Origin of the sequence: Acidovorax sp. (assembly GCF_047607405.1) — a bacterium.
Taxonomy (GTDB): Bacteria; Pseudomonadota; Gammaproteobacteria; order Burkholderiales; family Burkholderiaceae_C; genus Acidovorax.
Map to the genome: position 1 here is coordinate 1 of NZ_JASGDA010000004.1, position 55,785 is coordinate 55,785.

Sequence of the window (55,785 nt, forward strand, 5' to 3'; positions counted from 1 at the left end):
CTCGCCGCGATCAGCGAAGCCTTGTATTCTAGCACGACTTTTAAAGTGCCGTCAAACTTTTGAGAAGAAGTTTTTCAACCAACATCTCGGACCAACCAGAGCCAACAAACCATCAGCCCCTGTCAGCGAAGCCTTGCATTCTACACCGGTTTGAGCAACCAATGCAATCCAATCAAAGCCCTATCTCTCAGCCCAACCGACCTCGGGTCGGCTGAGCGAAGCCTGTGACTATAGCACGGATTTCTCACACGCGCCACTTCTCCAACAACTTCTCGGGACCAAGGCTGTCATAACCCTCAAAAGGCTGATGGATCCAGGGATTGGTCGGCAGGAACTCCACCGAGTAGTCTGGCGTGAACGTGGACAATCCCTTTGTCCAGATCACGGCGCTGCGCAGCTCGGAGATGGGGGCATAGTTTGTCTTGAGCATGTCGATCACAGCATGCAATGTATGCCCTGAATCCGCGAGATCATCGACCAGCAAGACCTTGCCCGCGATCTCTCCGCGAGGCGTAGTGATGAAGCGCGCAATGTCCAGATGACCCTGCACCGTGCCCGCCTCCGCCCGGTACGAACTGGTGGACATGATGGCCAGAGGCTTATCGAAGATGCGGCTCAGGATGTCCCCCGGGCGCAGCCCGCCTCTGGCAAGGCAGAGGATCGTATCGAATTTCCATCCGGACTGGTACACCTTGAGGGCCAGCTTCTCGATGAGGCTGTGGTACTCGTCGTAACTGACATAGAGGTGCTTGCCGTCTTCGGTCAACATGGAATGGCTCCTGAGTAGGTGGCTGAGGTGATGACGGTTACGAGAGGCCGTCAATTTGCGGCATAGGGATGACGCATCATGATGGTGTGGTCCCGGTCGGGGCTGGTGGAAATCATGTCGATGGGAACACCCGTGACCCGCTCGATGCGCTCCAGATAGTTGCGCGCGTTCAGCGGCAGCTTGGCGTAGTCGGTGACGCCCACCGTGGACTCACTCCACCCAGGCAAGGTTTCATAGACCGGTGTGCAGCGGGCGATGTCTTCAGCGCCCATAGGCAACAGGTCGATCCGCTCGCCATCGAGCTCATAGCCCGTACACAGTTGCAGCTCTTTTAGTCCATCCAGCACGTCCAACTTGGTGATGCACAGCCCCGAAAGGCCATTGACCTGTGCGCTGCGCTTGAGCAAGGCGGCGTCAAACCAGCCACAGCGGCGGCTGCGCCCCGTAGTCACGCCCTTTTCCGCGCCCACGGTGCTCATGTGATAGCCAGGCGTGCCAGGCACCTCCCAATCCAGCTCCGTCGGGAACGGGCCGCCTCCCACGCGCGTGCAATAGGCCTTGGTAATGCCCAGGATGTAGTGCAGCATCCCGGGTCCAACGCCTGAACCGGCTGCGGCATTGCCCGCCACGCAGTTGCTCGATGTCACATATGGATAAGTGCCATGGTCCACATCCAGCAAGGTACCTTGCGCACCTTCGAACAGCAGGTTGGCGCCCGTGTGATGGGCTTCATTCAATTCACGCGATACGTCGGCCATCATGGGCTTGAGCAGTTCCGCATGGCGCATGGCTTCGGCATACACCACGTCGAACTGCACCCTGCCATCTTGAATGTAAGGTTTCAGGGCATCCCCAAAAACAAACGAGCCGGAATGCAGGTAGGTGGTGAGGACATGGTTGTGCAGGTCCAGCAACTCGCGCAGCTTGCCAGCAAAGCGATCCGGGTACTTCAGGTCCTGCACACGCAGCGCGCGGCGGGCGATCTTGTCTTCGTAAGCTGGCCCGATGCCGCGTCCCGTGGTGCCGATTTTCTCGGCGCCGCCCTGCTCCCGCGCAGCCTCCCGCGCCACGTCGATGGCGGCGTGAAAAGGCAGGATGAGCGGGCAAGCCTCACTGATGCGCAGGCGCGAGCGCACTTCCACGCCCGCCTTTTCCAAGCCCTCGATCTCCTCGAACAGCTTGGCGGCGGACAGCACCACCCCGTTGCCGATATAGCACTTGACGCCCGGGCGCATGATGCCGCTGGGGATGAGGTGCAACGCAGTCTTCACGCCGTTGATGACCAGCGTATGCCCTGCGTTGTGCCCACCCTGAAAGCGCACGACGCCTTGTGCGCTCTCGGTCAGCCAATCGACCAGCTTGCCCTTGCCCTCGTCGCCCCATTGGGTTCCGACCACCACGACGTTGCGACCTTTGCTTGCTTTCATCTCAAACCCAATTCTTCAATTGCAAATATTCATCAAACCGCCTGCACGACCCAGCGGCCAGCTACCTGCACCAGTTCTCGGTCGCAGTGGAACTCGTCCACTTCGCTCTCATGGCCCGGCAGAACGCACACAACCGTTTCCCCGGCTTTGCGCAGTTCGGCAATGGCCGTGTTCACGTCGGCGGCCTCGCCCCAAGGTGCGCGGATGGCCGCCTTCAGGGCGCGCGGCGCAACAACGCCCACCACCTGTTTGATGTCCAGACTGAACCCTGCCGCCGGACGGTTGCGGCCAAACACAGCGCCCACCTCGTCATAGCGGCCACCGCGCACCAGCGCATCGCTGGCACCAGGGGCGTAGATCGCAAAGCGCGCACCGCTGTAGTAGGCATAGCCGCGCAGGTCGGCCAAATCGAACGTAACGCTGGCGCCTTCCAGGCGGGAGGCCAGCCACTTCAGATTTGATAGCACCTCATGCACACCAGAAAAGCGCTGGAGGGCCTTTTCAGCCTCAATCAATACCGATTGATCGCCGTATAGCTGCAGCAGGGCCAGCAGACCATCGCGGGAGTCCGGCGGAAAGTCGCGGGTCAGGGATGCCAGCTCGCCCGCATCCTTGGCCGCCAGCGCCGCATGGATGGCACTGAGAAGCTGCGCATTCATAGGCACGCCCGCGATCACGCTGCGCACGATGCGCACGTCGGCGAGGTCGATGGTGGTGTTGTGTACGTCTGCCACGCGCAGACATTCACGGGCCAGTTGCAGGGCCTCGAGGTCGGCCTCCAGCCCGGCGTGGCCGTAGATTTCGGCGCCGAACTGCAACGGCTCACGGGTGGCGTGGGGGCGGTCAGGGCGGGTGTGCAGCACCGGGCCGCAGTAGCACAGGCGGGTGACGCCCTTGCGATTGAGCAGATGGGCATCGATGCGTGCTACCTGCGGCGTGGTATCCGCCCGCAACCCCATCGAGCGGCCAGAGAACTGGTCCACCAGCTTGAAAGTCTGGAGATCCAGCGCCTCGCCCGTACCCGTCAGCAAGGATTCAAGATGCTCCAGCAGGGGCGGCATGACCAGCTCATAGCCGTAGCAGCGGGCCGTGTCGAGCAGCCCGCGACGCAATTCTTCGATGTGCCGCGCTTCGGACGGCAAGACATCGGCAATGTGATCCGGCAGGACCCAAGCAGACATGGAGAACGGGGGAGCTGTTAAAACCGCGATTCTACCGGGAGCGATGCTGCCATCAGAGCCACAGCATCGACAGCCCGGCAAGGATGGCCAGCAGCGCAAAGAAGCGAATCTGGCCGTCACGCAGTTGCGCGATCTGGCCCACCGCGCGCCGCCAGCCCTGCGGCGACAGAAAGGGTAATAGCCCCTCGATCACCAACACCAAGGCAAACGCGATCCAGAGGCTGTCGCCGCTCATCGCGCCGGAGCGCCCCGGAAAGTCTTGAAAAAATCGGACGAAGAGGGGTCGAGGACCATCACGTCGCCCTTCTTGTTGAAGCTGGACTTGTAGGCTTCCAGGCTGCGGTAGAACTGGGCGAATTGAGGATCACGGCCAAAAGCCTCTGCATAGATGCGCGCGGCTTCGGCATCGCCCTCGCCCTTCACCTTCTGCGCATCCCGGTAGGCGTTGGCGATGGTGATCTCGCGCTGGCGGTCCGCGTCCGCGCGAATCTTTTCGCCTTCGGCTGCACCCGTGGAACGCAGTTCGTTGGCAACGCGCTTTCGCTCAGCTTCCATGCGGCGATAGACGGATTCGGTGATCGACTCCACATAGTCCACGCGGGTGATGCGCACGTCCACCACGTCCACGCCCCAGGGCTTGGCGCCGCGCACAGTTTCCAGCACTTCGCGTTTGACATCGGCCATCAGGGCCTCGCGCTTGAGGGACAGCAGTTCCTTGACCGTGCGCTTGTTGATTTCCTCCTGGAAAGCGTTGCGCACCACGCGGTTGAGTTGCAGCGCACCGGCGCTTTCGTCCAGACCCACGTTGCGGATGTACTCTGTGGGTTCCGAAATGCGCCAACGCACGTACCAGTCAATCACCACGCGCTGCTTTTCCGCCGTGAGCATGGGCTCCGTGTCGCTGCTGTCCAGGGTCAGCAATCGCTTGTCGATGTACGACACGTTCTGGAACGGCGGCGGCAGCTTGAAGTTCAGACCCGGCTCGGTGATCACTTCCTTGATCTGTCCCAGCGCATAGAGCACTCCGAACTGGCGCTGATCCACCACGAAAAGCATGGAGCTCATCAGGGCGAGCACCACGAGCAGGGTGGTGGCGATAAATCCAACTCTGTTCACGTATAGCTCCTAGCGAGATTCACGGTCACGGGTGCGGTTGCTGTCACGCGCCCTGGGGTCATTGGAAAACGTGGCCGAGGGCACGGCAGGAGCGGCGGCAGGTGCCGCAGCCTGATTGGGAGCGGGAGTGTCGGGTGTGGAGGGCGATCCGCTTGCCACGTTCTGCATGATCTTGTCGAGCGGCAGGTACAAGAGGTTCGAGCCTTGCCGTGACTCGACCAGCACCTTGGTCACGTTGCCGTAAATCTGCTGCATGGCCTCCAGGTACATCCGGTCACGCGTCACCTGCGGGGCCTTCTGGTATTCCGCCAGGATAGAAGAAAAGCGCTGGGCATCGCCCTGTGCCTGCGCAATGATGCGGGCCTTGTAGGCGGCGGCCTCTTCGTTCAGGCGTGCGGCAGAACCAACGGCACGGGGAATCACATCGTTGGCATAGGCCTGGGCCTCGTTCTTGGCCCGCTCGCGCTCCTGCCCCGCCTTGAGCACGTCGTCGAAGGACGCCTGCACCTGCTCGGGCGGGCGCACGCCACCCTGCTGCAGATTGATACCGACCACCTCGACCCCCACCTTGTAGCGGTCCAGAATGGTTTGCATGAGCGTGCGCACCCGGGGCGCAATCTGGTCGCGCTCCTCTGCCAAAGCCGTGTCCATTCGCATCTTGCCAACCACCTCGCGCACAGCGGTCTCGGCAGCCTGCACCACGGCATCGCCGGGGTTCTTGCTCTCGAACAGCCAGGCCCGCGCATCATTCAGGCGGTACTGCACGGCGAACTTGATTTCGACGATGTTCTCATCCTCGGTCAGCATGGCCGACTCGCGCAGGCCCGTGCTCTTGATGATGCTGTCGCGGCCCACATCGGCGGAGCGGATCTGGGTGACGAAGACCAGTTCGTGGCGCTCGATCGGATACGGAAGGCGCCAATTGAAGCCAGCCCCCACCGTGCTCTTGTATTTGCCGAACTGCGTGATGACGGCCTGCTGGCCTTCCTGGACGATGAAAAAGCCCGTTCCCATCCAGATCACCAAGGCGACCCCGGCGATCAAGCCCACGCCCATGCCCGCGTTCTTCATATCCGGCTGGAATCCTCCGCCATTGCCCGGCCCACGCCCGCCACCATTCTTGGCGCCAAACAGCCCCTTCAGCCTGCCGTTCAGGTCACGCCAGAGTTCGTCGAGATCCGGCGGCTGACCATTGTTGCCGGGCCGCTGATCACTGCCCCGGTTTCCAGGGGACGGATTGGACGAGGGGCGGTCATCGGGCCGCGCGCCGTCGTCGGACTTGTTGTCATCGCCGCGCCCCCACCGAGGGTCGTTCAGGTTGAGCATGCCCCGGATACGTCCTGGCAGCGACGCCCAGCGTAGGGAGCGATTTTGGAAATTCATGCGCAAAGTCTCGGGTTCTCGGATGACGTGGGTAATGCTGGCATTGTGCCGAATCAATGCGCAGGCCCCGGCAATTCAACGGCAGAATCAGGGGTCATGCCGCCCTGCGCCGCCAGCACCGTGGACGAAAGAGCGCTGCGCAGCGCGGGCAACCCCTCGCCGGAGCGCGCACTCACGAACAGGCGTGGAAACATCCTGCCACCTACCTCGTACTGGTCCTGCAGGGATGGCGGGCGCTGCTCCCCAGACAGCGAATCCAGCTTGTTGAACACCAGCAGTTGCGGAATATCTGCAGCGCCAATCTCGTGCAACACCTTCTGCACCTGGGCCATCTGCTCAGGAAACCCCGCGTTGGATGCATCCACGACATGCAGCAGCAGGTCGGCATCCACGGCCTCCTGCAAGGTGGCCTGGAACGCATCCACGAGCCCGTGGGGTAAATCGCGGATGAACCCCACCGTGTCGGAAAGTGAGACCGAACGCCCCGCATCCCCCAGGTAGAGTTGCCGCGTGGTGGTGTCCAACGTGGCGAACAACTGGTCCGCGGCATAGGCCCGGGCCTTCACCATGGCGTTGAACAGCGTGGATTTGCCTGCATTGGTGTAGCCCACCAGGGAGATATTGAATGTGTCGCGCCGCTCCCGCTGCCTGCGCTGGGTGGAGCGCTGGCGCTTGACCTTCACCAAGCGCTCGCGTGTGCGCTGGATGGCGTCGCTGATCATCCGTCGGTCCAGTTCGATCTGCTTCTCGCCGGGGCCGCCGCGCGCGCCAATGCCGCCGGTCTGCCGCTCCAGGTGGGACCAGCGCCGCACGAGGCGAGTGCTGACATATTGCAGCTTTGCCAGTTCCACCTGCAGCTTGCCTTCATGGCTGCGGGCGCGCTGGGCGAAGATTTCCAGGATCAGCAAAGTGCGGTCATTGACAGGGAGTTCGAGGTGGCGCTCCAGGTTGCGCTGCTGCGCAGGGCTCAACGCCTGGTCGAAGAGGACTTCGACCGCGCCGTGCATCTGCGCCAGCATCCGGATCTCATCGGCCTTGCCGCTGCCCACGAACAACGCCGCATCGGGCGCCTTGCGCTTGCAGGTGAGCCGCGCCACCGGGTTCATACCTGCCGTCTCGGACAGCAAACCCAACTCCTCCAGTTCACCGTCGAAATGCGGCAGGCCGAAATCCACCCCCACCAGCAGCACCGGAGTGCCGCTGGGCGATGAAGATGTCATCGGGTTCTAAGCGGAAGCGGCAGCAGCTCAGGCGTTGCTGCTGTCGGCATCCGAGTTGTCGGCGGTGGAGAAGTTGACGGCACGACCCGGCACGATGGTGGAAATGGCGTGCTTATAGACCATCTGGGTGACTGTATTGCGCAGCAGCACCACGTACTGGTCGAACGATTCGATCTGCCCCTGCAGCTTGATCCCGTTCACCAGGTAGATGGAAACCGGGACATGCTCCCGACGCAGCGCGTTGAGGAAGGGGTCTTGCAAAAGCTGGCCTTTATTGCTCACGATATTCTCCGTGTTCAAAGAATGTTGTTGTAAACCGGCACCTTACCACACGCGGAGACCATCTCCCGCGCGACGGCGCATGGCCCTTTGAAACCCGGGCCTTTGAATCAGGCCCCGTCCTTGTCGGCGTAGGGGTTGTGCGAGGTCTTCATCTCGATACGCAGCGGCGTGCCCACCAGGTCAAACTCCTTGCGGAAGCGCCCTTCCAGGAAACGCTTGTAGGCATCCGTCACGTGCTCCAGCGAGTTGCCGTGGATGACGATGACCGGCGGGTTCATGCCGCCCTGGTGCGCATAGCGCATCTTGGGCCGGAACATGCCCACCTTCTTCGGGGTCTGGAACTGCACCGCCTCAAGCAACAGTCGTGTCAGGACAGGCGTGGACATCTTGCACGTGGCCGCCTTGTGCGCCTGGGCGATGGATGCCCACAGCGGCCCCAGGCCCTGGCGCTTCTTGGCCGAGATGAAATGCAACGATGCGAACTTGAGGAAGGCCAGCCGCGTCTCGATGGAGCGCTCGAGCAGCTGGCGCTGGTATTCGTCCACCGCATCCCATTTGTTCACGGCCACCACCACGGCACGGCCACTCTCCAGGATGTAGCCAGCGATGTGCGCGTCCTGGTCCGTGACGCCCTGGGTGGCGTCAAGCAGCAGCAGCACGACATGGGCAGACTCGATGGCCTGCAGCGTCTTGACGACCGAGAATTTCTCGATGGCCTCGAACACCTTGCCCTTGCGGCGCAACCCTGCCGTGTCCACCAGCTCGAAGCGCTGACCGTTGCGCTCGAACGGCACGGTGATGGCGTCGCGGGTCGTGCCGGGCATGTCGAATGCCACCAGCCGCTCCTCGCCCAGCCAGGTGTTGATGAGCGTGGATTTGCCGACGTTGGGGCGCCCCGCCACTGCCAGCTTGATGACGCTTTTGTCCGCAGCAGCATCCGCGTCATCCAGATCAGGCAAATGCAAAGGTGCCAGGGTCAGGTCCACCAGGCCCCGGATGCCCTGCCCATGGGCCGCAGACACGGGGAGCACTTCGCCCAGGCCCAGCTCATAGAACTCGGCCAACTGAACGCCCTGCAGCATGCCCTCGGCCTTGTTGGCCACCAGCACGCAGGGCTTGCCCAGGCGGCGCAGGTATTTGGCGATGTCGTGGTCCTGGGCGGAGACACCGGCGCGTGCATCCACCACGAAGATGACCACATCGGCCTCGGCAACGGCCTGCTGCGTCTGCTTGGCCATCTCGCGGTAGATGCCGCTCGACGCATCGGGTTCGAACCCTCCGGTGTCGATGACGATGTACTCGTGCTTGCCCTGCTTGCCGTTCCCGTAGTGGCGGTCCCGCGTGAGCCCGGCGAAGTCGGCCACGATGGCGTCGCGGGACTTGGTCAGGCGATTGAAGAGCGTGGACTTGCCGACATTCGGGCGCCCCACGAGGGCGATGACTGGCTTCATGGAACAGCGTCGGTCAAGATCATTCGGGGCGGAATCCGTACACCCCGCCGTTGCGCGTCACCACCACCAGCGTATCGGCGGCAACCGATGGCGCAGCAGCGATGCCGGAGCCATCCGTCGCGATGCGGTTGAGCGGGGCGCCATCGGCGCGGGACAGAATATGCACCAGCCCCGTGTCGTCGCCCACCACCACGGACCGACCCAGCAGCAAGGGCGCCGTCAACTTGCGGTACTTGAGCCGGTCGGTCGTCCACAGCCGCGTGCCGTCATTACGGCGCCAGGCGGTCACCACCCCATTGCTCTCGGTGCCGAACACGGCATCGCCGTCGCCATGCACGCCCTCGGCGCCTGCCGCTGGCTGCGTCCAGGCGACGGAGCCCCGGGCGGTGTTGACGCAGCCGACCGCAGCCTGGAAGGCCCGCGCGCACACGCTTTCTCCGACCCTGCTGGTGCGACCCACCAGTTCCACCAAGCGCTCCACGTCATTGGTGCCGCGCGGGATGGCCAAAGGGGCCTCCCATCGGACGGTTCCGTTGTCCGGGTTCATGCCCACCATGCGGCCAGAGAAGCCGACCACCAGCGTGTCGCCCACCGGCATCAGCACACCCGCCTGGCGCAGCACCAGTGGCTCGCCCGGGCGCTGCTGGCTCCAGAGCTTGCGGCCCGTGGCTGCATCATAGGCAGACACGGAGCGGTCGGCGGACAGCACGAAAACACGCCCACCCGCCACCAGCGGCGGCGTGAACACCTGGGCCGCCAGTGGCTGGCGCCAGCGCTCGCGCCCGCCGTCCACGACGATCAGTGCGTTGGAGCGGGCCACCACGGCGGTCGCCTTGCCATCGCTGCCGACCCCTGCAGACAGCGGCTCGGCCAGTGCCACACGCCACACGTCGCCGCCGGTGCGCGCGTCAATGGCCGCCACAGTGCCGTCCGCAGACGCGAGCGTGACCACGTTGCCCGCCGTGTGTACGTCGAGCGGCAGGCCGCCGACACTGCCGACACGCGCTGTCCACGCCTGCCGCACGCCCAGGATGGGCACATTGGCGCCCAGGTCGGCAGGCACGGGTTTGGAACCGCTGCCATTCCACAGGGAACACCCGGCCAGCGCGACCATCAGCGCCGTGCAGGCCATGCCCCGCAGCACGAGAAAGGATTTGCCGTGTGCCATGGTCACTTGCCTCCCTCGCCAGCGGCTGCTGCTGCAACGGCAAGCCCTTGCGGCGCAGCGCCCAGCGCACCCAGTTTGATCTCGACGAGGCGGCGGTACTCGACGCCTTCCTCGAAAGCCTTGTAGGCCTTGGTGTATTCGGCGATGGCTTCGGTGCGCTTGCCCTGGGACAGCAGAACGTCGCCCTTGCGGTCGGCAAAAACGGCCTCGAACTCGGGGGGCACCTTGGCGGACAGTTGCTGGAGCGCCTCGTCGTAGTTCTTCTGATCCATCAGCACGCTGGCCAGGCGCAGCCGGGCCAGCGCCTTGAGCCCCTCGTCGCCCGCTTTGTCGGCCACCCACGCCAGCGCTTCCTTCGCGACATCGGGCTTGCCTGCGTCCACCATCGCCTTGGCCAGCGCAAGCCCGGCTTGCGCGGCCTGGGTCGTGCCCGCGTACTTGGCCTTGAGGTCGCCAAAAGCCTGGGTCAGGCGCTCCTGGTCGCCCGATTGGGCCGCCACTTCCACCGCGTCGAACAGCGCGGCGGCCTGCATGGCCTGGCGGTTCTGCCAGTACTGGTAGCCGTTCCAGGCGACCAGGCCACCTGCCAACACGATCACCACGGCGCTGATGAGCGTGCCCCAGGTGTTCCAGAAATGCTTGAGCTGGTCAAGCTGCTCTTGTTCTTCAAGGTCGAGATGAGTTGCCATTGGGATGTGATCTGGTTTAGCGGGGGGATTGTAGGGTGGCGGCCCACTGCGCGATGTCGGCGAGCGGCTGCTCGGCCTGCGCGCCGCCCGCGCCGTCGCGCAGCGCCTTGACGGTGACCTGCCCGCGTACCAGCTCGTCGGCGCCAAAGACGAGCGCGTGGCGCGCGCCGCTGGCGTCGGCCTTCTTGAACTGCGCCTTCATGCTGCCGGGGCCGTCCGCGCCGCCCGCGTGCTGCACCACGTTCAGGCCGTGCGCGCGCAATGCTTCCAGCGCGGCGATGACGGGCGCGAGCGGCGTGCCGGGGGGCACGATGGCGTACACGTCGGGCGCCTGCGAAGGCATGGGCAAGTCCAGCTCCTGCACCAGCAGCAGCAGGCGCTCGATGCCCAGGCCAAAGCCCACGGCAGGCGCGCTCTTGCCGCCCAACTGTTCGATCAGGCCGTCGTAGCGCCCTCCACCGCAGACCGTGCCTTGCGAGCCGAGCTGGTCGGTCACCCACTCGAACACGGTGAGGTTGTAGTAGTCCATGCCGCGCACCAGGCGCGGGTTGACGCGGTATTGCAGGCCCACGGCGTCCAGGGCGGCGCGCACGGCATCGAAGTGCGCGCGCGACTCCTCGCCCAGAAAGTCCATGAGCTGCGGTGCCGCCTCGATCAGTGCCTGCATGGCCGGGTTCTTGCTGTCCAGGATGCGCAGCGGGTTGCTGTGCAGGCGGCGGCGCGCGTCTTCGTCCAGCACGCCTTCGTTCTGCTCGAAGTAGCGGATCAGCGCCTCGCGGTGCTCGCGGCGCTCGCCGCTCTGGCCCAGGCTGTTGATCTCCAGGCGCACGTGCTGGCCTTCGATGAGGCCCAGCTCGCGCCACAGGGCGCGGGCGACGAGGATCATCTCGGCATCGACATCCGGCCCGGCGAAGCCCAGCGCTTCCACGTCGAGCTGGTGGAACTGGCGGTAGCGGCCCTTCTGCGGCCGCTCGTGGCGGAACATGGGGCCGTGCGTCCAGATGCGCAGCGGGCCGTTGTAGAGCGCGTTGTGCTCGACCATGGCGCGCACGATGCCCGCAGTCGCCTCGGGGCGCAGGGTGAGCCTGTCGCCGTTCATCGAGTCGGTGAAGGAATACATCTCCTTCTCGACGATGTCGGTCACCTCGCCCAGGCCGCGCACGAACAGGGCCGTGGGCTCGACGATGGGGGTGATGAGGTACTGGTAGCCGTAGCGCGCCAGCACCTTGCGCACCGCCGCCTCGAACCACTGCCAGCGGGCGGCGGTCGGCAGCTTCTCGGTGCGCGGCACCGAGGCGGGCAGGATGTCGTTCATGCCTTTGACGGCGCTCAGTTTTTCCACTTTGCTCACGGTGGCAGACCCTTGGTGATTTTGAATGAAATTGGCCTCTAGCGCTTATGCAGCAAGCACAAGCAGCTATTGTTTTAATAGTACATCAGCGGCTGCCGTAGCGCCGCTGCACGTACTGCTCCACGATCTCGTGGAACTCCTGCGCGATGCCGTCGCCGCGCAGCGTCAGGGCCTTCTCGCCGTCGATGAACACGGGCGCGGCAGGGGCCTCGCCGGTACCGGGCAGGCTGATGCCGATGTCGGCGTGCTTGCTCTCGCCCGGGCCGTTGACGATGCAGCCCATGACGGCCACCTTCATCGCCTCCACCCCCGGATAGCGCGCGCGCCACACGGGCATCTGCGCGCGCAGGTAGTCGTCGATCTGCTTGGCCAGCTCCTGGAACGTGGTGCTGGTGGTGCGCCCACAGCCCGGGCAGGCAGTGACGCTGGGCACAAACACGCGCAGGCCCAGGGCTTGAAGGATTTCTGCCGCCACCACCACCTCTTGCGTGCGCGCTTCGCCGGGCTGGGGCGTGAGCGATACGCGGATGGTGTCGCCAATGCCTTCCTGCAGCAGCACCGACAGGGCCGTGGCGGACGCCACCGTGCCCTTGGTGCCCATGCCCGCTTCGGTCAGGCCCAGGTGCAGCGCGTAGTCGCTGCGACGCGCCAACTCGCGATAGACGGAGATCAGGTCCTGCACGCCGCTGACCTTGCACGACAGGATGATCTGGTTGCCGTTGAGGCCCATTTCCTCGGCGCGCCGGGCGGATTCGATGGCCGAGGTGATGAGCGCCTCGTACATGACCTGGCGTGCCTCCCAGGGCTGGGCGCGGCGGCTGTTGGCGTCCATCAGGCTCGCCAGCAGTTCCTGGTCCAGGCTGCCCCAGTTCACGCCGATGCGCACGGCCTTGTCCCAGCGCATCGCGGCCTCGATCATCTGGCCGAACTGCTTGTCGCGCTTGTCGCCCTTGCCCACGTTGCCGGGGTTGATGCGGTACTTGCTCAGGGCCTCGGCGCAGGCCGGGTATTCGGTCAGCAGGCGATGGCCGTTGTAGTGGAAGTCGCCCACCAGGGGCACGTTCTCGCCCATGCGGTCGAGCTGCTCGCGGATGTAGGGCACAGCCTGCGCCGCCTCGGGCGTGTTGACGGTGATGCGCACGAACTCCGAGCCTGCGCGTGCCAGCTCCTTGACCTGGATGGCCGTGCCGATGGCGTCCACCGTGTCGGTGTTGGTCATGGACTGGATGCGCACGGGCGCATCGCCGCCCACGGTCACCACGTGGCTGCCCCAGGCGATGCGCGCCTGACGCGTGCGCCGTGGCAAAGGTGATGCGACCGCGATGGGGCTGCGTTCGCCGCTAACTTGTTCCAGCACTATTTCACCTCGAAACGGGCAACGTTGTCGCGCGCCACAGGCGCCAGGTCGAACGGCTTGCCGCGCACGAACACCTCGGTAGCGTCGGCGCGGCCAATCACGACCGCCAGAGGCGCAGGGGCCGCCACGGACACGGATTCGCCGTCTGCCAGGTTGCGCTGCAACACCACCGTGCCCGTGGCGTCGCGCACCTGCACCCAGGACTGGCTGCGCGCGCGCAGCACCAGAGTGCCCGAGGACGCACTTGCATCTGCGGCACCGCTGGCCGCCGCGGCCGGCGCTGGCGCCGGGGATGCCATGGGTTCGGACGCCACTGCCACCGCCAGGGGCGCAAGCGTTTGCCTTTCGGCAGGCACGGCCGCCTGCGTAGCCAGTATTGACGCCTCACCGGGCTCGGCCTGCAAGGCGGGGGCCTGCGCTACGGAAGGCGTGGACACATCCTGGCGGCTTGGGAAGAAAAACAGCGCCGCCGCACCGGCGAGCAACGCCAGCACGACCACCACCACGGACCGCGAGGCGGATCCGGAAAAAGAAACCGACGACGAGGAAGCCCCGCCCGCGCTGCCCTTGAAGGGCGCGTTCAGCCCTGCGTTGTCCGGGGTCAGGCGCGGGCTGTGGCTCTGCGGCAGCAGCGCCAGGACGGGGCCCGGGTCGATCTTGAGGGTCCTGCACACGCTGGACGCAAGGGCCCGCACGAACACCGTGTCGGGCAGCGCCGCATGGTTGTCGGCCTCCAGCGCCTCCAACTTGCTGACCGGAACCTTCAAGGACACCGCCAGCGCCGCGATGTGCATTCCGGCGGCCTGCCGCGCCTCGCGCAGCAGCGCCCCTGCCGTCACGCCACCTTCCACGACCTCACTCATTGAAAGCCCCACGCTCGTATGCGCCCTGCTCCCGCGACTCGGGGAAGCGTTTGCGCAGTTGGTCGGCCAGTTGCCGCATGGCGACGGTGTCGCCCAGGGCGCGCTCCACCTTGATCCCGAGCCACAGCGACTCGGAGTTCGCGTTTTCGCTGTTGTTCAGGCGCCGAATGTAGAACTGGGCCCGGGTCAGCTCATTGCGCCGCAGCAGCAAGGACGCCAGGTGATAGCCCACCACGGGATTCGCTGCGTCGAGTTCGTAGGACTTGAGCAGCGACTGCTCGGCCTCCGCATGCTGGCCTGCGCCCATCTGGCACAGCCCGCGCGCCATCAGGGTCTTGCCCCGAGCGGCATAGCCCGGGGTGGCCAGGGCACGGGTGAAATACGTGTCCGCCTCGGCATACTTTTGCTGCTGGCACAGCAGCCAGCCGTAGTTGTGCAACAGATTGGCGTCGCCGCTGCGCAGAGTCAGCGCACGGCGGAAGCTCTCATCGGCCTGGGGAAAGTCACCCAGGCGCATGTAGATCAGGCCGCGCAGGTTGAAGGCGTCGGCATAGGTGGGGTCGGTCGCCAGCGACTGCTTGACTTCGTCCAGCGCCACGGTCGTCTGGCCGTTTGCAAAATAGTTGACTGCCAGTTCCAGGCGGATGCGGGCGCGGCGGCGCGTCTCGGTTTCGTCCGAAGGCGTGACCAGACCCGCATTCGCGTCGCTGTCCGCCCCGGCGGGCCGGGTCGCGCAGCCCTGGAGCGCCACCATGCACACCACCACAGCGCAGGCCGCGAATGCCCAGCGACCGAACTGCTGCCAGCGTCCTACCAGTCCCACCATGTAGAGCCTCCTTGTATTGAGCTGATCCATCAAGCCACCGGCTTGAGCGCGATTGTGCGCTGCCTCGCCATGCGCTCGGCAGCCCGCGTGCGGTCCTTCACGTCGCCCGCCAACTGACCGCAGGCCGCGTCAATATCATCTCCCCGTGTTTTGCGCACCGTCGTGACAATCCCCGCATCGCTCAGGGCCTTGGCAAAGGCCGCCACCTGATTCTGCGGCGACCGCAACAGCCCCGACGCGGGAAATGGATTGAACGGGATCAGGTTGAACTTGCAGCGCACCCCACCGCCCTGGACCAATTCGATCAGTTGCCGGGCATGGTCCATCTGGTCGTTGACGCCGTCAAGCATGCAGTACTCGAAGGTGATGAAGTCGCGCGGGGCATGCTCCAGGTAGCGGCTGCAGGCCAGCAGCAGTTCTTCGATTGGGTATTTGCGATTGAGCGGCACCAGGTTGTCGCGCAGGGCATCATTGGGCGCGTGCAGCGAAACCGCCAGGGCCACAGGGCAGTCTTGCGAGAGGCGATCCATCATGGGAACGACCCCCGATGTGGACACCGTCACGCGCCGACGCGACAGGCCGTAGCCGTGGTCGTCGAGCATGACGCGCAGCGCGGGCACCAGCGCCGCGTAGTTCTGCAACGGCTCGCCCATGCCCATCATCACCACGTTGGAGATCACGCGCTCTGCGGTGTGCAGGCGCTTGCGCAGCGCGTGTTCGGCAAACCACAACTGGGCGACGATCTCGCCCGTGGTCAGGTTCCGGCTGAAGCCCTGGTGCCCCGTGGAGCAGAACCGGCACCCCACAGCGCAGCCGGCCTGGGATGAAACGCACAAGGTGCCCCGGTCGTCCTCCGGGATGAACACGGCCTCGACCGCATTGCCGTCACCCACGTCGAAGAGCCACTTCACCGTGCCGTCCGCCGACACGTGCTCCGAAATGACCGGCAGGGCCTCGACCCGCGCACAGCCCTTGAGCTTGTCGCGCAGGGCCTTGGCCAGATCGCTCATTGCGTCGAAATCGCTGGCGCCGCGCTGATGAATCCAGCGAAAGAGCTGGGTTGCGCGGAAGCGCTTCTCGCCCAGTCGTTCGCAAAAGGCCGCCAAGCCGTCGAGGTCGAATTCGAGCAGGTTGGCGGTCATCGCGCGGGCCTTTCGGACCGGTTTTAGCGGGAGTAAACGTTCAGGCCGGGGAAGAAGAAAGCCACTTCCACGGCAGCCGTTTCAGCGGCGTCCGAGCCATGCACGGCATTGGCGTCGATGCTGTCGGCAAAGTCGGCGCGGATGGTGCCCGCCTCGGCCTTCTTGGGGTCCGTGGCACCCATGAGTTCGCGGTTCTTCAGGATGGCGTTCTCGCCTTCCAGGGCCTGGACCATCACGGGGCCCGAGATCATGAAGTCCACCAGGTCCTTGAAGAAGGGGCGCTCTTTATGCACTGCGTAGAACTGCTCGGCTTCGAGGCGGGACAGGTGCATCATGCGTGCAGCCACCACCTTGAGGCCCGCGGCTTCAAAACGTGCATAGATCTGGCCGATGACGTTCTTGGCCACTGCGTCGGGCTTGATGATGGAGAGAGTGCGTTCGATTGCCATGTTGATTTCCTGAAATGGGATGGTGTTGCTGTGATTCGTTTGTCCAGCGGACAAAGCCTTCGATTCTAACCGGCGCGGCCCGGGCAGGCGCGCTCAACGCCCACCGCCACGGCGTGATCCGCCGCCAGGGCGCCGCTTGCTGTCCTGCCGTTGGCGGGACAGGCTGTCCATGCCGATGTAGCCGACCGAGGTCTTCATGGGATCGGGCTGGGCGCCCGCGCCGCCGGTGTTGCCCCGCGCACCCTGGCCGCTACGCGGCTTCTGACCCCGCAGGGCGCCGGACACCCCCTGCGACATGTCACGGCGCGGGCCATCGCCACCCCGGGCGCCGTTGCGCCCCCGGCGCTTACCGCCAGCACCGCTCTTGCCCTCCGCGCCGCCTTCCGGGCGGCCTTCAGCGCCTGCCGCCTGCATCAGCGCGCGGATGTCGCGCTCGTCCAACTCCAGCCAGGCTCCGCGCTTGAGGCCCCGGGGCAGCACCATGGCGCCGTAGCGGATGCGGATCAGCCGACTGACCGCGTGCCCCACGGACTCCATCATGCGGCGCACCTCGCGGTTACGTCCTTCGGAAATGGTGACGCGGTACCAGCAATTGGAGCCCTCGCCGCCACCGTCCTCGATGGAGCCGAACGCGGCCATGCCATCATCCAGGCGCACGCCGTCCAGGAGCTTCTGCTTCTCCTCGTTGGTCAGGGCGCCCAGCACGCGGACCGCGTACTCGCGCTCCAGACCGAAGCGGGGGTGCATCAGCTTGTTCGCCAGCTCACCCGAGCTGGTGAACAGCAGCAGGCCCTCGGTGTTCAAGTCCAGGCGCCCCACGGACTGCCACTTGCCCTGCGGCAGGCGCGGCAGCTTGCGGAACACCGTGGGCCGGTTCTGCGGGTCGTCGTGCGTCACCACCTCGCCCACGGGCTTGTGGTACGCGATGACGCGCGCAGGCGGCGGGTCGATGCGGTAGCGGATGGGTTTGCCGTTGACCTTGACCTGATCGCCGTACTGGATGCGCTGGCCGATGTGGGCCGGCTCGTTGTTGACGGAAATGCGCCCTTCCAGGATGAGCTGCTCCATCTCCAGGCGCGAGCCCAGGCCCGCCTGGGCCAGCACCTTGTGCAGCTTGGGCGTTTCCACCTGGGGCAGCAGAACCCGCTTCGCGGACACCGCGTCCGCCTGGGCGTCTTCTTCGTCGAAGCGGCCCGAGACCACGTCCGCAAACTGGTAGCCATCGACCACGGGCGGGGCATTCCTGCGCGGCTTGCGCTGCCTTGCAGGCGCGGCTGCCGCCGCGTCCAACTCCGGCGAAGGTATTTCGGGGTTTGAATCGTTCATCAAGCGTCTTCCTGGATACCGTCCTGGGCATCCGCATGGCTACCGCGAAGACCAGTCTCCGCTTCCTGAAAAATGTCCTGTGCTGGTGCAGGCTCCAGCATCCCCTGCGCTGCGGCGGCCATGGCCTCCAGTGCGTTGGCATTGCCAGACGGATCGTCCAGCACCGGCAACTGGTCCAGCGACTGCAGCCCCATGTCGTCCAGGAACTGGCGGGTGGTGGCGAACAGGGCCGGGCGACCCACCGTTTCGCGATGGCCGATGACCTCGACCCAGCCCCGGTCTTCCAGTTGCTTGATGATCAGGCTGTTGACCGTAACGCCCCGGATGTCCTCGATGTCGCCACGCGTCACCGGCTGGCGGTAGGCGATGATCGCCAACGTCTCCATGGTGGCCCGTGAATAGCGCGGTGGCTTCTCGGGGTGCAGCCGATCCAGGTACTCCCTCATTTCGGGGCGGCTCTGGAAGCGCCAGCCGGTCGCCACCTGTACCAGTTCCACACCCCGCTGCGACCAGTCGAGCTGCAGTTCCTGCAGCAGCAGCTTGAGCGTGTCAGAACCCAGGGCGTCGTTGAAGAGCGCCCGCAGCTCACGCACAGGCACAGGCTGCGGGGCGCAGATCAACGCCGTTTCGAGGATCCGTTTGGCATCCACCGTGTTCATGGTTCAGTGATATCCAGAAAAAGCGCCCCGCATCGCGGCAAGGGGAGCAAAGGCGCACTCGGAGCAGTTGCGCAAGGTGCCCGGCGGGTTTCCGTCTGCGGGCCAGGGCCTGTCAGGCCGTTGGGGGGTGATTGTAGCCGAGGCCCCATGCGGCAAGCGCCTGGCGCATGTCCTCCGGCACCGGGGCGTGGAACTCCAGCGCCTCACCCGTCAGCGGGTGCGCAAAGGCCAGCCGGTAGGCGTGCAGGGCCTGGCGCTGCATGGGCCCCAGCGGCGCGCCGCCGTACAGGGCGTCGCCCACCAGCGGGTGCTTCAGCGACGCCATGTGTACGCGAATCTGGTGCGTGCGCCCCGTGTGCAGCGTGCAATGTACCCAGCAACCTTCGGCGGCGCCGTCAAGACAAGCAAAATCGGTGCGTGCGGGCTTGCCGGGGTGCTGGGCCAGGTCCACCACCGCCATGCGCAAGCGGTTGCGCGGGTCACGGCCTATGGGGGCCTCCACCATGCATGTCTTCGGCCCCGTCCAGGCCCCATGCGCCAGGGCCAGGTACTGGCGCTTGACCTGGCGCTCGGCGATCAGCGCGACCAGCGCATCCATGGCAGCGCGGCTGCGGGCGACCACCATCAGGCCGCTGGTGTCCTTGTCCAGGCGATGCACGATGCCTGCGCGCGGCACCGCCAGCGCCTTGTCGTCACGGGCCAGCAGGCCGTTGAGCAACGTGCCACTCCAGTTACCGGGCGCGGGATGCACCACCAGGCCAGCGGGCTTGTTCACCACCAGCAGGTGTGCGTCCTCGTACACCACGTCGATGGGCATGGACTCGGGGCGGAACGCCTGGCTCTGCAGGGTGGGCCGCATCTCCAGCGCCACCCGGTCGCCCGCCTTGACGCGAGCCGCAGGCTTGTGTACGGGCTTGCCGTTGAGGTTGACCAACCCCTGGGCCAGCAGCTGCTGCAGGTAGCTGCGCGAGAACTCGGGCACCAGGTCGGCGAGCGCCCGGTCCAGGCGTTCACCGTGCTGTGCGGCGCCCATAGCCATGGAGCGCAGCTCACCGGACTCCTCGGCCAGCGGATCGTCTTCGCCCGCAGCCTCCAGCGGCGGTGGTACCGCCATCAGCGCGCAGGCAGGTAGCGCGACGGATCGACGGGCTTGCCTTGCCGGCGGATCTCGAAGTGCAGCTTGACGCGGTCGGCGTCGGTGCCGCCCACCTCGGCGATCTTCTGGCCCTTGCGCACGGACTGGTCTTCCTTCACCAGCAGGGTCTGGTTGTGGGCGTAGGCCGTCAGGAAGGTGTTGTTGTGCTTGAGGATGACCAGGTTGCCGTAACCGCGCAGGCCCGCCCCGGCATACACCACGCGACCGTCGGCCGCCGCCAGCACCGGGTCGCCCGCCTTGCCCGCGATGTCGATGCCCTTGTTGCGCGCCTCGTCGAACCCTGCGATGACCGCGCCCGAAGCGGGCCAGATGAAGGCCATGCCGTCCTCGCCCGCCGCCGCCGGGGGCTGGGCTGGCGTGGTGGGCGCCACGGCCACCACGGTGCTTGAGGCGGTCGGCGCCGCAGCCTTCGCCGGAGGCGGCGCGCTGGCGGGCGCCACGGAGGACGAGGTGACGGGGCGCGTCACCACGCCGGTATCGGCAGCAACGGTTGGCGCGGCTGGCACCGGGGCCGCAGGCGGCACGACGCGCAGCACCTGGCCGACCTCGATCAGATTGGGGTTCTCCAGGCTGTTCCAGCGGGCGATGTCCTTCCAGCCCTGCCCTGCATCGAGCCCGATGCGGATCAGGGTGTCGCCAGGCTGGACGGTGTAGTAGCCCGGCTTGCCCGCGTTTTCCGCACCTGGCAGCACCTTGGGCGGCACCACCACGCCCGACTGCGGCGCGGGAGCGGAGCCAAGGGACGTGCCCCGGTCTTCCACAGGAGCCTTGTTCAGCCGGGTGCCGCAGCCGGTGAGCGCAAGCCCCGCCACTGCCACGGCAAACCCCACCACAAGACGACCACGCGATGCGTACATAAGCAATTTTCCTTCAGGCAATCCCCGATTTTAGAGGGACAAAATGCACGGGTTCGAGCACGTTTTGTTTCAACCCGTGCGGGGTTTTGTCGATCACGAGCAACACCTGCTGCCCTCCCACCAGCGCCATGGGCGCCACCAGCCGTCCACCCACGGCCAATTGGTCGCACCACGCCTGTGGCACGGCTTCGCCCCCGGCGGCGGCAATGATGGCGGCGTAGGGCGCGCCCCTGGCGTAGCCCAGCATGCCGTCGCCGAAGATCAGGTGTACGTTCGCCAGGCGAAACGGGCGCAGATGGTGGCGCGCCTTGTCGTGCAGGCCGCGCAGACGCTCCACCGTATAGACCTCGCGCGCCAGGCGGCTCAGCACAGCGGCCTGATAGCCGCAGCCGGTGCCGATCTCCAGCACCCGCCCCAGCCCGCCCGCGCGTGCGCCCTCGGCGCCCAGCAGCAGTTCGCACATGCGCGCCACCACGCTGGGCTTGGAGATGGTCTGGCCCAGGCCGATGGGCAGGCTGGTGTCCTCATACGCCTGGTTGACCAGGGCGCTGTCCACGAAGCGGTGGCGCTCCACGGCGCCCATGGCCTGCAGCACGGCAGGCGAAGTGATGCCGCCCGCCCTGAGCTTGTGAGCCATGCGCGCGCGCATCGCCGCCGAGTCCAGCCCCACCCCCGCAGGGGCCACCGGCACGGCCTGGCGCACGGCTGGCACCGTGGGCGCGACGCGCGCGGGCGAGCCCGGCAGGCGGGCCGGGAAGCCAGGGCGGCGCTGCTGCATCACCCCCCCGCCGCCAGCCGGGACACCGTCTGCGCCCAATCACCCATGCTGTCGTGGTCCGTCAGGTCCACCTTCAGCGGCGTAATGGACACATGGCCCTGGGCCGTGGCGTGGAAGTCCGTCCCCTCGGCATCGTCCTTGGCCGGGCCTGCGCCGCCTATCCAGTACATGGACTCGCCCCGGGGGCTTTGCTGCACGATGACGCGCTCGGCCGCGTGGCGGCGCCCCAGGCGACACACCTTGGCCGGGCGCAGGGCCGCCAGCGGCATGTTGGGGATGTTCACGTTCAGCAGCCAGGGCGCTGCGCCTGCCAATTGCTGGCCGAGTATCTGCGCCACGATCTCGCGCGCCTTGGCGGCTGCGGCCTCGAGTTCGCTCCAGCCCTTGTCCACCTGCGAGAACGCGATGGCCGGGATGCCAAACAGGTAGCCCTCCATGGCTGCGCCCACAGTGCCGGAATAGATGGTGTCGTCGCCCATGTTGGCGCCGTTGTTGATACCCGAGACCACCAGGTCTGGCCGGTAGCCCAGCAGCCCCGTGAGCGCGATGTGAACGCAGTCCGCCGGGGTGCCGTTCACGTAGCGAAAGCCGTTGTGCGCCGTGTGTACGTACAGCGGCGAATGCAGCGTCAGCGCATTGGACTTGGCACTGTTGTTGTGCTCAGGGGCAACCACCTCCACCTCCACGCCGTCGAGCGTCCTGAGCGCACCATGCAGCGCCGCGATGCCTGGAGCCTGGTAGCCGTCGTCGTTGCAGATGAGGATTTTCATGGTTGCTGTCGCTGCGGATTTCTCGGATGCAACGGATTGTAGGCGGGCACCCCGCCCCGTCGCCCGAGGGACAAGGCGCGGCAACGGGGCGCACCTATCATGCGCACCCACCCCATTCACCCGGAGACTCACCCCATGCACGCTTGGCTCTGCACCAACCCCACCGGCGTCGAGGCGCTGGCCTGGACCGAACTGCCCACCCCGACCCCCCAGGCAGGCGAGGTGCTCATAGAGATCAAGGCCGCCAGCCTGAACTTCCCCGACCTGCTGATCGTGCAGAACAAGTACCAGATGAAGCCGCCGCTGCCCTTCGTGCCCGGCTCGGAGTACGCAGGCGTGGTGGCGGCCGTGGGCGAAGGCGTCAAGCACCTGAAGGTCGGCCAAAACGTGGCCTGCCTCTCGGGCACCGGCGGCTTCGGCACCCACACCATCGCCCCGGCGGCGCTGTGCATGCCGCTGCCCGACGGCTTCGGCCACGTGGACGCGGCGGCCTTCATCATGATCTACGCCACCTCGCACCACGCGCTGATCGACCGGGGCCAGCTCAAGGCGGGCGAGACGGTGCTGGTGCTGGGCGCGGCGGGCGGCGTGGGCACGGCGGCCATCCAGATCGCCAAGGCCGTGGGCGCGCGCGTGATCGCCGCAGCCTCCACCGACGAGAAATGCGCGCTGTGCCGCAAGATCGGCGCAGACGAAACCATCAACTACGGCACCCAGGATCTGCGCGAGGCCATCAAGGCCGCCACCGGCGGCAAAGGCCCCGACGTGATCTACGACCCCGTGGGCGGCGACTTCGCCGAGCCCGCGTTCCGCTCCATCGCCTGGCGCGGGCGCTACCTGGTGGTGGGTTTCGCGTCCAGTCCCACCGTGCCTTCGCTGCCCATGAACCTGCCGCTGCTCAAGGGCGCCTCGCTGGTGGGCGTGTTCTGGGGCGCTTTCTCCAAGAACGAGCCCCAGGCCAACGCCGCCATGATGGCCGAGCTGGCCCAGTGGTACGCCCAGGGCAAGATCAAACCCGTGATCGACCGCACCATGCCCATGGCCGAACTGCCCGCTGCCTACGCCCACATGGGCTCGCGCGGGGTGATGGGGAAGCTGGTGATGGTGAACTGAAGCAGTCGGCCAGAACGCGCCGCCGCTGTGTCACACTTGCGCATTCAGCTCTCTGACACGGGTGTCCGCACATGGCCGACCGCCTTCCTTCCGACATAGCGCGCGAGACGCTCAAGCTGCTCGCCGCCCGGCGCCTGCCCCCCACGCCGGACAACTACCTGGCGCTGTATGACGAAATCGCCGGCACGCGCAGTGCCCAGCCCTTCCCCGAAGGCCCGCTGCACCAGATCCTGCGGGTGCTGCCCGGCCAGACTCCCGCGCAGAAACGGCTGCTGGGCCAGTTCGAGCGGGCCGTCAACAACAAGGACTGGTCTGCGCTGCAAAGCGTGCTGGTGGGCTATGCCAACCTGGGCCTGAGCCCCGCCGCATCGTCGGCCCCGGCGGACGCCGCCGCAGACGCCGGGGCGGCCAATGTTCTGCCGCAGGAGTTCGCGCAGATGCTGGCGCGCCTCATCGACAACACGCTGCCCGCACTGGGCGAAGACGACGCCCGCGTGACCGAGATGGCGAGCCAGCTCGTCACCTTCCTGAAAGAGCCCGCCCCGCTCATCTCCAGCGCCCAGCTCATGCTGGGCAACTTCACCTACCGGCTGTCTTTCGCCGCCGAGGAGCAGGCCGCCGTGCGCGCCAGCCTGCTGGACCTGCTGCACATGGTGTTCGAGAACATCGCCGTGCTCAGCGCCGAAGACCGCTGGCTGCGCGGCCAGGCCGAGGCGCTGATGGCCGCGTCCACCCCGCCGCTGACCCTGCGGCGGCTCGACGACGTGCAGCGCAGGCTCCGGGACGTGATCTTCAAGCAGACCGAGGCCAAGGCGCGCACCGTCGAGGCCCAGGAACAGATGAAGGACATGCTGGCGGCCTTCATCGACCGGCTGGCGAAGATCACCGCGTCCAGCACCACCTACCAGGGCACCATGGCGCGCTGCGCCGATTTGATCGGCAAGGCCACCACGCTCGACGAGATCGCCCCCGTGCTGCAAGAGGTGATGGCCGCCACCCGCGCCATGGCACTGGACAGCCGCGTGGCCCACGACGAGCTGCAGGACCTGCGCGAGCGCACCGAGGCCAAGCACGCCGAGGTGACCCGCCTGCAAGAAGAACTCGACCGCGCCAGCGCCCAGGCGCGGCACGACCCGCTGACCGGCTCGCTCAACCGCAAGGGCCTGGACGAAGCCATGGAGCGCGAGGTGGCCCGCGCGCGGCGCATGGGCACGCCGCTGTGCGTGTCGCTGCTGGACGTGGACAACTTCAAGACCATCAACGACCGCCTGGGCCACGCGGGTGGCGACGCGGCGCTGGTGCATCTGGCGCAGGTCACGCGCGAGGTCATGCGCCCGCAGGATTTGCTCGCCCGCTACGGCGGCGAGGAGTTCGTGCTGGTGCTGCCCGACACCACGGCCGAGAGCGGCGTGGCCGCCATGACGCGGCTGCAGCGCGAGCTGACCACGCGCTTCTTCCTGCAGGGCAGCGAGAAGGTGCTCATCACCTTCAGTGCGGGCGTGGCCCAGTTGCACGACGGCGAGGCCAGCACCGACGCGCTGCGGCGCGCCGACCAGGCCATGTACCTGGCCAAGCGCTCCGGCAAGAACCGCGTCATGGCGGCATGACCTTTTGATGCATCCTGAGCAGCGTCGCGCCTTCCTGCGGCAAGCCGCCAGCGCAGCCACCGCCGCCGCCCTGCCCCGCTGGGCCTGGGCCAGTCCACCTGCGCTGCAACAGTACCCCTTCGCCCTCGGCATCGCCAGCGGCGACCCCACGCCCGATGGCGTGGTACTGTGGACACGCCTTCTGACCGACCACCCCGGCCCCCACACGGTGCGCTGGGAGCTTGCGCACGACAGCCGCTTCGCCCGCATCGTGCAAAAGGGCGAGGCCACCGCCCTGCCCGACCTGGGCCACGGCGTCCACGTGGAGCTGCGCGGCCTGGAGCCAGGCCGCTGGTACCACTACCGCTTCATGCTCGGCGACGCCGTCAGCGCCATGGGCCGCACGCGCACCGCCCCGGCGGCGGACGACCTGCCCGAGCGGCTGCGCATCGCCTGGGCCTCGTGCCAGCGCTGGGAACACGGCCACTACGCCGCATGGCGGCACGTGGCGGCAGACCAGCCCGACCTGGTGCTCTTTCTGGGCGACTACATCTACGAATACGCCACGCCCAAGGCCACCGAGGGCCTGGCCCGCACCCACGCGCTGCGCCTGGCCACCACGCTGGCCGACTACCGCGACCGCTACGCGCTGCACAAAAGCGACCCCGCCCTGCAAGCCGCCCACGCCGCCTGCCCCTGGGCCGTGACCTGGGACGACCACGAGGTGCAGAACGACTACGCCGCCGACGCGGGCCGGGGCGACGCCGCCGCCTTCCTGCCCCTGCGCAACGCGGCCTGGCAGGCGTTCTACGAGAACATGCCCCTGCGCGCCGCCACGCTGGCCGACCGGAGCGCGCCGCAAATCTACCGCCGCCTGCGCTGGGGCCAGTTGGCGCACATCCACCTGCTGGACAGCCGCCAGTACCGCAGCTGGCAGGCGTGCCGCGCGCCGGGCTCCGCCAGCGCCTCGGGCGTGCGCGCCGCCGACTGCGCCGAGCTGGCCGACCCCGCCCGCAGCTTCCTGGGCCATGCGCAAGAGCAGTGGCTGGACGCCGGGCTGGCCCATGACGCAGCCGCATCCACACGCTGGAGCGTGCTGGCCCAGCAAACGTTGTTTGCGCCGCGCCGCTACCCATCCGGCATGGTCGCCACCGACAGCTGGGACGGCTACCCCGCAGCCCGCGCGCGCCTGCTGCAGTCCCTGGCCCGGCACACGCCGCGCAACACCGTGCTGCTGGGCGGCGACATCCACCAGAACTACGTGTGCGAGCTGCGCGCCCAGCCAGAATCCCCCGTGCTCGCCAGCGAGTTCTGCGGCACCTCGATCAGCTCGCGCTCGGGCACCACGCAGGACAAGGTGGACGCCATCGCGCGCCACAACCCGCACGTGCTGCTGGCCCGCTGCGACGAGCGCGGCTACGGCCTGGCGGACATCACGCCCGCGCGCTGGACCACACAGTTGCGCGTGCTGGACGACCCGCTGCGCGCCGACAGCGGCGCCCGCACGCTCGCCCGCTTCGTGGTCGAGGACGGGCGCGCCGGGCCGGTGCGCACGTGAGATCGCTCCTCTTTCAATAGCTGCTTGCGCTTACCCCATAAGCGCTGGAGCCCTAAAACACTGATAATTCTCCCAAGCGTTCAATCGCCTCGCGAACCTGCGCATTCCAGCCAAAGCCCGCGTTGAGCCGAAAGCAATGGTCAAAGCGGCCGTCGGTGGCAAACAGATGCCCCGGCGCAATGCCGATGCCCTCTTGGCGCGCCCGCTCGAACAGCGTGCGGGCGCTGGGGCTGCCGTCCGGCAGCGCCACCCACAGCACGTAGCCGCCATCCGGGCTGGACACCTGGGTGCCAGGCGCAAACGCCCGCAGCACCGCCGCACGCATGCTCCCCACCTGCTTGTGCAGCGTCTGCCGCAGCCTGCGCAAATGCAGGTCATAGCCGCCAGAGCGCAAGAACTCCACAATCGCCGCCTGCGCGTACAGGCCGGTGCCCATGGTTGAGCTGTACTTCTCTGCGGCGATCTGTGAAGACCACCGGCCAGCCGCCACCCAGCCGACCCGGATGCCCGGTGCCAGCGTCTTGGAAAAACTGCTGCACAAGATCACCTCTTCGCTGAACGCGCGCAAGGGCAGTGGGCGCTCGCCGCTGAAGTGCGTGTCGCCGTAGATGTCGTCCTCGATCACCACGGCGCCATGCCGCTGTGCCAGCGCGACCAACGCACGCTTGTGCTCCACCGGCAGCGTGACCCCCGTGGGGTTGTTGGCGTTGGCAATACTCAAAACCGCCGTCACCTTGCCGCTCCGCAGCACGGCTTCAAGGGCATCCAGATCCATGCCCTCCTCGCCCGTGGAAATCTCCACCGGATGCAGCCCCAGGCTGCGCAGCATCCGCAGGATCACGAAATACGTGGGCGATTCCACCGCCACGCCGTCACCCGGGCGCGCCACTGTGCGCAGGGCCAACGACAAGGATTCCACGCAGCCATGGGTCACCACCACTTCGTCCGGATGGAGCGTGCAGCCATAGTCGAATGCGCGCCGCACGATCTGCTCCTTGAGCGCCGGGTAGCCCGTACCGCGCAGGGGCGCACCCAGCAAACCGGGGTCACGATAGACCAGTTGGCGCATCAGCACGCTCAACTTCCCCGTTGGATACAGCCCGGGTTCACCGTTGGCGAGATCGAGCCGCACACGGCACGGCGACCCCATGATGGACAAGTGCGTCCGAGTCTGCTCATCCACCGGCGCTAGCTCCATGGGCGCAGGCACCGCCAGCCCGCGCCGACGCGCCACATAGAACCCAGAGCGGGGGCGCGCATCCACCAGCCGCTCCTGCTCCAGCACGCGCAGCGCTTGCAGCGCGGTCAACTCGCTCACTCCATGCTCGCGGCCCAGGCGGCGCACGGACGGCACGCGGGCGCCCTCAGGTAAGACCCCGGCTTCGATGGCGGTGCGCAATTGCTGGGCGATCTGCTGATATCGAGAAAGCTTATTCATACTAGAAAAATCAACTGTTATACACCAGACAGGGCAACACTGTATATAGACATACTCTTTTTAAAGAAATAAAGTACTGCGCTTATTCAATTTATAACGCATTGAATAAATTTTGATCATTCCAAATCGCCAAAAATGGCTATTGGGATCGTTTTGACTATTTGGACAATTTATGGATCAAGTTATTGAGAAAGCGCGCACAAATGAATCAATCGCGGCAAATTGGCCTGAGGTACGCACGCTTAAGTTGGATTTACAACAGGCAAAGCTAATTTGTCGCTTTTCAAAAGAATTGGCAGATCTTGGGGGACCGCAAGCTCCTGGAACAAGAACAAAAGCAGCAGGATTCGCCACCGAAATCAAGCAGACCTTTGGAGCAACAGAAGCCGAAATTCTAAGGACATATGGAGAAGGACGATTATCGACCCTGATCATTGAAGGAATGCTTCCCATCTCGGAAAATTATCCACCTGATGCTCTTCCATCACTCAGGGAGATTGATGAGAGGAAGGACATCATCCAACTCGGTGCGCGAAATCAAATTCTCCTTAAATTAGTTGACAATTTAGCCTTCGCCTATGACATCGATAACGACGCAAAAATAATTCGAGTGGTCGCCAACATAAAAGGCGGTGGCAAATCCCCTTTGAGGTCAGAATCTCAAAATCCTGAGCTAAGTTCCCATTCTGGCCTTGCATTAGGTCCACATACTGAGGCTCCCTACTGGTGTGCCGGCCGGTCACATTCTGGACATTCTCCATCGCCCTCCTCGCTGATCCTCTCCGCATTGTGGAATCCTCAGCATGAGCCAACATCTGTCATTCCGCTTCCTAGTATTTTGAAGAGTCTTGGTATAGATCGATGCCTAGCGCTGGCGACACCATGGTTTCAGTTCACGCGGAGTGATTCATTTGTCGAGGGAATGGGAGAGGATGGCAGTCAGATATCCATACTTTCATTTGATGAAAATGGTGGTTTTTCGGCAAGATTCAACACCTATCGATTCTCCGTAATGCAAGAGGCTCCAATTTCAGTCAAAAAAGCATTTGACGCTTTCAAGGAAGAAATTGGCGCATGCACCCCGTTCCAGCACTCCTTATCCCAGCATTCGGCAATCATTATCAATAACACTCGCGCCCTTCATTGCCGTGATATTTTACAAGACAACAGAAGAGTTCTTGTTCGATTATTTGGCTACTCCAGATATGCGGAGCCCATTGCATACTCCCAAGATCCTTTATTGGTACACGGATGAATAATTAATAAACTTAGAAAGAATGGGTTCATGGATATTAGCTTATTAGGCATTCTTGGAGGGGTTGCGTTTGCCGCTGGTTTCTTCGATGCAATAGCCGGAGGAGGAGGTTTGATCACTTTACCGGCTCTAATGGTTGCCGGAGTTAACCCTGTCAACGCCATCGCCACCAACAAGGTGCAGGCTGCCGCTGCTACGGTGTCCGCAACTGCAGCATTCGCCCGCAAGGGCATGATCGACTGGAAAGCCGGGCGCGGCCTGGTGATGTTTTCGGCGATTGGGGGTATAGCGGGCGCCACGTTGGTCAGCTTGGTCAACAAGGCGTGGCTGCAGGCGCTTGTCCCCATTCTTTTGGTGCTGATAGCCGCCTATTTCGCCCTGACCCCTTCGATGTCTGAAGGCCAGAAGCGACGGCAGCGCCTTTCGCTGGGGGCATTCACCTTCGCCGTCGCGCCTGTGCTGGGGGCCTACGACGGATTCTTCGGGCCTGGCGTTGGCTCCTTCTTTTTGGTGGGCTTCGTGGCGCTGTGCGGTCTGCAGATCATGCAGGCGATGAGCATGACCAAGCTGGCCAACGCCGCGTGCAACCTGGGGTCGCTCTCGGTGTTCGCCATGAGCGGGCTGATCATCTGGCCCATTGCGCTGACCATGGCCGTGGCCGCCTTCGCGGGCGCACAACTTGGGGCACGGGCGGCCGTGCGCGTGGGGCCGAAGCTGGTCAAGCCCATGATCATCGTTGCGTGCCTGGCGATGGCCTGCAAATTGCTGGCTGATGAGGAGAATCCGCTGCGGAAAGGGTTTACTTTGCTTCTTAATTAATAGCATCTCGCACTTACCCCATAAGCGCTGGAGCCCTAAAACACCTTAAATTCCGTGCGCTGTAGCGCAATGTAACGAAGCGCCGCCCTGGGGACGGCGCACGTACGATGGCCGCTTCTTGCCACGAAGGAGAAGCCCCATGCCCACCCCCCGTCACCTGCTGGCCGCCACCGCCATCGCCTCCCTGCTCGCAGGCTGCGCCAGCACCCCATCCAAGTTTGCCTACACCGTGCCCGACCAGCCCGAGGGCTCGTCCGGCTACACCGAAAAGCCCGGCTGGGCCACCGAGAAGTTCGCTGTGGCCGCCGCCAACCCGCTGGCGACGGACGCGGGCTACCAGGTCCTGAAGGCGGGCGGCTCGGCCATCGACGCCGCCATCGCCGTGCAGATGGTGCTAACTCTGGTGGAGCCGCAGTCCAGCGGCATCGGCGGCGGCGCCTTCCTGATGCACTACGACGGCAAGGCGGTCGAAGCCTATGACGGGCGCGAGACGGCGCCCGCCGCCGCCGACGAAAAGCTGTTCCTGGGCGCCGACGGCAAGCCCCTGCCCTTCTACGACGGCGTGGTGGGCGGCCGCTCGGTGGGCGTGCCCGGCACCGTGCGCATGCTGGAGATGGCGCACCAGCAGCATGGCAAACTGCCCTGGGCCACGCTGTTCCAGCCCGCCATCACGCTGGCCGAGGGCGGCTTCAAGGTCAGCGCGCGGCTGAACACCTTGGCCCGGGCCGATGCGCACCTGAAGAAAGACCCGGTAGCCGCCGCCTACTTCTACAAGCCCGACGGCGACGCGCGCGACGTGGGCTTCAACCTGCGCAACCCCGAGCTGGCCGCCGTGCTGCGCCGCATCGCCGCCGATGGCAGCCGTGCCCTGCACGAAGGCGAAGTGGCCCAGGCCATCGTGGACAAGGTGACCAAGCACCCCACCAACCCCGGCAAGCTCAGCCTGGCCGACCTGGCCGGCTACCAGCCGAAGAAGCGCGAGGCCCTGTGCCATGACTACCAGGTGCAGGCCAAGGATTACCGCATCTGCGGCTTCCCGCCGCCCAGTTCGGGCGCCATTGCCATCGGGCAGATCCTGGGCATCCTCAAGAACACCGACGCCGCCGCCAAGCCGCTGCAGGACGGCTTGCCGTCCGCCGACTGGCTGCACCTGTACACCGAGGCCGCGCGCCTGGCCTTTGCCGACCGCGCGCAGTACGTGGCCGACCCCGACTTCGTGCAGCCCCCGGGCGGCAGTTGGACCACCCTGCTGGCCCCCGCCTACCTGGCCGAGCGCGCCAAGCTCATCGGCGCGCAGAGCATGAAGGTGGCCCAGCCCGGCAACCCCGGCGCGGTGAAGGCCAGCTACGCGCCCATGCCCGCGCAGCCCGAGTACGGCACCAGCCACATCAGCATCGTGGACGCCTACGGCAACGCCATCGCCATGACCACCACCATCGAAGACCAGTTCGGCGCGCGGCAGATGGTCAAAGGCTTCCTGCTGAACAACGAGCTGACGGACTTCAGCTTCGCCCCCGCCGATGCGCAGGGCGCACCCATCGCCAACCGCGTGCAGCCCGGCAAGCGCCCGCGCTCGTCCATGTCGCCCACCCTCGTGTTCGACAAGGCCACGGGCGAGCTGCTGATGAGCGGCGGCAGCCCCGGCGGCGCGGCCATCATCCACTACACGGCCAAGACGCTGTACGGCGTGCTCAACTGGGGGCTGATGCCGCAGCAGGCCATCAACCTGCCCAACTTCGGCACCATGAACGGCCCCACGCTGCTGGAAGAAAAGCGCTTTGCGCCCGCCACGGTGGAGGCCCTGCGCGCACGCGGCGCCGAGGTGCGCGAGATGAACATGACCAGCGGCCTGCAGGCCATCACGCTGGGCAATGCGCATGGCAAGAAGCTCTGGCTGGGCGGCGCCGACCCGCGCCGCGAGGGCGTCGTGATGGGGGATTGAACTTCAAGCCAAATTGGCTTCCAGCGCCCGTGCAGCAAGCGTAAGCAGCTATCAACTAGATAGCAAACCGCGCCAGCACTTTGGGCAGGCTGGTCGCCAACATCGCCACGCCCGACAGCGTGAGCAAGCCCAGCACCACCTGCTTGAACCGCGCCTCGCTGATGCCCAGGTAGAGCCGCGTGCCCAGGAACGAGGGCACCAGTATGGCGGGGATCACGATGGCGAGCATGGGCAGCGTGGCGCGGGTGACGAGGCCCGTGGCCGCATAGGTGGCCATGGTCACAACGAGCATCGACAGGTTGAAGTTCTGGATGACGGCGCGCTGCGCGTCCTTGTCGAAGCCGCGCAAGGTACACCACAGCGTGGGCAGCACTCCGGTGAAGCCGCCCAGCCCGCCCATGATGCCGCCCGACAGCCCCGCCACCGCGTCCCCCAGCCGCCCGCCGCGCGCGATGCGCGGCAGTTGCTGCGCCATCAGCATCGCCGGGCAGCACAGCACCAGCAGCGTGCCCAGCACCAGCTTGAAAGCCTGCATGTCCAGGCGCGGCAGCAGCGCCACGCCCAGCGGAATGCCCGCCAGCCCGCCCAGCACGAAGGGCAGCAGCCGCTTCCAGTCCCACCCCCGGCGCACCGACAGCGCCGCCAGAATCTGCCCGGTGAGCGCGCCGCACACGGCCAGCGCTGCCGCCAGGCGCGGCTCCAGCACCCAGGCCCAGCAGGCCATGGCCACCATGCCGAAGCCAAAGCCCGACAGGCCCTGCACAAAGCCCGCCAGCGCCGCGCCGAGCACCACCATCCAGACCACCGAATAGTCCATTGCGCATCACTCCTGTCCATTCACCCTTGAATGCCAAATTGGCCTCTAGCTATTGATACACAAGCACCTGCAGCTATCCTATCAGTAGCACATCAAGCCCCAACGCGTTCTTCGGGGACAATGCGCCCGTGTCCATCCCCCAGTCTTTCATCCAGGAGTTGCTGGCCCGCACCGACGTGGTCGAGGTGGTGGGGCGCTACGTGCAGCTCAAGAAGGGCGGGGCCAACTTCATGGGGCTGTGCCCCTTCCATGGGGAGAAGTCGCCCTCGTTCAGCGTCAGCCCGTCCAAACAGTTCTACCACTGCTTCGGCTGCGGCAAGAACGGCAACGCCATCGGCTTCTTGATGGAGCACGCGGGCATGGGCTTCGTCGAGGCCGTACACGACCTGGCCCAGCAAGTGGGCCTGCAAGTGCCGGACGACGACGTGTCGCCGCAAGAAAAAGAGCGCGCCGCCGCCGCCCGCCAGAAGCAGGCCACGCTGACCGACGTGCTGGAAAAGGCGGGCGACGCCTACCGCCGCCACCTGCGCGAGTCGCAGCGGGCCGTGGCCTACTTCAAGGGGCGCGGCGTCTCGGGCGCGGTCGCCAAGCGCTACGGCCTGGGCTACGCGCCCGAGGGCTGGCGCAGCCTGGCGAGCGTGTTCCCGCACTACGACGACCCGCTGCTGGAAGAAAGCGGCCTGGTCATCGTGAACCCGGACGACGGCGGCAAGCGCTACGACCGCTTCCGCGACCGGGTGATGTTCCCCATCCGCAACGTGAAAGGCGAGTGCATAGGCTTTGGCGGGCGCGTGCTGGGCGACGACAAACCCAAGTACCTGAACTCGCCTGAAACGCCCGTGTTTCACAAGGGCCGCGAGCTGTACGGCCTGTTCGAGGCCCGCACCGCCATCCGCGAGCACGGCTACGCGCTCGTCACCGAGGGCTACATGGACGTGGTGGCGCTGGCGCAGCTCGGCTTTCCCAACGCCGTGGCCACGCTGGGCACAGCCTGCACGCCCGAGCACGTCCACAAGCTCTTTCGCTTCACCGACGCGGTGGTGTTCAGCTTCGACGGCGACAGCGCAGGCCGCCGCGCCGCGCGCAAGGCGCTGGACGGCGCCCTGCCCCACGCCAGCGACACGCGCAGCATCAAGTTCTTGTTTTTACCCGCCGAGCACGACCCGGACAGCTTCATCCGTGCCCACGGCACCGACGCCTTCGCGCGCCAGGTGGAAGGCGCGGTGCCGCTGTCGCGCTTTCTCGTCGAGGCCGCCAGCGAGGGCTGCGACCTCGCCACCGCCGAAGGCCGCGCCCACATGGCGAGCAACGCCCGCCCGCTGTGGACGGCCCTGCCCGACGGCGTGCTCAAGCGCCAGCTGCTGGCCGAGCTGGCGGAGCTGACCCAGCTCAAGGCCCAGGACCTGTCGGACCTGTGGGGCGCGGCCAGCGCGCGCGAGGCGCCCCGCGCCGCGCCCGCCAGCCCCCCCGCTGCCGCCTACGCACAAGAAGCGCCCGCCTGGGACGCACCCGCCGATACCGGCACCTGGCAGCCGCAGGCCCGGCCCCCGCTGCGCCAGGGCGGCGACTGGAAAGGCCGCTGGAAGGGCCGCAACCAGGACGCCGCCCCCTGGCCGCCCCAGCCGCGCCTGCCGCGTACCCCCACGGCCAGCCGCGCCGACCATGCGGCGCGCCTGCTGCTGTCGCACATGGCCTTTTTGGAAGAGCTGACGCACGACGACCACGCCACCCTGTGCGCCCGGCCCGCGCCCCACGGCCCGCTGTTCGGCTGGCTGGAAGCGCAGTTCCACGAGCACGGCCCCCTGCCCTGGGCCGTGCTGCGCGAGAGCCTGCGCGACCACGAGTGCGAGGACCTGGCCCTCAAGGTCATGACCGGCTCGCACGCGCAGACCGAGGGCGACCTGCGCGAGCTGCGCCTGGAGCTGCGCGACCTGCTGGCCCGCATGCAGGTCGAGGACATCCAGGAGCAGCAGAAGCTGCTGGTGCTGCAGGTGGACCAGGACCCCACCGCCCTGGAGCGCTACCGCGCGCTGGAGCGCAGGCGCCAGGCGCTGTTGCAGGCTTGAAATCCGCGCTGGCGGTATAATCTAGGGTTAGCTACCGGCAAGAGCGACAGCAGCACCTCCGAGCCGGGCCGCCGTGACCATCGCGCGCACATTGGCCCACCCATCGCAAGGACTGCACACCAAATGATCGCCCAGACATCTTGCCCCTGAGGACTCCTCCTCCAGCGCGAAGGCCCTTGCAGGCATCGCGCCGTCACCCGCGCCGGGCTCTGTGGCGCTTGCGTTTTCCTTGTATCCATGTTTTCGATTCTGAGGTTGTTCATGCCCGCTCAAAAACCTGCTGCGAAGCCGCTCAAAGCTGCCGCCAAGGCCGCGCCCGCCAAGAAGCCCGCCGCCAAAGCGCCCGCGAAAACGTCCGTGAAGGCCCCCGCCAAGGCGCCCGCCAAAAAGGCGGCGCCCGCCGTGGCGGCCAAGAAAGAAGTGAAGAAAACCGTCCCCGTGAAAAAGACCGCAGACAAGGCGCAGCCCACCGCCGAAGAACTCAAGAAGAAACCCGCCCGCGCCAAGGCCGCAGTTGCAGCCGCCGCGCCCGCTGAAGAAGAAGCCACCAAGAAGCGCCCCGGCCGCCCTGCCAAGGCCGCCCCCGAGGCCAAGGGCCCCGCCGCCAAGCGCGGCCGCAAGCCCAAGGCCGCTGCCAGCGATGAGAGCGGCGACGACGCCGACCTGTCCGACATCGAATCCGACCTGGAAGGCGAGGTCGAGGAAGCCCCCGAAGCCGTGGCCACGGTCGAGAAGGCCAAGCCGCTGCGCATGAAGATCAGCAAGGCCAAGGAACGCGCCTTGATGAAGGAGTTCGGCCTGGACGAGACCGTCCTGTCCGAGGAAGACCTGGCCAAGCGCCGCTCGCGCCTGAAGACCCTGATCAAGCTGGGCAAGACGCGCGGCTACCTCACGCACGTCGAAATCTCCGACCACCTGCCCGACAAGCTGGTGGACGCCGAAACGCTCGAAGCCGTCATCACCACGCTGAACGACCTGGGCGTGGCCGTGTATGAGCAGACGCCCGACGCCGAGGCGCTCATCATTACCGACAACGCCCCCACGGGCGCGAGCGAAGAAGAAGCCGAGGAAGCCGCCGAAGCCGCCCTGTCCACCGTGGACAGCGAGTTCGGTCGCACCACCGACCCCGTGCGCATGTACATGCGCGAAATGGGCACGGTGGAGCTGCTCACGCGCGAGGGCGAAATCGAAATCGCCAAGCGCATCGAAGGCGGCCTGATGGCGATGATGGAAGCCATCAGCGCATCGCCCGCCACCATCGCCGAGATCCTCAACATGGGCGAGGAAATCCGCGAGGGCAAGGTCGTCATCTCCAGCATCGTGGACGGCTTCTCCAACCCCGACGAGGCCGACGACTACGTGGCCGAGGAAGACTTCGACGAGTTCGACGAGGCCGACGACGACGACGGCAAGGGCGGCAGCAAGGCGCTGACCAAAAAGCTCGAAGAACTCAAGAAGCAGGCGCTGGAGCGCTTCGACAAGCTGCGCGAGCTGTTCGAGAAGGTCCACAAGGTCTATGACAAGGAAGGCTACGGCACGCCCGCCTACATGAAGGCGCAGCACGCCCTGTCGGCCGAGCTGATGACCATCCGCTTCACCGCCAAGACCATCGAGAAGCTGTGCGACATGGTGCGCAGCCAGGTGGACGACGTGCGCAAGAAGGAGCGCGAGCTGCGCCGCATCATCGTGGACAAGTGCGGCATGCCGCAGGAAGTCTTCATCAAGGAGTTCCCGCCCAACCTGCTCAACCTGAAATGGGTCGAGAAGCAGGCCGCCGCTGGCAAGCCCTGGAGCACGGTGATGGCGCGCAACATCCCGCCCATCCAGGAACTGCAGCAAAAGCTGATGGACCTGCAGGCCCGCGTGGTCGTGCCGCTGCCCGAGCTGAAGGAAATCAACAAACGCATGAACGAGGGCGAAGCCACCTCGCGCGACGCCAAGAAGGAAATGATCGAGGCCAACCTGCGCCTCGTGATCTCCATCGCCAAGAAGTACACCAACCGGGGCCTGCAGTTCCTCGACTTGATCCAGGAGGGCAACATCGGCCTGATGAAGGCCGTGGACAAGTTCGAATACCGGCGCGGCTACAAGTTCTCGACCTACGCCACGTGGTGGATCCGCCAGGCGATCACGCGCTCCATCGCCGACCAGGCGCGCACCATCCGCATCCCGGTCCACATGATCGAAACCATCAACAAGATGAACCGCATCAGCCGCCAGCATTTGCAGGAGTTCGGCTTCGAGCCCGATGCGTCCATCCTGGCCGCCAAGATGGAGATTCCCGAGGACAAGATCCGCAAGATCATGAAGATCGCCAAGGAGCCGATCTCGATGGAAACCCCCATCGGCGACGACGACGACAGCCACCTGGGCGACTTCATCGAGGACGGCGCCAACACGGCGCCCATCGACGCCGCCATGCAGGCCGGCCTGCGCGACGTGGTCAAGGACATCCTGGACGGCCTGACCCCGCGCGAGGCCAAGGTGCTGCGCATGCGCTTCGGCATCGAGATGACCAGCGACCACACGCTGGAAGAAGTGGGCAAGCAGTTCGACGTGACGCGCGAGCGCATCCGCCAGATCGAGGCCAAGGCGCTGCGCAAGTTGAAGCACCCCAGCCGCTCGGACAAGCTGCGCAGCTTCATCGACTCGCTGTAATCAATGCGTTGACCGCCAGGCCCGTCCCTGCACGCGGGGGCGGGCTTTTTTCATGGAAAGAACCATGTCCCTGCCCCCTGAAGTCTTCGTCGAGATCGCCCACTTCGTGCGCGGCGGCTTCGAGGACCGCGACAGCATCGTCGAGATCTTGCTGCAAGACCTGTACGACCCTGGCGAGCTGGACGAGGCGCTGGTCACCCGGGCCATCGACGAGGCCCTCCGCAAGCACGAAGAGCACAAGCGCCACTGGCCCGCCGTCACCGACTGCGACCGGCTGGAGTCCGTCTTCAACGACCTGAACCGCCAGGGCATCATCGCCCTGCACAACGCGGGCTACACCCAGAGCGACGGCTACGACGACGTGTCGCAGGCCCTGGCCGAGCACCCGGCGCCGGACACCGTCGCGGGCTACTGCTTCTACCATGGCCAGGACCTGGAGCGCGTGCTCCAGGGCGGGGGCCTGCTGCTGTCCTTTGGCCCGCTGGACCCTCGGGCCAAGGCCACCGAAGGCCCCCGCATCGGCGCCAAGATCGCCGACGCACTCCGGCAGGCCGGGTTCGCCGTGGAGTGGGACGGCACGTTCTCCAAGCGGATCTTCCTGCCGGATTTCGACTGGAAGAAACGATAGATTTGCTATTAAAATAATAGCTTATAGTGCTTGCTACATAAGCGCTAGAGGCCAAAAATACTCAAAATCCGTCAGGCCACCACGCCCGCGTCCCGCAGCGCGGCCACGGCCTCGGGCGTGTAGCCCAGGCCCTGCAGCAGCTCGGTCGTGTGCGCGCCCATCCGGGGCGGGTCGGCGCGCACGGGCAGGCGCTGGCCGTCCATGCGCAGGGGCATCAGCGTGACCTGGGCCGTGCTGCCCGCGCGCTCGCCGTCGGGCAGGGTGACGTTGGCCAGGCCGCCGGTGGCCTGCAGGTGCGGGTCGTCGAACAGCTCCTCGGGCCGCCGTATGGGCGCGAACGGCAGGCCGTGGCGCTCGAAGATGGCCGCCAGTTCATCGGCCGTGTGCGCCGCCAGGCGCTCGCGCAGCACGGGCATCAGCGTGGGGCGGGCGCGCACGCGGTCGTTGTTGGTGGCGTGGCGCGGGTCGGCCTTCAGGTCGGCGTAGCCCAGGGCGTCGCAGAAGGTCTGCCATTGCGCGTCGCTCACGGCAGCCAGAAAGATTTGCCCGCCGTCCTTCACGCTGAACACGTCATACACGGCCCAGGACGAGATGCGGTCGGGCATGGGCGCGGCGGGCTGGCCGGTGACGGCGAACTGCATCATGTGCTGGCCGACCAGGAAGACGTTGTTCTCGAACAGGGCCGAGTCCACCTCCTGCCCGCGCCCGGTGATGCCGCGCTGCATCAGCGCCGCCATGGCGCCGATGGCGCCGAACATGCCGCCCATGATGTCGTTCACGCTGCTGCCCGCGCGCAGCGGGTCGCCGGGACGGCCCGTCATGTAGGCCAGGCCGCCCATCATCTGCACCACCTCGTCGAGCGCGGTGCGGTGCTCGTAGGGGCCGGGCAAAAAGCCCGTGTGGTTCACATAGACGAGGCGCGGGTTCTGCGCGCTCAGCGTGGCGTAGTCCAGGCCGTGTTTCGCCATCACGCCGGGCTTGAAGTTCTGCGCCACCACGTCGGCCGAGGCGGCGAGCCTGCGCGCCGCTTCCAGCCCCTCGGGGCGGCGCAGGTCGATGGCGATGCTCTTCTTGTTGCGGTTGAACATGGGGAAGAAGCCCGCGCCCGCACCCAGCAGGTGGCGCGTGCGGTCGCCGTCCACCGGCTCGACCTTGATGACCTCGGCCCCCAGGTCGGCCAGCACCATGCCGCAGGTGGGGCCCATGACCATGTGGGTGAATTCGACCACGCGCACGCCTTCCAGGGGCAGGCGGCGCGCGGCGGCAGCGGGGTGAGGCGGCGCAACAGTCATGGCGCAACGATACCCGCGCAATCCGTGGCCGCCTCGCAACAGTTTGATACGCTTGGGCAGATTTTTGAGGGTTGGCGCATGCGTGGTGTGCGGTTTGAGCTACTAAACTTGTAGCAAAATCGGTTACGCGCTATATTCACAGCGCATCGGCGGGACCGGCTGCGGGCCGCCCGGTACGAACTTTTGATCCAACACTTGCGCGAGGAGAAGCGTCCATGAGCTCCAAAGAAAATGCCGCCATCAACCAGCTCTTTGAAAAACTGGAATGCCGTTATGCGCTGCGCGTGCTGTGGGCCCTGAAGGACGGCCACCCCCAAACCTTCCGCCTGCTGCAAGACAGCGTGGGCGGCATCACCCCCAACACGCTCAACACCCGCATCAAGGAGCTGCGCGAAGCGGGCTTCGTGGACCACGGCAGCGACGGCTACACGGTCACGCCCTCGGGCGCCGACCTGCTCAAGCGCCTGTCCGACGTGCAGGCCTTCGCCACCCGCTGGGTGGCCGCACGGGCCAAGAAGTAAGCCTGCGGGCCCCATCAAAAAATAGCAGTCAAAATGGCTGCTGGCGCTTGCTGGACAAGCGCCAGCAGCTATGTTTTTAGTAGCATCAAGGATTGACCACATGGCACTGACCACCACCGCATCCGGCCTGCAGTACGAAGACACCGCCGTGGGCGAAGGCGCCGAGGCGACCCGGGGCCAGAACGTGTCGGTCCACTACACCGGCTGGCTCTACAACGACGGCGAGCAAGGCGCCAAGTTCGACTCCAGCCGCGACCGCAACGACCCCTTCACGTTCTCGCTGGGCGCGGGCATGGTCATCAAGGGCTGGGACGAAGGCGTGCAGGGCATGAAGATCGGCGGCAAGCGCACGCTGATCATCCCTGCGGCCCTGGGCTATGGCGCGCGCGGCGCGGGCGGCGTGATCCCGCCGAACGCCACGCTCAAATTCGACGTGGAACTGCTGAAGGTGGGCCGCTGAGCGGGGCCTGCTCCCAGACGAACGAAAGCGGCCCTCGGGCCGCTTTTTTCTGGGGTGCTGGCGCCCAGGAGCCGGTCAGTCGAACAGTGCCTTGTTCAAACGCGCGAACTTCGCATCGCCCACGGCCTCGCGGATCTTGGGCGCCAGGGCGGCCAGGTCTTCAAAGCTGCCCGCAGCCTCGACCGCGAGGTTCAGGCGAAAGCCCCGCAGCCCCAGGCTGGCCGTCAGCTGGGTGGCAATGGGGTAGGCGGCCTGGTAGCGCTCCTTGGGCGAGCGGCCCGAGCCTTCCGTGGGGGCAGACGCCACGGTGCCCAGGTCGATGGCGTGCGCGCCCGGCGCCGGGGCTGGCGGCGGCGCGGCAGCAGGCTTGCCGGAGAGCGGCTCCAGCAGCCCCTGCGCGATCATGGCCTGTATGTCGTCCTGCGTGATGCCCATGGCGGCCGTTGCCGCCAGGATTTCACCCGTGGTGCGCTTGCCATCGAACTGGATGAAGGCCGAGCGCTGGCGCGGGCTGAGGCTGCCGTGCCTGTCCTTGAGTGCGTCCTGCCCGGCCTGCGTCTTGACGAGAATCATGGCTCTCCTTGCGGTGTGGGGTCAGGTTCGCATGCCAGGACACAATTGGCTATCAGGGATTATGCCCAGCCCTTTGGGGAGCCGTTAACAATCACATCTCGGAGCGCACGCGCGGCAGGTCAGGCGCGGGCCGTGTGAGCCAACTCGCCAGCACGGTGGCAGCCACCCCGGCAGGCACACCGAACACGCCCGCCGAGATCGGCTGTATGCCCCACCACAGCCCCTGCGCCAGCAGCCAGGGCGGCAGCATGGCGCGCAGGGCCGGCACGTGCGAGAGCATGTAATAGACCGTGACCGAGAGCCCCGTGAGCATGCCCGCCACCGCCCCCTGCCGCGTGGTGCCGCGCCAGAAGATGCCCAGCACCATGGCGGGCACGAAGGCCGATGCGGCCAGCGAGAACGAGGCCGACACCATGGGCAATATCTCGGACGGCTTGAGCGCCGCCACAAAGGCGGCCGACAGCGCCACGGCCAGCAGGGTGAACTTGGTCAATATCACGCGCTGCTCGGGCGACGCCCTGCGCCGCGCCGCGCCCGGAAGCAAGTACAGGTCGCGCACCATGGCGTTGCTGATGGTGAGCAGCAGGCCATCGGCGGTCGAGAGCGCCGCCGCCAGCCCGCCCGCCGCCACCAGGCCCGAGACCACGTAGGGCAAGCCCCCCAGTTCGGGCGTTGCGAGCATGATGAGGTCGGCGCCCATGCGGATTTCACCAAACTGCACGATGCCGTCCCGGTTCACGTCCTCGATGGACAGCAGCGCGCTGTCCACCCGCGCCCACTGTGCGATCCAGTTGGGCAACTGGTCGAAGCGGCTGCCCACCAGGTTCTGCATGACCTCGAACTTCACCAGCACCGCCAGCGCGGGCGCGCTGAGGTACAGCAGGGCAATGAAGAACAGCGACCACGCCACCGAGGCGCGCGCGCCGCCCACCGTGGGCGCTGTGTAGTAGCGCGTGAGCAGGTGCGGCAGCCCGGCCGTGCCGACCATCAGGCAGAACATCAGCGCCAGAAAGTTGCGCCGCGTCAGCTCGTAGTCGCGCTGCGCCTCAGGTGTGCCGTCCGGGTCGCCCACATACGCCTGGCTGTGCCGGGGCAGGCCGCCCAGGGGCCGGGCGCGCTCGTAGTTCTCGCGCATCTCGCGCGTCCAGCGCTCGCGGGCGGTGGCGGCGTCGCGCGGCAGGGCCGCCAGCTCGCGGCTGGCGGTGACGATGAGGCCCACGTCCGCGCCCTGGGCGCGCAGCGCGCGGATGCGCTCGCGGCCCTTGTCGCGCTCGCGCTCCAGCGCGGCTTCCACGTCGGCCAGGCGGGCCTCGTAGTCCTGCGCGCGCCGCAGGTAGGTCTGCACCACCTGGTGCTCGGCGGGCGATGCGAGCAACTGCTCTTCCAGGCCCGCGATCTTGCTGATCTGCTCGCCATAGACCAGCGGCGCGAGCGGGTTGCCCAGCTGCTTGTAGGCCAGCCAGGACACGGGGATCAAGAAGGCCAGCAGCAGCACCACGTACTGCGCCACCTGCGTCCAGGTGATGGCGCGCATGCCGCCCAGAAAGGAGCACAACAGCACGCCGCCCAGGCCGAGCATGATGCCGATCTCGAACTGCACGCCGGTCAGGCGCGACGCGATCAGCCCCACGCCGTAGATCTGCGCCACCACGTAGGTGAAGGAGCACAGCACCGCCGCCAGCGCCGCGATCACGCGCGGCCAGCGCCCGCCGAAGCGCACGTGGAAAAACTCGGGCACGGTGTACAGCCCCATGGCGCGCAGGTGCGGCGCGATCAGCATCGCCACCAGGCAGAAGCCGCCCGTCCAGCCCAGCAGATAGGCCAGGCCGCCCGCCTGCTCGGGCGTGCCCGCGAAGCCCTGCAGGTACAAGGCGCCAGAGAGGCTGATGAACGATGCGGCGCTCATCCAGTCCGCCGCCGCCGCCATGCCGTTGTACAGGGGCGGTATGCGCCGCCCGGCCACGTAGTACTCCTCGGGGTCGGTGGTGCGGCCATAAACGCCGATGCCCGCATACACCATCACCGTGATGAACAGGAAGATCGGCCCGATCCAGTGGCGCGACAGGCCCTGGCGCTCGGCCCAGGTCATCAGGGCCAGAAAGCCCAGCACCCCGGCCACGTACAGCGCCAGGATGCGGTGCAGGCGCCAGGATGAAACCGGGGGCTCAGCCATGGCCCTCGGCGTCCTGGCGCTCGAAACGGTTCATGGCCCAGCAGTAGGCCACCACGATGGCGATGAACACCACCACCGCGCCCTGCGCCGCGATCCAGTAGCCCAGGGGCCAACCGGCGACCACGATGGCCTGCAGGTCGCGCGCGAACCAGGTGGCGCCGAAGGACACCAGCGCCCACAGCAGCAGCAGCGCCGCTTTCAGCCGCAGGTGCCTAACGTCGTGCAGGTCAGGCGGAAACGGCCCGGCCTGTTCGGCATCCACAGGGCGCGCGGGCTGCACCATGGCGGGGCCAAGGGGGCATCAGCCCGCCAGTTGCTGCCAGGTGGCGATCACGCTGTCGGGGTTGAGCGAGATCGACGAGATGCCTTCCTTGGCCAGCCACTGCGCAAAGTCCGGGTGGTCGCTGGGCCCCTGGCCGCAGATGCCCACGTACTTGCCCTCTGCGCGGCACGCCTGGATGGCGCGCTGGAGCATGGCCTGCACGGCGGGGTCGCGCTCGTCGAAGTCCTGCGCCAGCAGTTCCAGGCCCGAGTCGCGGTCCAGGCCCAGCGTCAGTTGCGTGAGGTCGTTGGAGCCGATGGAGAAGCCATCGAAGAATTCGAGGAAGCGCTCGGCCAGGATGGCGTTGCTGGGCACCTCGCACATCATGATGACCTTCAGGTCGTCCTTGCCGCGCTGCAGGCCGTGCGATGCGAGCAGCCTGGTCACGCGCTCGGCCTGGCCCAGCGTGCGCACGAAGGGCACCATCACCTGCACGTTGGTCAGGCCCATGTCGTTGCGCACGCGCTTGATGGCCTCGCATTCCATGGCGAACGCCTCGCCAAAGTCCGCGCTGATGTAGCGCGCCGCGCCGCGAAAGCCCAGCATGGGGTTTTCTTCTTCGGGCTCGTAGCGGCTGCCGCCGATGAGCTTGCGGTATTCGTTGGACTTGAAGTCCGACAGGCGCACGATGACGGGCTTGGGCCAGAACGCGGCGGCGATGGTCGCCACGCCCTCGGCCACCTTGTCCACGTAGAAGGCGCGGGGCGAGGCATGGCCGCGCGCCACCGACTCGACGGCCTTCTTCAGGTCGGCGTCGATCTGGGGGTAGTCCAGGATGGCCTTGGGGTGGACGCCGATGTTGTTGTTGATGATGAACTCCAGGCGGGCCAGGCCAACCCCTTCGTTCGGCAGCTGCGCGAAATCGAAGGCGAGCTGCGGGTTGCCCACGTTCATCATGATCTTGGTGCTGATCTCGGGCATTTCGCCGCGCTGCACCTCGGTCACTTCGGTCTCCAGCAGGCCGTCGTAGATGCGGCCCGTGTCGCCCTCGGCACAGCTCACCGTGACCAGCGTGCCGTCCTTCAGGCGCTCCGTCGCGTCGCCGCAGCCCACGACGGCGGGGATGCCCAGCTCGCGCGCAATGATGGCCGCGTGGCAGGTGCGCCCGCCGCGGTTGGTGACGATGGCGCTGGCGCGCTTCATCACGGGCTCCCAGTTGGGGTCGGTCATGTCGGTGACGAGCACGTCGCCGGGCTGCACGGTGTCCATCTGGCTGATGTCGTTCACCAGCCGCACCGGGCCGGTGCCGATCTTCTGGCCGATGGCGCGGCCCTCGGCCAGCACGGTGCTGGAGCCCTTCAGTTTGAAGCGCTGCTCGGCCTGACCCTTGGACTGGCTCTTCACCGTCTCGGGCCGGGCCTGCAGGATGTAGAGCTGGCCGTCGGTGCCGTCCTTGCCCCACTCGATGTCCATGGGGCGGCCGTAGTGCTGCTCGATGAGCAGCGCGTAGCGGGCGAGCTGCTCCACGTCGGCGTCGGTCAGCGAATAGCGGTTGCGCTGCTCGGTGGGCACGTCGATGGTCTTGACCAGTTTGCCGCTGGCCTTCTTCTCGTCGGGCGTGGAGAACACCATCTGGATCAGCTTGCTGCCCAGGTTGCGGCGGATCACGGCCTTCTTGCCCGCCTTCAACATGGGCTTGTGGACGTAGAACTCGTCCGGGTTCACGGCGCCCTGCACCACCGTCTCGCCCAGGCCGTAGCTGCTGGTGATGAAGACCACGTCCTCGAAGCCGCTCTCGGTGTCGATGGTGAACATCACCCCCGCCGCGCCCAGGTCGGAGCGCACCATGCGCTGCACGCCCGCCGACAGGGCCACCACGTCGTGCGCAAAGCCTTTGTGGACGCGGTAGCTGATGGCGCGGTCGTTGTACAGCGACGCGAAGACTTCCTTCATCTTGTGCAGCACGTCGTCGATGCCGACCACGTTCAGGAAGGTCTCCTGCTGGCCCGCAAACGATGCGTCGGGCAGGTCCTCTGCCGTGGCGGACGAGCGCACGGCGAAGCTGGCCTGCGCGTTACCGGCAGACAGCGTGGCGAAGGCATCGCGCACGGCCTTTTCCAGATCGGCGGGGAAGGGCTGCGCCTCCATCCAGCCGCGAATCTCGGCCCCGGCTTCCGCCAGGGCGCGCACGTCTTCGATGTCCAGCACCGCCAGGCGCTGGCTGATGCGGTCGGCCAACCCCTCGTGCTTCAGGAATTCGCGGAAGGCGTGCGCCGTGGTGGCAAAGCCCGTGGGCACGCGCAGCCCTTCGGGCAGTTGGGAGATCATTTCGCCGAGGCTGGCGTTCTTGCCGCCAACCGCCTCGACATCGGTCATTCTCAGGTTTTCAAAAGGTACGACCAGGGCGGTCGGGCTGAATAGTGCAGACATGGGAAAGCTCCAGAAGTTGAAACCGGGTCTGCGCGCCCGCCCGCTGGGAGCGATGGGCGAGCGGCCATGCACGGGCGGGTTCGGCTTTGTGGTTGGGGTTGTGGGCCGGCGCGGTGCATGGTGAGAAGGCAAGAGTTGTCACAATTGTAGGCTGACGCACCGAAAGGCCCCGCCCCATGCACACCCGCACCGTATTCTTCATCTCCGACGGCACCGGCATCACCGCCGAGACTTTCGGCAACGCCATCCTGGCCCAGTTCGAGATGAAACCGCGCCACGTGCGCCTGCCCTTCATCGACACCGAGGACAAGGCCCACCAGGCCGTGCGGCAGATCAACCACACGGCCGACGTGGAGGGCAAGAAGCCCATCGTGTTCACCACCCTGGTCAACATGGAGGTGCTGGCCGTCATCCAGGACGGCTGCAAGGGCATGCTGCTGGACATGTTCGGCACCTTCGTGCATCCGCTGGAGCAGGAGCTGGGCATCAAGTCGCACCACCGCGTGGGGCGCTTTTCGGACGTGAGCCGCAGCAAGGAATACACCGACCGCATCGAGGCCATCAACTTCAGCCTGGCGCACGACGACGGCCAGAGCAACCGCGACCTGGCGGGCGCGGACGTGATCCTGGTCGGCGTCTCCCGCAGCGGCAAGACGCCCACCAGCCTGTACCTGGCCATGCAGTGCGGCCTGAAGGCGGCCAACTACCCGCTGATCCCCGAGGACTTCGAGCGCCGCCAGTTGCCGCCCGCGCTCGAGCCGCACCGCAAGAAAATCTTCGGCCTGACCATCCAGCCCGAGCGGCTGGCCGAGATCCGCAACGAGCGCCGCCCCAACTCGCGCTACGCCAGCCTGGAGAACTGCCGCATGGAGGTGGCCGAGGCCGAGGCCATGATGCGCCGCGCGGGCATCCGCTGGCTGTCCACCACCACGAAATCCATCGAGGAAATCGCCACCACCATCCTGCAGGAGATCCGCCCCGAGCGGTTGGTGTACTGACGATTGCTACTTAATTGATAGCTACCAGCGCTTATCCAGTAAGCGCTGGAGGCCGATTTGGCTTGAATTTTCTTAAGCAGGCGCCGAGGTGCGGATGAGGTGGTCGAACGCACTCAGCGCCGCCGTCGCGCCCGCCCCTGCGGCGATGACGATCTGCTTGTACGGCACCGTGGTGCAGTCGCCCGCAGCGAACACGCCTGGCACGTTGGTGTGGCCCTTGGCGTCGATCACGATCTCGCCGAACTTGGAGAGTTCGACCGTGCCCTTGAGCCAGTCGGTGTTGGGCACCAGGCCGATCTGCACGAACACGCCTTCGAGCGCGATCGCATGCTGCACGCCCGTGGCGCGGTCCTTATAGACAAGGCCGTTGACCTTGCCGTCGGCGCCGGTGATCTCGGTGGTCTGCGCGTTGGTATGGATGGTCACGTTGGGCAGGCTCTTGAGCTTGTTGACCAGCACGGCGTCGGCCTTGAGCTGGTCGGCGAACTCGACCAGCGTGACGTGGGCCACCACGCCGGCCAGGTCGATGGCCGCTTCCACGCCCGAGTTGCCGCCGCCGATGACCGACACGCGCTTGCCCTTGAACAGCGGGCCGTCGCAGTGCGGGCAGTAGGCCACGCCCTTGTTCCGGTACTCGGCCTCGCCGGGCACGTTCACGTTGCGCCAGCGCGCGCCGGTGGACAGGATCACCGTGCGGGCCTTGAGCGAGCCGCCGTTGGCGAGCTGCACTTCGATCAGGCCGCCCGGCTGCGCAGCGGGGATGAGCTTGTCGGCGCACTGCAGGTTCATGATGTCCACGTCGTAGGCGCGGGTGTGGGCTTCGAGTGCGGCGGCGAACTTGGGGCCGTCGGTTTCGAGCACGGAGATGTAGTTCTCGATGGCCAGCGTGTCGTTCACCTGGCCGCCGAAGCGCTCGGCCGCCACGCCGGTGCGGATGCCCTTGCGCGCTGCGTACACCGCCGCTGCCGCGCCAGCGGGGCCGCCGCCGATGATGAGCACGTCATACGGCGCCTTGGCACTGAGCTTGGCCGCGTCGCGGGCGGCGGAGCCGGTGTCGAGCTTGGCGACGATTTCCTCGACCGTCATGCGGCCGGAGCCGAACACTTCGCCGTTCAGGAACACCATGGGCACGGCCATGACCTGGCGGTCGGCCACTTCCTGCTGAAAGGCACCGCCCTCGATGACGGTGGTCTTGACCTTGGGGTTGAGCACGGCCATGAGCGACAGGGCCTGCACCACGTCGGGGCAGTTGTGGCAGGTGAGGCTCATGTAAACCTCGAAGCTGAAGTCGCCGTCGAGCGACTGGATCTGCTCGATCACGTCCTGCTCCACCTTGGGCGGGTGGCCGCCCGTCCACAGCAGGGCCAGCACGAGGGAGGTGAACTCATGCCCCAGCGGCAGGCCCGCAAAGCGCAGGCTGTTGCTGCTGCCCACGCGCTGCAGGCTGAACGAGGGCTTGCGCGCGTCGTTGCCGTCGGTGCGCAGGGTGATCTTGTCGCTGCGCAGCGCCTGGATGGTGGTCAGCAGCTCGCGCATGTCGCGCGCTGTCTCGCTGTCGTCCAGCGAAGCCACCAGTTCGAACGGCTGCGTCACGCGCTCCAGGTAGGCGGCGAGTTGGGTCTTGAGTTGGTCGTCGAGCATGGCGTCTTTCTGCGGATTCGTGAAATGGAGGGCGAAAAAAAGCCGGACGGCACGACGCCTGTCCGGCCTTGGGGTGCGGTGCTTAGATCTTGCCGACCAGGTCCAGCGAAGGCGTCAGCGTCTTGGCGCCTTCCTTCCACTTGGCGGGGCACACCTGGCCAGGGTTGGCGGCGGTGAACTGAGCAGCCTTGAGCTTGCGCAGGGTTTCCGACACGTCGCGGGCGATTTCGTTGGAGTGGATTTCCAGCGTCTTGATCACGCCGTCGGGGTTGATCACGAAGGTGCCGCGCAGCGCCAGACCTTCTTCGGGGATGTGTACGCCGAAAGCGTTGGTCAGCTGGTGCGTGGGGTCGCCGACCAGGGGGAACTTGGCCTTGCCCACGGCGTCGGAGGTTTCGTGCCACACCTTGTGCGAGAAATGCGTGTCGGTGGTGACGATATAGACCTCGGCACCGGCCTTCTGGAACTCGGCGTAGTTGTTGGCAGCGTCTTCGATCTCGGTGGGGCAATTGAAGGTGAAGGCTGCGGGCATGAAGATCAGCACGGACCACTTGCCCTTCAGGGTCTGCTCGGTCACTTCGATGAACTCGCCCTTGCCGCTGCGGTTGACGAAGGCGGTGGTCTTGAACGGTTGGACTTGGGTGTTGATCAGGGACATTGCTGCTTTCCTTTGGAGTGGTTGATGACTGAAAGATGGGAGTCTAGGCCGACTCACGCCATGAATCCAATTAATTGATTGAATTGAATCAATTAAGTATGGCTATAAAAACCCATCGAATACGAACACAACTCAGCATCACACGCAGACAGACCAGTGTGGCAGGGGTTTGCCTTGCGGGGGTTGATGCAGGTCAGGACAATCGGCACCCAACAGCACAACAACTACCAAGGAATCCCCCATGCAAGGCGACCCCCAAGTCATCGGCTACCTGCAGGCGCAGCTCAAGAACGAACTCACGGCCATCAACCAGTACTTTCTGCACTACCGCATGCTCAAGCACTGGGGCTTCGAGCGGCTGGCGAAGAAGGAATACGAGGAATCCATCGGCGAGATGAAGCACGCCGACAAGCTGATGGACCGCATCTTCATGCTGGACGGCCTGCCCAACCTGCAGGACCTGGCCAAGCTGCAGGTGGGCGAGGACGTGCCCGAGATCCTGGCCTGCGACCTGCGCAGCGAGCAAGGCGCCCAGGCCACCATCAAGGAGGGCATGGCCTACTGCGAGTCGGTGCGCGACTACGTCTCGCGCGACCTGCTGCAAGGCATTCTGGACGACACCGAGGAACACATCGACTTCCTCGAAACCCAGATCGACCTCATCGAGAAGGTGGGCGTGCAGAACTACCTGCAGTCCCAGATGGGCGACGGCGACTGAACCCTCGTCAGCCCTGCGGCTGCAGCTGCGCCAGCCCGTCGATGGCCAGGCCGTAGCCCGCCACGCCAAAGCCGCACATCACCGCCTTGGCGGCGGCGGCCAGGTACGAGTGGTGGCGAAACGCCTCGCGCGCGTGGACGTTGCTGATGTGCAGCTCGATCAGCGTGATGCCCGTGCCCTTGACGGCATCGTGCAGGGCGATGCTGGTGTGGGTGTAGGCCCCGGCGTTCAGCACCACGCCCGCCAGTTCGCCAGCGGCGTGCAGGCGGCCCGCCTCGTGAATCCAGTCCACCAGCGCGCCTTCGTGGTTGCTCTGGTGAAAGCGCAGATCGAACCCATGGCGCGCGCAGGCTGCGGCGCAGAGCTGCTCGACATCGGTCAGCGTCTGCGCGCCATACACAGCGGGCTCGCGCGTGCCCAGCAGGTTCAGGTTGGGGCCATTGAGGACAAAGACGGTTTTATTCTTCACAGGCATGTGTTCCAGAGGGCGAAACGCGCGATTATGCGGCGCCCCGGAAACAAAAACAGCCCCGAAGGGCTGTGAGCAAAGCGGCGCGGACCTCAGCGGTCCCAGCGGCCATGCCTGTGGTGGCGGCGCCCACCGTCGTAGTACACCACCGCAGGCGGCGGGTAGTAGGCGGGCGGAGCGTAGTACACGGGCCGGGGCGGCGCGTAATAGACCGGGGGCGGGGGCGCGTAATACACGGGCCGGGGGGCCACGTACACCGGGGCGGGCGCATAGTAGCCGGTGCCCGCGCCCACCACCACGCCAGGCACGCTCACGCCGATGGACCAATTCACGTCGCGGGCCTGGGCCGTGCCAGCGGCGGCCAACAAGGCCACGGCCACGCCAGCCGTGGCGGCCAGGGTCTGGATGGAACGGGTTTTCGTCATGGAAATCTCCTGTTTGAGTGAGGACAGCCAGCCAAAGGGACTCGACTCACCGGTACCTAACGCACCAAGTAGGCAAAAGGATGGCACAAAACCGTCTTTACGTTGTGTCTGGACGTACACCGGTGCGTTTCCATGCGTAAACCGTCACGAATGCGCCGCCTAAAATGGGCCGATGAGTACGCAAAATCCCGCCGACACCCCCGCCGAAGCCGTCAAACCCAGCAACTTCCTGCGCCAGATCATCGAGCACGACCTGGATAAAGGCACCTACGCCAGCCGCCGCTGGGGCGGCAGCCCCGGCGACGCCGCCCACCACGCCGCAGGCCAGAGCGACCCGGCCAAGATCCGCACCCGGTTTCCGCCCGAGCCCAACGGCTACCTGCACGTGGGCCACGCCAAGAGCATCTGCATCAACTTCGGCCTGGCGCGTGACTACGGCGGCGTGTGCCACCTGCGCTTCGACGACACCAACCCCGAGAAGGAAGACACCGAATACGTCGCCAGCATCATCGACGCGGTCAAGTGGCTGGGCTTCGACTGGAACGGCAGCCCCGACGCCGCCCCCTACCAGGCCAGCGACTACTTCGACTTCATGTACCGCGCGGCCGAATACCTGATCGAGGCCGGCCACGCCTACGTGGACGAACAGACGGTGGAACAGATGCGCATCCACCGGGGCGACTTCGGCAAGCCCGGCGTCAACAGTCCGTTCCGCGACCGCACGCCCGCCGAGAACCTGCGCATCTTCCGCGAGATGAAGGCGGGCCAGCACGAGGACGGCTCCATGGTGCTGCGCGCCAAGATCGACATGGCCAGCCCCAACATCAACATGCGCGACCCGGCCATCTACCGCATCCGCCGCGCCACGCACCACAACACGGGCGATGCCTGGTGCATCTACCCCATGTACACCTACGCGCACCCCATCGAGGACGCGCTGGAGCAGATCACCCACAGCCTGTGTACGCTCGAATTCGAGGACCAGCGCCCCTTCTACGACTGGGTGCTGGAGCGCCTCATCGAAGGCGGCCTGCTCGCCAGCCCGCCCCCGCGCCAGTACGAGTTTGCGCGGCTGAACCTCACCTACGTCATCACCAGCAAGCGCAAGCTCGCCCAACTGGTCTATGACCACAAGGTCAGCGGCTGGGACGACCCGCGCATGCCCACCATCGTGGGCCTGCGCCGCCGGGGCTACACGCCCGCCGCGCTGCAACTGTTCGCCGAGCGCATCGGCGTGACCAAGAGCGACAGCTGGATCGACTACGCCACGCTGGAAGGCTGCCTGCGCGAGGACCTGGAAGCCCGCGCCCCCCGTGGCATGGCCGTGCTGCGCCCCGTCAAGCTGGTGCTGACCAACTGGGACGAGGTGATGGGCGCGGGCCACCTGGAGCCCTGCCAGCTTCCGGCACTGCCCCACCCGCCCGAAGGTGTGGAAAGCCCCGTGCGCCACTTCACCATCGGCAAGGAAGTCTGGATCGAGCGCGAGGACTTCGAGGAAGTGCCGCCCAAGGGCTACAAGCGCCTGTTCCCGGGCAACAAGGTGCGCCTGAAGGGCGGCTACGTCATCGAATGCACGGGCTGCACCAAGGATGCCGACGGCAAGGTCACCGAAGTGCTAGCGACCGTGGTGCCCGACACCAAGAGCGGCACCCCCGGCGCCGACAGCGTGAAGGTCAAGGCCGCCATCACCTGGGTGGGCGTGGCCGACGGCGTACACGCCGAGGTGCGCATGTACGACCGCCTGTTCCTCGACCCCCACCCCGACGCGGGCGGCAAGGACTTCATCGAGAGCCTGAACCCCCACAGCCTGCAGGTGGTGACGGCCATCGTGGAGCCGTCCCTGGCCAATGCCCGACCGGACGACAAGTTCCAGTTCGAGCGGCACGGCTACTTCGTGGCCGACCGGGTGGACCACACGGCGGACAAGCCGGTGTTCAACCTGGCGGTAGGGCTGAAGGATTCGTGGGGAAAGTAGCCGGTGTTCTACCTCGACATCTTTGCAGCGCTGCACCGCCACCAGGTCGATTACGTCCTGATCGGCGGCTTGGCGGTGGCCCTGCATGGCATTGAGCGCAACACCATGGATATCGACGTGAGCGTCGTGGTCTCGCCAGAGAACATGGCCCACCTGGTCCATGCCATCCAGGAACTGGGCCTACAACCCATGCTGCCCGTCCCGCTGAGTACGCTGCAAGACATCGACACCCTGAAAAGCTGGCACACCAGCCGCAACCTGCAAGCCTTTGCGCTGCGCAGTGATCGCCTGGCAGGCGTAACGCTGGATGTGCTGATCTTCCCGCCGGTGGATCCGCTGGGCATGGTGGAACGCGCGCACCGGCTCGACATAGCAGGAGTGCCCGTCGCCCTGGCCAGCATCGACGACCTGATTGCCCTCAAGCAGAGTGCAGGCAGGCCGATCGACCTTGCCGACATCGCGCACCTGAAACGACTCAAACCCACATGACCACGCCCGCCGACCGCGCTGCCCAACGCGCCCAGCGCACGTACTACGTCAGTGACGAGCGCCTGCACGCATTCGGGCAACTGAGCGCGCTGGAGCGGCTGCAATGGGTAGAACAGTGCTCCCACTTCGTGCGCCTAGCCCAGGCGGCCCTGCACGCGCCCCGGCCACCCCACCCGCTCCACAGGCCCCCTGCACCATGAAAAAACTCAAAGTCACCATCGCGCTGGAAATGTCCGTCCCCGACGACTGGACGCTGGTCGAGACCTCCGAGGGCACACCCGTCATCGACATGGCTGACGGCAGGTTCCTGGACATTGCCGTCGAACCGCTGTTCGCCACCGACCCCGAGGACCTGTGGAGCAGCACCGACGACGCCGACGAGCTCAACGACGTGCTGGACATGGTGCAGAGCGAGGAAGTGAGCTACGAGTTCGTGCCCACGGGCCAGTGACCCGTCACAACTGCGACCGCAGCAGCGCCGCCATGCGCTCGGCCAGTTTCTCGCTCCAGGGCCGGTCCCGCCATTCCTCGTAGGTAATGCGGCGCGAGCGCCGCAGGTCGTCCTCGAACACCTGCGTCTGCCGCTGCGCGAACGCCGCGTCATACACGTTCAGGTTGGCCTCGTCGTTCAGCCGGAACGAGCGGTTGTCGAAGTTGGTGGAGCCCACCGACACCAGCAGCTCGTCCACGATCATGACCTTGCAGTGGTACATGGTGGGCTGGTATTCGTAGATCTCCGCGCCCGCCTGCAGCAGCGGCCCCCAGGTGGCGCGGGACGCGGCCTTCACCGCCCCGGAGTCGGCGTGCTCGCCGGGGGTGATGAGGCGCACGCGCACGCCGCGCGCCAGGGCGTCCAGCAGCAGCTTGCGCGTGAGTTCGTCGGGCACGAAGTAGGCCACCGACAGGTCGATGCCGCGCTCTGCCGCCGTGATCGCCAGGTGGTACATGAGCTGCATGCTCTCGCTGCCGCTCGACGGCGAGCTGGAGAACATCTGCGCTTTCTGCCCGCCGCCGGGCGCAACAGGCGCGATGGGCGGAAAGTACGCCTCGCCGTGCAGCACCTTGCCCGTGACCTTGAGCCAGTTGTCCAGGAACGTCGCCTGCATCTGCGCCACCACGGGCCCGAGCACCTGGTAGTGCGTGTCGCGCCAGTGGTCCGGGTCCTGCGCGTTGCCCGTCCACTGCGGCGCTATGCCGACGCCGCCGGTGAACGCCACCTGCCCGTCCACCACCAGCAGCTTGCGGTGGGTGCGGTTGTTCATGCGCGCCAGGTTGTACCAGTGCGGCTTGTGGAACTTCTCGATCTGCACGCCCGCCGCGCGCATCTCGTCCAGGTAGCTGTCTTCCATCCTGGCGCTGCCCGCCCAGTCCAGCAGCACGTGTACGGCCACGCCCGCGCGGGCGCGCTCGCTCAGGGCGTCGGCAAAGCGCTTGCCGATGTCGCCCGACCAGTAGATGTACGTCTCGAACGTGATGCTCTTTTGCGCGCCCTCGATGGCGGCCAGCATGGGCGGGAAGATCTGGTCGCCGTTGAGCAGCTCGACCACCTCGTTGCCATCCAGCAGGCCCGGGCCCAGCAGGCTGCCCAGGGCGCGCTCGAACTGCGGGTTGCCGGTACCGTACAGGCGCGGCAGTTGCTGCTGCACCTTCTTCTCGCCCGCCGTGAAGTTGAGCGCCAGCAGCACCAGCGCACCCGTGGCCACGGCCGTGAGGGCCACGGCAGGAGCGAGGGACGGGCGGCGGCCAGAGCTGCGCATGGCGGCATTGTGCTGCCCACCGGCCCGGCGCGGTGTAGGCCGACGCCGCGTGCCCGCCCGCCTGCGTGCGGGCACAGGCACAATCGCAGTCCCCGTATGCAGCCACCCGCCACGGCCTGCGTTTGCTTCTAATTTGATAGCTGCTTGCGCTTATCCAGAAAGCGCCAGAGGCATATTTGACCCTTAAAACTATCCGCCCATGGCCGCGCGCCTGATCCGCTTTCACAAGCCCTACGGGGTGCTCAGCCAGTTCACGCCCGAGGGGCGCTGGCAGGGCCTCAGGGACTACATCGCCCTGCCCGGCGTGTACGTGGCGGGCCGCCTGGACGCCGACAGCGAGGGCCTGCTGCTGCTCACCGACGACGGCGGGCTGCAGGCCCGCATCGCCGACCCGCGCTTCAAGATGGAGAAGACCTACTGGGCGCAGGTGGAAGGCGTCCCCGATGAAGCCGCCCTGGCGGCGCTGCAAAGCGGCGTGGTGCTGAACGACGGCCCCACGCGGCCCGCCCGCGCGCGCCTGCTGGAGCCCGCGCCCGCCGTGTGGCCGCGCGACCCGCCGATCCGCGAGCGCCGTGCCATTCCCACCGCGTGGATCGAGCTGGTTATCCGCGAGGGCCGCAACCGCCAGGTGCGGCGCATGACGGCCGCCGTGGGCCACCCCACGCTGCGGCTCATCCGCACGACCATCGGGCCTTACACGCTGGACGGCCTGGCGCCGGGCGCCTGGGCGGGCTGAGGCTTGGGGACGCCGCCTGCAAGCCCGGCGCAAAGCCGATAGCATCGCCCGCTGGCTTACCGCACCCTGCCCCATGACCACCCCTGACAGCGTCTATCGCCACTCCGG

The 55,785-nt window shown here is 66.3% G+C and carries 54 protein-coding genes (1 of these 54 only partly in view); 19 read left to right on the plus strand and 35 right to left on the minus strand.

The genetic code is table 11. From position 1 onward, the window contains the following. Positions 1–244 precede the first annotated feature (244 nt). The 23 genes from QM569_RS00660 to surE form a co-directional block, all read right to left on the minus strand. Positions 245–769, minus strand: a complete 525-nt coding sequence (locus QM569_RS00660; RefSeq protein WP_414985286.1) for a phosphoribosyltransferase — start codon at positions 767–769, stop codon at positions 245–247. A 50-nt stretch (positions 770–819) separates the two neighbouring features. Further along, entirely contained in the window at positions 820–2,196 is a 1,377-nt protein-coding gene (locus QM569_RS00665) for an adenylosuccinate synthase (protein ID WP_414985287.1), read from the minus strand. A 32-nt stretch (positions 2,197–2,228) separates the two neighbouring features. Further along, positions 2,229–3,377 carry an ATP phosphoribosyltransferase regulatory subunit gene (locus QM569_RS00670; protein ID WP_414985288.1) on the minus strand — a complete coding sequence of 383 codons (1,149 nt, stop codon included), beginning with the start codon at positions 3,375–3,377 and terminating at the stop codon, positions 2,229–2,231. Between the two features lie 52 nt (positions 3,378–3,429). Next, positions 3,430–3,612: a DUF2065 domain-containing protein gene (locus tag QM569_RS00675; RefSeq protein ID WP_414985289.1), complete on the minus strand. Its 183-nt coding sequence runs from the start codon at positions 3,610–3,612 to the stop codon at positions 3,430–3,432. Beyond that, positions 3,609–4,493: a protease modulator HflC gene (hflC, locus tag QM569_RS00680; protein ID WP_414985290.1), complete on the minus strand. Its 885-nt coding sequence runs from the start codon at positions 4,491–4,493 to the stop codon at positions 3,609–3,611. Before hflC ends, QM569_RS00675 begins: the two co-directional genes overlap by 4 nt. Before the next feature lie 9 nt (positions 4,494–4,502). Next, complete coding sequence (gene hflK, locus QM569_RS00685; protein WP_414985291.1) at positions 4,503–5,876, minus strand: FtsH protease activity modulator HflK; 1,374 nt, start codon at positions 5,874–5,876, stop codon at positions 4,503–4,505. A 53-nt stretch (positions 5,877–5,929) separates the two neighbouring features. Beyond that, positions 5,930–7,096, minus strand: a complete 1,167-nt coding sequence (gene hflX, locus QM569_RS00690; RefSeq protein ID WP_414985292.1) for a GTPase HflX — start codon at positions 7,094–7,096, stop codon at positions 5,930–5,932. Between the two features lie 27 nt (positions 7,097–7,123). Next, positions 7,124–7,378 (minus strand): RNA chaperone Hfq, encoded by a 255-nt coding sequence (hfq, locus tag QM569_RS00695; protein ID WP_414985293.1) that lies wholly within the window; start codon positions 7,376–7,378, stop codon positions 7,124–7,126. 107 nt (positions 7,379–7,485) lie between these two features. After that, positions 7,486–8,829 carry a ribosome biogenesis GTPase Der gene (gene der / locus QM569_RS00700; protein WP_414985294.1) on the minus strand — a complete coding sequence of 448 codons (1,344 nt, stop codon included), beginning with the start codon at positions 8,827–8,829 and terminating at the stop codon, positions 7,486–7,488. 19 nt (positions 8,830–8,848) lie between these two features. Next, positions 8,849–9,997 carry an outer membrane protein assembly factor BamB gene (bamB, locus tag QM569_RS00705; RefSeq protein WP_414985295.1) on the minus strand — a complete coding sequence of 383 codons (1,149 nt, stop codon included), beginning with the start codon at positions 9,995–9,997 and terminating at the stop codon, positions 8,849–8,851. Between the two features lie 2 nt (positions 9,998–9,999). Further along, positions 10,000–10,686 carry a YfgM family protein gene (locus tag QM569_RS00710; RefSeq protein WP_414985296.1) on the minus strand — a complete coding sequence of 229 codons (687 nt, stop codon included), beginning with the start codon at positions 10,684–10,686 and terminating at the stop codon, positions 10,000–10,002. A 16-nt stretch (positions 10,687–10,702) separates the two neighbouring features. Further along, the gene (gene hisS, locus QM569_RS00715; protein ID WP_414985341.1) at positions 10,703–12,001 is read right to left on the minus strand and encodes a histidine--tRNA ligase; all 1,299 of its coding nucleotides are present in this window, start codon (positions 11,999–12,001) and stop codon (positions 10,703–10,705) included. Positions 12,002–12,122: 121 nt separating this feature from the next. Further along, on the minus strand, positions 12,123–13,391 hold the full coding sequence (gene ispG / locus QM569_RS00720; protein ID WP_414985342.1) for a flavodoxin-dependent (E)-4-hydroxy-3-methylbut-2-enyl-diphosphate synthase: 1,269 nt from the start codon (positions 13,389–13,391) through the stop codon (positions 12,123–12,125). A 2-nt stretch (positions 13,392–13,393) separates the two neighbouring features. Continuing rightward, positions 13,394–14,257 (minus strand): helix-turn-helix domain-containing protein, encoded by an 864-nt coding sequence (locus QM569_RS00725; protein WP_414985297.1) that lies wholly within the window; start codon positions 14,255–14,257, stop codon positions 13,394–13,396. Further along, positions 14,250–15,083 carry a type IV pilus biogenesis/stability protein PilW gene (pilW, locus tag QM569_RS00730; protein ID WP_414985298.1) on the minus strand — a complete coding sequence of 278 codons (834 nt, stop codon included), beginning with the start codon at positions 15,081–15,083 and terminating at the stop codon, positions 14,250–14,252. Before pilW ends, QM569_RS00725 begins: the two co-directional genes overlap by 8 nt. A 29-nt stretch (positions 15,084–15,112) precedes the next feature. Beyond that, a complete protein-coding gene (rlmN, locus tag QM569_RS00735) occupies positions 15,113–16,225 on the minus strand; it encodes a 23S rRNA (adenine(2503)-C(2))-methyltransferase RlmN (RefSeq protein ID WP_414985299.1) in 1,113 nt (370 codons plus the stop codon). A 23-nt stretch (positions 16,226–16,248) separates the two neighbouring features. Beyond that, a complete protein-coding gene (gene ndk, locus QM569_RS00740; protein WP_414985300.1) occupies positions 16,249–16,674 on the minus strand; it encodes a nucleoside-diphosphate kinase in 426 nt (141 codons plus the stop codon). A 93-nt stretch (positions 16,675–16,767) separates the two neighbouring features. Next, positions 16,768–18,000, minus strand: a complete 1,233-nt coding sequence (locus QM569_RS00745; protein ID WP_414985301.1) for a pseudouridine synthase — start codon at positions 17,998–18,000, stop codon at positions 16,768–16,770. Then, positions 18,000–18,659 carry an SMC-Scp complex subunit ScpB gene (gene scpB / locus QM569_RS00750; RefSeq protein ID WP_414985302.1) on the minus strand — a complete coding sequence of 220 codons (660 nt, stop codon included), beginning with the start codon at positions 18,657–18,659 and terminating at the stop codon, positions 18,000–18,002. Before scpB ends, QM569_RS00745 begins: the two co-directional genes overlap by 1 nt. Positions 18,660–18,771: 112 nt before the next feature. Continuing rightward, positions 18,772–19,773 carry an RluA family pseudouridine synthase gene (locus QM569_RS00755; RefSeq protein ID WP_414985303.1) on the minus strand — a complete coding sequence of 334 codons (1,002 nt, stop codon included), beginning with the start codon at positions 19,771–19,773 and terminating at the stop codon, positions 18,772–18,774. Then, positions 19,773–20,672 (minus strand): peptidoglycan DD-metalloendopeptidase family protein, encoded by a 900-nt coding sequence (locus tag QM569_RS00760; RefSeq protein WP_414985304.1) that lies wholly within the window; start codon positions 20,670–20,672, stop codon positions 19,773–19,775. The genes QM569_RS00755 and QM569_RS00760 overlap by 1 nt, the downstream gene beginning before the upstream one ends. 13 nt (positions 20,673–20,685) lie before the next feature. Further along, on the minus strand, positions 20,686–21,450 hold the full coding sequence (locus tag QM569_RS00765; protein WP_414985305.1) for a protein-L-isoaspartate(D-aspartate) O-methyltransferase: 765 nt from the start codon (positions 21,448–21,450) through the stop codon (positions 20,686–20,688). Further along, the gene (gene surE, locus QM569_RS00770; RefSeq protein WP_414985306.1) at positions 21,450–22,220 is read right to left on the minus strand and encodes a 5'/3'-nucleotidase SurE; all 771 of its coding nucleotides are present in this window, start codon (positions 22,218–22,220) and stop codon (positions 21,450–21,452) included. The genes QM569_RS00765 and surE overlap by 1 nt, the downstream gene beginning before the upstream one ends. Positions 22,221–22,355: 135 nt before the next feature. Here surE and QM569_RS00775 point away from each other — a divergent pair, with 135 nt between their 5' ends. The 3 genes from QM569_RS00775 to QM569_RS00785 all read left to right on the plus strand — a co-directional run bounded on the left by QM569_RS00775 (position 22,356) and on the right by QM569_RS00785 (position 26,477). After that, positions 22,356–23,333, plus strand: a complete 978-nt coding sequence (locus QM569_RS00775; RefSeq protein ID WP_414985307.1) for an NADPH:quinone oxidoreductase family protein — start codon at positions 22,356–22,358, stop codon at positions 23,331–23,333. 71 nt (positions 23,334–23,404) lie between these two features. Continuing rightward, a complete protein-coding gene (locus QM569_RS00780) occupies positions 23,405–24,940 on the plus strand; it encodes a diguanylate cyclase (protein WP_414985308.1) in 1,536 nt (511 codons plus the stop codon). A gap of 7 nt (positions 24,941–24,947) precedes the next feature. Then, positions 24,948–26,477, plus strand: a complete 1,530-nt coding sequence (locus QM569_RS00785; protein ID WP_414985309.1) for an alkaline phosphatase D family protein — start codon at positions 24,948–24,950, stop codon at positions 26,475–26,477. Positions 26,478–26,529: 52 nt separating this feature from the next. Here the strand turns inward: QM569_RS00785 and QM569_RS00790 are convergent, their stop codons facing one another. After that, on the minus strand, positions 26,530–27,915 hold the full coding sequence (locus QM569_RS00790; protein ID WP_414985310.1) for a PLP-dependent aminotransferase family protein: 1,386 nt from the start codon (positions 27,913–27,915) through the stop codon (positions 26,530–26,532). A 172-nt stretch (positions 27,916–28,087) separates the two neighbouring features. Between QM569_RS00790 and QM569_RS00795 the strand changes: the two genes are divergently transcribed. From QM569_RS00795 to QM569_RS00805, 3 genes are all read left to right on the plus strand, one after another. Further along, positions 28,088–29,170, plus strand: coding sequence for a hypothetical protein (locus QM569_RS00795; protein ID WP_414985311.1), 1,083 nt, complete (start codon positions 28,088–28,090; stop codon positions 29,168–29,170). A 30-nt stretch (positions 29,171–29,200) separates the two neighbouring features. Beyond that, positions 29,201–29,989 carry a TSUP family transporter gene (locus tag QM569_RS00800; RefSeq protein ID WP_414985312.1) on the plus strand — a complete coding sequence of 263 codons (789 nt, stop codon included), beginning with the start codon at positions 29,201–29,203 and terminating at the stop codon, positions 29,987–29,989. A 139-nt stretch (positions 29,990–30,128) separates the two neighbouring features. Beyond that, positions 30,129–31,931: a gamma-glutamyltransferase family protein gene (locus QM569_RS00805; RefSeq protein ID WP_414985313.1), complete on the plus strand. Its 1,803-nt coding sequence runs from the start codon at positions 30,129–30,131 to the stop codon at positions 31,929–31,931. A gap of 55 nt (positions 31,932–31,986) precedes the next feature. Here QM569_RS00805 and QM569_RS00810 read toward each other — a convergent pair whose 3' ends face one another. After that, complete coding sequence (locus QM569_RS00810) at positions 31,987–32,748, minus strand: sulfite exporter TauE/SafE family protein (protein WP_414985314.1); 762 nt, start codon at positions 32,746–32,748, stop codon at positions 31,987–31,989. A 128-nt stretch (positions 32,749–32,876) separates the two neighbouring features. Here QM569_RS00810 and dnaG point away from each other — a divergent pair, with 128 nt between their 5' ends. The 3 genes from dnaG (at position 32,877) to QM569_RS00825 (ending at position 38,100) form a co-directional block, all read left to right on the plus strand. Next, a complete protein-coding gene (gene dnaG / locus QM569_RS00815; protein WP_414985315.1) occupies positions 32,877–34,814 on the plus strand; it encodes a DNA primase in 1,938 nt (645 codons plus the stop codon). A gap of 261 nt (positions 34,815–35,075) precedes the next feature. Then, positions 35,076–37,472, plus strand: coding sequence for an RNA polymerase sigma factor RpoD (rpoD, locus tag QM569_RS00820; RefSeq protein WP_414985316.1), 2,397 nt, complete (start codon positions 35,076–35,078; stop codon positions 37,470–37,472). Positions 37,473–37,536: 64 nt separating this feature from the next. After that, complete coding sequence (locus QM569_RS00825; protein ID WP_414985317.1) at positions 37,537–38,100, plus strand: DUF6891 domain-containing protein; 564 nt, start codon at positions 37,537–37,539, stop codon at positions 38,098–38,100. Positions 38,101–38,171: 71 nt separating this feature from the next. Here QM569_RS00825 and QM569_RS00830 read toward each other — a convergent pair whose 3' ends face one another. Then, the gene (locus QM569_RS00830) at positions 38,172–39,392 is read right to left on the minus strand and encodes a CaiB/BaiF CoA transferase family protein (RefSeq protein WP_414985318.1); all 1,221 of its coding nucleotides are present in this window, start codon (positions 39,390–39,392) and stop codon (positions 38,172–38,174) included. Positions 39,393–39,607: 215 nt separating this feature from the next. Here QM569_RS00830 and QM569_RS00835 point away from each other — a divergent pair, with 215 nt between their 5' ends. Together QM569_RS00835 and QM569_RS00840 are read left to right on the plus strand one after the other, a co-directional pair. Further along, the gene (locus tag QM569_RS00835; protein WP_414985319.1) at positions 39,608–39,913 is read left to right on the plus strand and encodes a winged helix-turn-helix transcriptional regulator; all 306 of its coding nucleotides are present in this window, start codon (positions 39,608–39,610) and stop codon (positions 39,911–39,913) included. Positions 39,914–40,013: 100 nt separating this feature from the next. Further along, positions 40,014–40,373, plus strand: coding sequence for an FKBP-type peptidyl-prolyl cis-trans isomerase (locus QM569_RS00840; protein WP_414985320.1), 360 nt, complete (start codon positions 40,014–40,016; stop codon positions 40,371–40,373). A gap of 75 nt (positions 40,374–40,448) precedes the next feature. Here QM569_RS00840 and QM569_RS00845 read toward each other — a convergent pair whose 3' ends face one another. From QM569_RS00845 to ppsA, 4 genes are all read right to left on the minus strand, one after another. Next, positions 40,449–40,946 (minus strand): hypothetical protein, encoded by a 498-nt coding sequence (locus QM569_RS00845; RefSeq protein ID WP_414985321.1) that lies wholly within the window; start codon positions 40,944–40,946, stop codon positions 40,449–40,451. A gap of 91 nt (positions 40,947–41,037) precedes the next feature. Next, positions 41,038–43,119: a VC_2705 family sodium/solute symporter gene (locus tag QM569_RS00850; protein WP_414985322.1), complete on the minus strand. Its 2,082-nt coding sequence runs from the start codon at positions 43,117–43,119 to the stop codon at positions 41,038–41,040. After that, positions 43,112–43,402: a DUF4212 domain-containing protein gene (locus QM569_RS00855; protein WP_414985323.1), complete on the minus strand. Its 291-nt coding sequence runs from the start codon at positions 43,400–43,402 to the stop codon at positions 43,112–43,114. Before QM569_RS00855 ends, QM569_RS00850 begins: the two co-directional genes overlap by 8 nt. Positions 43,403–43,420: 18 nt before the next feature. Then, positions 43,421–45,811 (minus strand): phosphoenolpyruvate synthase, encoded by a 2,391-nt coding sequence (gene ppsA, locus QM569_RS00860; protein WP_414985324.1) that lies wholly within the window; start codon positions 45,809–45,811, stop codon positions 43,421–43,423. Between the two features lie 176 nt (positions 45,812–45,987). On the opposite strand from ppsA, the gene QM569_RS00865 reads away from it, so the two are divergent. After that, positions 45,988–46,809, plus strand: coding sequence for a pyruvate, water dikinase regulatory protein (locus tag QM569_RS00865; protein ID WP_414985325.1), 822 nt, complete (start codon positions 45,988–45,990; stop codon positions 46,807–46,809). Between the two features lie 72 nt (positions 46,810–46,881). On the opposite strand, the gene ahpF is transcribed toward QM569_RS00865, so the two are convergent. Beyond that, positions 46,882–48,450: an alkyl hydroperoxide reductase subunit F gene (ahpF, locus tag QM569_RS00870; RefSeq protein ID WP_414985326.1), complete on the minus strand. Its 1,569-nt coding sequence runs from the start codon at positions 48,448–48,450 to the stop codon at positions 46,882–46,884. 82 nt (positions 48,451–48,532) lie between these two features. Then, complete coding sequence (gene ahpC / locus QM569_RS00875) at positions 48,533–49,108, minus strand: alkyl hydroperoxide reductase subunit C (protein WP_414985327.1); 576 nt, start codon at positions 49,106–49,108, stop codon at positions 48,533–48,535. 241 nt (positions 49,109–49,349) lie between these two features. Here ahpC and bfr point away from each other — a divergent pair, with 241 nt between their 5' ends. Then, on the plus strand, positions 49,350–49,826 hold the full coding sequence (bfr, locus tag QM569_RS00880) for a bacterioferritin (RefSeq protein ID WP_414985328.1): 477 nt from the start codon (positions 49,350–49,352) through the stop codon (positions 49,824–49,826). Between the two features lie 7 nt (positions 49,827–49,833). Here the strand turns inward: bfr and aroQ are convergent, their stop codons facing one another. Together aroQ and QM569_RS00890 are read right to left on the minus strand one after the other, a co-directional pair. Further along, complete coding sequence (aroQ, locus tag QM569_RS00885; RefSeq protein ID WP_414985329.1) at positions 49,834–50,301, minus strand: type II 3-dehydroquinate dehydratase; 468 nt, start codon at positions 50,299–50,301, stop codon at positions 49,834–49,836. Between the two features lie 86 nt (positions 50,302–50,387). Next, complete coding sequence (locus tag QM569_RS00890) at positions 50,388–50,720, minus strand: hypothetical protein (RefSeq protein WP_414985330.1); 333 nt, start codon at positions 50,718–50,720, stop codon at positions 50,388–50,390. 172 nt (positions 50,721–50,892) lie between these two features. On the opposite strand from QM569_RS00890, the gene QM569_RS00895 reads away from it, so the two are divergent. From QM569_RS00895 to QM569_RS00910, 4 genes are read left to right on the plus strand one after another with little or no spacing between them, the layout of a single operon-like run. After that, positions 50,893–52,695 (plus strand): glutamine--tRNA ligase/YqeY domain fusion protein, encoded by a 1,803-nt coding sequence (locus QM569_RS00895; protein WP_414985331.1) that lies wholly within the window; start codon positions 50,893–50,895, stop codon positions 52,693–52,695. 3 nt (positions 52,696–52,698) lie between these two features. Further along, complete coding sequence (locus tag QM569_RS00900) at positions 52,699–53,184, plus strand: nucleotidyl transferase AbiEii/AbiGii toxin family protein (protein WP_414985332.1); 486 nt, start codon at positions 52,699–52,701, stop codon at positions 53,182–53,184. Next, positions 53,181–53,384, plus strand: a complete 204-nt coding sequence (locus QM569_RS00905; protein ID WP_414985333.1) for a hypothetical protein — start codon at positions 53,181–53,183, stop codon at positions 53,382–53,384. Before QM569_RS00900 ends, QM569_RS00905 begins: the two co-directional genes overlap by 4 nt. Then, positions 53,381–53,635 (plus strand): hypothetical protein, encoded by a 255-nt coding sequence (locus QM569_RS00910; RefSeq protein ID WP_414985334.1) that lies wholly within the window; start codon positions 53,381–53,383, stop codon positions 53,633–53,635. Before QM569_RS00905 ends, QM569_RS00910 begins: the two co-directional genes overlap by 4 nt. A 4-nt stretch (positions 53,636–53,639) precedes the next feature. Here the strand turns inward: QM569_RS00910 and QM569_RS00915 are convergent, their stop codons facing one another. Further along, positions 53,640–54,941 (minus strand): phospholipase D-like domain-containing protein, encoded by a 1,302-nt coding sequence (locus QM569_RS00915; RefSeq protein WP_414985335.1) that lies wholly within the window; start codon positions 54,939–54,941, stop codon positions 53,640–53,642. A gap of 199 nt (positions 54,942–55,140) precedes the next feature. On the opposite strand from QM569_RS00915, the gene QM569_RS00920 reads away from it, so the two are divergent. Together QM569_RS00920 and QM569_RS00925 are read left to right on the plus strand one after the other, a co-directional pair. Beyond that, complete coding sequence (locus QM569_RS00920; RefSeq protein ID WP_414985336.1) at positions 55,141–55,677, plus strand: pseudouridine synthase; 537 nt, start codon at positions 55,141–55,143, stop codon at positions 55,675–55,677. A 73-nt stretch (positions 55,678–55,750) separates the two neighbouring features. Then, positions 55,751–55,785, plus strand: the start of a protein-coding gene (locus QM569_RS00925) for an MFS transporter (protein ID WP_414985337.1). It continues 1,222 nt past the right edge of the window; only the first 35 of its 1,257 coding nucleotides appear in the window; the start codon lies at positions 55,751–55,753; the stop codon falls past the right edge of the window.

Coding starts and splice junctions, on each gene's coding strand:
- QM569_RS00660 (WP_414985286.1), bottom strand. CDS start 769: ATGTTGACCGAAGACGGCAAGCACCTCTATGTCAGTTACGACGAGTAC.
- QM569_RS00665 (WP_414985287.1), bottom strand. CDS start 2,196: ATGAAAGCAAGCAAAGGTCGCAACGTCGTGGTGGTCGGAACCCAATGG.
- QM569_RS00670 (WP_414985288.1), bottom strand. CDS start 3,377: ATGTCTGCTTGGGTCCTGCCGGATCACATTGCCGATGTCTTGCCGTCC.
- QM569_RS00675 (WP_414985289.1), bottom strand. CDS start 3,612: ATGAGCGGCGACAGCCTCTGGATCGCGTTTGCCTTGGTGTTGGTGATC.
- hflK (WP_414985291.1), bottom strand. CDS start 5,876: ATGAATTTCCAAAATCGCTCCCTACGCTGGGCGTCGCTGCCAGGACGT.
- hflX (WP_414985292.1), bottom strand. CDS start 7,096: ATGACATCTTCATCGCCCAGCGGCACTCCGGTGCTGCTGGTGGGGGTG.
- der (WP_414985294.1), bottom strand. CDS start 8,829: ATGAAGCCAGTCATCGCCCTCGTGGGGCGCCCGAATGTCGGCAAGTCC.
- bamB (WP_414985295.1), bottom strand. CDS start 9,997: ATGGCACACGGCAAATCCTTTCTCGTGCTGCGGGGCATGGCCTGCACG.
- QM569_RS00710 (WP_414985296.1), bottom strand. CDS start 10,686: ATGGCAACTCATCTCGACCTTGAAGAACAAGAGCAGCTTGACCAGCTC.
- hisS (WP_414985341.1), bottom strand. CDS start 12,001: ATGAACGACATCCTGCCCGCCTCGGTGCCGCGCACCGAGAAGCTGCCG.
- QM569_RS00725 (WP_414985297.1), bottom strand. CDS start 14,257: ATGAGTGAGGTCGTGGAAGGTGGCGTGACGGCAGGGGCGCTGCTGCGC.
- pilW (WP_414985298.1), bottom strand. CDS start 15,083: ATGGTGGGACTGGTAGGACGCTGGCAGCAGTTCGGTCGCTGGGCATTC.
- rlmN (WP_414985299.1), bottom strand. CDS start 16,225: ATGACCGCCAACCTGCTCGAATTCGACCTCGACGGCTTGGCGGCCTTT.
- ndk (WP_414985300.1), bottom strand. CDS start 16,674: ATGGCAATCGAACGCACTCTCTCCATCATCAAGCCCGACGCAGTGGCC.
- QM569_RS00745 (WP_414985301.1), bottom strand. CDS start 18,000: ATGAACGATTCAAACCCCGAAATACCTTCGCCGGAGTTGGACGCGGCG.
- scpB (WP_414985302.1), bottom strand. CDS start 18,659: ATGAACACGGTGGATGCCAAACGGATCCTCGAAACGGCGTTGATCTGC.
- QM569_RS00755 (WP_414985303.1), bottom strand. CDS start 19,773: ATGGCGGTACCACCGCCGCTGGAGGCTGCGGGCGAAGACGATCCGCTG.
- QM569_RS00760 (WP_414985304.1), bottom strand. CDS start 20,672: ATGTACGCATCGCGTGGTCGTCTTGTGGTGGGGTTTGCCGTGGCAGTG.
- QM569_RS00765 (WP_414985305.1), bottom strand. CDS start 21,450: ATGCAGCAGCGCCGCCCTGGCTTCCCGGCCCGCCTGCCGGGCTCGCCC.
- surE (WP_414985306.1), bottom strand. CDS start 22,220: ATGAAAATCCTCATCTGCAACGACGACGGCTACCAGGCTCCAGGCATC.
- QM569_RS00775 (WP_414985307.1), top strand. CDS start 22,356: ATGCACGCTTGGCTCTGCACCAACCCCACCGGCGTCGAGGCGCTGGCC.
- QM569_RS00780 (WP_414985308.1), top strand. CDS start 23,405: ATGGCCGACCGCCTTCCTTCCGACATAGCGCGCGAGACGCTCAAGCTG.
- QM569_RS00785 (WP_414985309.1), top strand. CDS start 24,948: ATGCATCCTGAGCAGCGTCGCGCCTTCCTGCGGCAAGCCGCCAGCGCA.
- QM569_RS00790 (WP_414985310.1), bottom strand. CDS start 27,915: ATGAATAAGCTTTCTCGATATCAGCAGATCGCCCAGCAATTGCGCACC.
- QM569_RS00795 (WP_414985311.1), top strand. CDS start 28,088: ATGGATCAAGTTATTGAGAAAGCGCGCACAAATGAATCAATCGCGGCA.
- QM569_RS00800 (WP_414985312.1), top strand. CDS start 29,201: ATGGATATTAGCTTATTAGGCATTCTTGGAGGGGTTGCGTTTGCCGCT.
- QM569_RS00805 (WP_414985313.1), top strand. CDS start 30,129: ATGCCCACCCCCCGTCACCTGCTGGCCGCCACCGCCATCGCCTCCCTG.
- QM569_RS00810 (WP_414985314.1), bottom strand. CDS start 32,748: ATGGACTATTCGGTGGTCTGGATGGTGGTGCTCGGCGCGGCGCTGGCG.
- rpoD (WP_414985316.1), top strand. CDS start 35,076: ATGCCCGCTCAAAAACCTGCTGCGAAGCCGCTCAAAGCTGCCGCCAAG.
- QM569_RS00825 (WP_414985317.1), top strand. CDS start 37,537: ATGTCCCTGCCCCCTGAAGTCTTCGTCGAGATCGCCCACTTCGTGCGC.
- QM569_RS00830 (WP_414985318.1), bottom strand. CDS start 39,392: ATGACTGTTGCGCCGCCTCACCCCGCTGCCGCCGCGCGCCGCCTGCCC.
- QM569_RS00835 (WP_414985319.1), top strand. CDS start 39,608: ATGAGCTCCAAAGAAAATGCCGCCATCAACCAGCTCTTTGAAAAACTG.
- QM569_RS00840 (WP_414985320.1), top strand. CDS start 40,014: ATGGCACTGACCACCACCGCATCCGGCCTGCAGTACGAAGACACCGCC.
- QM569_RS00845 (WP_414985321.1), bottom strand. CDS start 40,946: ATGATTCTCGTCAAGACGCAGGCCGGGCAGGACGCACTCAAGGACAGG.
- QM569_RS00850 (WP_414985322.1), bottom strand. CDS start 43,119: ATGGCTGAGCCCCCGGTTTCATCCTGGCGCCTGCACCGCATCCTGGCG.
- QM569_RS00855 (WP_414985323.1), bottom strand. CDS start 43,402: ATGGTGCAGCCCGCGCGCCCTGTGGATGCCGAACAGGCCGGGCCGTTT.
- ppsA (WP_414985324.1), bottom strand. CDS start 45,811: ATGTCTGCACTATTCAGCCCGACCGCCCTGGTCGTACCTTTTGAAAAC.
- QM569_RS00865 (WP_414985325.1), top strand. CDS start 45,988: ATGCACACCCGCACCGTATTCTTCATCTCCGACGGCACCGGCATCACC.
- ahpF (WP_414985326.1), bottom strand. CDS start 48,450: ATGCTCGACGACCAACTCAAGACCCAACTCGCCGCCTACCTGGAGCGC.
- ahpC (WP_414985327.1), bottom strand. CDS start 49,108: ATGTCCCTGATCAACACCCAAGTCCAACCGTTCAAGACCACCGCCTTC.
- bfr (WP_414985328.1), top strand. CDS start 49,350: ATGCAAGGCGACCCCCAAGTCATCGGCTACCTGCAGGCGCAGCTCAAG.
- aroQ (WP_414985329.1), bottom strand. CDS start 50,301: ATGCCTGTGAAGAATAAAACCGTCTTTGTCCTCAATGGCCCCAACCTG.
- QM569_RS00890 (WP_414985330.1), bottom strand. CDS start 50,720: ATGACGAAAACCCGTTCCATCCAGACCCTGGCCGCCACGGCTGGCGTG.
- QM569_RS00895 (WP_414985331.1), top strand. CDS start 50,893: ATGAGTACGCAAAATCCCGCCGACACCCCCGCCGAAGCCGTCAAACCC.
- QM569_RS00905 (WP_414985333.1), top strand. CDS start 53,181: ATGACCACGCCCGCCGACCGCGCTGCCCAACGCGCCCAGCGCACGTAC.
- QM569_RS00910 (WP_414985334.1), top strand. CDS start 53,381: ATGAAAAAACTCAAAGTCACCATCGCGCTGGAAATGTCCGTCCCCGAC.
- QM569_RS00915 (WP_414985335.1), bottom strand. CDS start 54,941: ATGCGCAGCTCTGGCCGCCGCCCGTCCCTCGCTCCTGCCGTGGCCCTC.
- QM569_RS00920 (WP_414985336.1), top strand. CDS start 55,141: ATGGCCGCGCGCCTGATCCGCTTTCACAAGCCCTACGGGGTGCTCAGC.